This window comes from Streptomyces xanthochromogenes (assembly GCF_014650455.1).
Lineage (GTDB): Bacteria > Actinomycetota > Actinomycetes > Streptomycetales > Streptomycetaceae > Streptomyces > Streptomyces xanthochromogenes.
On the sequence record NZ_BMUZ01000011.1, the window covers coordinates 1 to 57671 of the forward strand.

Annotated in this window: 46 protein-coding genes (1 of these 46 running past the window's edge); 25 read left to right on the forward strand and 21 right to left on the reverse strand. The window is 72.0% G+C overall.

Going from position 1 to position 57671, the window contains the following annotated elements; genetic code table 11:
* Positions 1-775, reverse strand: a 775-nt coding sequence (locus IE267_RS26535) for an RHS repeat domain-containing protein (protein WP_229861433.1), incomplete at its 3' end; no start/stop codon positions are given.
* 772 nt (positions 776-1547) lie between these two features.
* Positions 1548-2369 carry an SDR family NAD(P)-dependent oxidoreductase gene (locus IE267_RS26540; RefSeq protein ID WP_167160403.1) on the reverse strand — a complete coding sequence of 274 codons (822 nt, stop codon included), beginning with the start codon at positions 2367-2369 and terminating at the stop codon, positions 1548-1550.
* Positions 2370-2571: 202 nt separating this feature from the next.
* Between IE267_RS26540 and IE267_RS26545 the strand changes: the two genes are divergently transcribed.
* The 4 genes from IE267_RS26545 to meaB all read left to right on the forward strand — a co-directional run bounded on the left by IE267_RS26545 (position 2572) and on the right by meaB (position 8530).
* Positions 2572-3006 (forward strand): MarR family winged helix-turn-helix transcriptional regulator, encoded by a 435-nt coding sequence (locus IE267_RS26545; protein ID WP_189764962.1) that lies wholly within the window; start codon positions 2572-2574, stop codon positions 3004-3006.
* 508 nt (positions 3007-3514) lie between these two features.
* Positions 3515-5329 carry a methylmalonyl-CoA mutase family protein gene (locus tag IE267_RS26550; protein ID WP_189764963.1) on the forward strand — a complete coding sequence of 605 codons (1815 nt, stop codon included), beginning with the start codon at positions 3515-3517 and terminating at the stop codon, positions 5327-5329.
* Entirely contained in the window at positions 5326-7539 is a 2214-nt protein-coding gene (scpA, locus tag IE267_RS26555) for a methylmalonyl-CoA mutase (protein WP_189764964.1), read from the forward strand. The genes IE267_RS26550 and scpA overlap by 4 nt, the downstream gene beginning before the upstream one ends.
* Before the next feature lie 10 nt (positions 7540-7549).
* The gene (gene meaB / locus IE267_RS26560) at positions 7550-8530 is read left to right on the forward strand and encodes a methylmalonyl Co-A mutase-associated GTPase MeaB (RefSeq protein ID WP_189765144.1); all 981 of its coding nucleotides are present in this window, start codon (positions 7550-7552) and stop codon (positions 8528-8530) included.
* 141 nt (positions 8531-8671) lie between these two features.
* Here the strand turns inward: meaB and IE267_RS26565 are convergent, their stop codons facing one another.
* Positions 8672-9439 carry an SDR family NAD(P)-dependent oxidoreductase gene (locus tag IE267_RS26565; protein WP_189764965.1) on the reverse strand — a complete coding sequence of 256 codons (768 nt, stop codon included), beginning with the start codon at positions 9437-9439 and terminating at the stop codon, positions 8672-8674.
* Between the two features lie 203 nt (positions 9440-9642).
* Between IE267_RS26565 and IE267_RS26570 the strand changes: the two genes are divergently transcribed.
* The gene (locus IE267_RS26570; protein WP_161247170.1) at positions 9643-11052 is read left to right on the forward strand and encodes a putative Ig domain-containing protein; all 1410 of its coding nucleotides are present in this window, start codon (positions 9643-9645) and stop codon (positions 11050-11052) included.
* Between the two features lie 37 nt (positions 11053-11089).
* Here IE267_RS26570 and IE267_RS26575 read toward each other — a convergent pair whose 3' ends face one another.
* From IE267_RS26575 to IE267_RS26600, 6 genes are all read right to left on the reverse strand, one after another.
* Positions 11090-13858 (reverse strand): helix-turn-helix transcriptional regulator, encoded by a 2769-nt coding sequence (locus IE267_RS26575; protein WP_189764966.1) that lies wholly within the window; start codon positions 13856-13858, stop codon positions 11090-11092.
* Positions 13859-14024: 166 nt separating this feature from the next.
* A complete protein-coding gene (locus tag IE267_RS26580; RefSeq protein WP_189764967.1) occupies positions 14025-15902 on the reverse strand; it encodes a glycoside hydrolase family 9 protein in 1878 nt (625 codons plus the stop codon).
* 213 nt (positions 15903-16115) lie between these two features.
* Positions 16116-17912, reverse strand: coding sequence for a cytochrome c biogenesis protein CcdA (locus tag IE267_RS26585; protein ID WP_189764968.1), 1797 nt, complete (start codon positions 17910-17912; stop codon positions 16116-16118).
* A 242-nt stretch (positions 17913-18154) separates the two neighbouring features.
* Positions 18155-18754 carry a fasciclin domain-containing protein gene (locus tag IE267_RS26590; protein ID WP_189764969.1) on the reverse strand — a complete coding sequence of 200 codons (600 nt, stop codon included), beginning with the start codon at positions 18752-18754 and terminating at the stop codon, positions 18155-18157.
* A 254-nt stretch (positions 18755-19008) separates the two neighbouring features.
* Entirely contained in the window at positions 19009-19740 is a 732-nt protein-coding gene (locus IE267_RS26595; protein WP_229861434.1) for an alpha/beta fold hydrolase, read from the reverse strand.
* Between the two features lie 84 nt (positions 19741-19824).
* Positions 19825-19968 (reverse strand): hypothetical protein, encoded by a 144-nt coding sequence (locus IE267_RS26600; RefSeq protein WP_161255488.1) that lies wholly within the window; start codon positions 19966-19968, stop codon positions 19825-19827.
* A 251-nt stretch (positions 19969-20219) separates the two neighbouring features.
* Here IE267_RS26600 and IE267_RS26605 point away from each other — a divergent pair, with 251 nt between their 5' ends.
* The 5 genes from IE267_RS26605 (at position 20220) to IE267_RS26625 (ending at position 24109) form a co-directional block, all read left to right on the forward strand.
* Positions 20220-20486, forward strand: a complete 267-nt coding sequence (locus IE267_RS26605) for a hypothetical protein (protein ID WP_189764970.1) — start codon at positions 20220-20222, stop codon at positions 20484-20486.
* Complete coding sequence (locus tag IE267_RS26610; RefSeq protein WP_161255482.1) at positions 20480-21088, forward strand: RNA polymerase sigma factor; 609 nt, start codon at positions 20480-20482, stop codon at positions 21086-21088. The genes IE267_RS26605 and IE267_RS26610 overlap by 7 nt, the downstream gene beginning before the upstream one ends.
* Positions 21067-22770, forward strand: coding sequence for an IclR family transcriptional regulator domain-containing protein (locus IE267_RS26615; RefSeq protein WP_189764971.1), 1704 nt, complete (start codon positions 21067-21069; stop codon positions 22768-22770). Before IE267_RS26610 ends, IE267_RS26615 begins: the two co-directional genes overlap by 22 nt.
* 124 nt (positions 22771-22894) lie before the next feature.
* Positions 22895-23590: a DUF899 domain-containing protein gene (locus tag IE267_RS26620; protein ID WP_189764972.1), complete on the forward strand. Its 696-nt coding sequence runs from the start codon at positions 22895-22897 to the stop codon at positions 23588-23590.
* An 84-nt stretch (positions 23591-23674) separates the two neighbouring features.
* A complete protein-coding gene (locus IE267_RS26625; protein ID WP_189764973.1) occupies positions 23675-24109 on the forward strand; it encodes an OsmC family protein in 435 nt (144 codons plus the stop codon).
* Positions 24110-24155: 46 nt separating this feature from the next.
* Here the strand turns inward: IE267_RS26625 and IE267_RS26630 are convergent, their stop codons facing one another.
* Entirely contained in the window at positions 24156-25367 is a 1212-nt protein-coding gene (locus tag IE267_RS26630) for an SMI1/KNR4 family protein (protein WP_189764974.1), read from the reverse strand.
* A gap of 127 nt (positions 25368-25494) precedes the next feature.
* Entirely contained in the window at positions 25495-26616 is a 1122-nt protein-coding gene (locus IE267_RS26635; protein ID WP_373304598.1) for an ABC-2 transporter permease, read from the reverse strand.
* A gap of 227 nt (positions 26617-26843) precedes the next feature.
* Here IE267_RS26635 and IE267_RS26640 point away from each other — a divergent pair, with 227 nt between their 5' ends.
* The gene (locus IE267_RS26640; protein WP_189764975.1) at positions 26844-27107 is read left to right on the forward strand and encodes a GlsB/YeaQ/YmgE family stress response membrane protein; all 264 of its coding nucleotides are present in this window, start codon (positions 26844-26846) and stop codon (positions 27105-27107) included.
* Positions 27108-27240: 133 nt separating this feature from the next.
* Here IE267_RS26640 and IE267_RS26645 read toward each other — a convergent pair whose 3' ends face one another.
* Entirely contained in the window at positions 27241-28029 is a 789-nt protein-coding gene (locus IE267_RS26645) for an SDR family NAD(P)-dependent oxidoreductase (protein WP_167160373.1), read from the reverse strand.
* A 608-nt stretch (positions 28030-28637) separates the two neighbouring features.
* On the opposite strand from IE267_RS26645, the gene IE267_RS26650 reads away from it, so the two are divergent.
* Positions 28638-29378, forward strand: a complete 741-nt coding sequence (locus IE267_RS26650) for a metallophosphoesterase (RefSeq protein ID WP_167160371.1) — start codon at positions 28638-28640, stop codon at positions 29376-29378.
* Between the two features lie 79 nt (positions 29379-29457).
* On the opposite strand, the gene IE267_RS26655 is transcribed toward IE267_RS26650, so the two are convergent.
* From IE267_RS26655 to IE267_RS26670, 4 genes are all read right to left on the reverse strand, one after another.
* Positions 29458-30873: a serine/threonine-protein kinase gene (locus IE267_RS26655; RefSeq protein WP_229861436.1), complete on the reverse strand. Its 1416-nt coding sequence runs from the start codon at positions 30871-30873 to the stop codon at positions 29458-29460.
* A 39-nt stretch (positions 30874-30912) separates the two neighbouring features.
* A complete protein-coding gene (locus tag IE267_RS26660; protein WP_189764976.1) occupies positions 30913-31710 on the reverse strand; it encodes an FHA domain-containing protein in 798 nt (265 codons plus the stop codon).
* 46 nt (positions 31711-31756) lie between these two features.
* Positions 31757-32725 (reverse strand): LysR family transcriptional regulator, encoded by a 969-nt coding sequence (locus IE267_RS26665; protein ID WP_167160367.1) that lies wholly within the window; start codon positions 32723-32725, stop codon positions 31757-31759.
* Positions 32726-32839: 114 nt separating this feature from the next.
* Positions 32840-33193, reverse strand: a complete 354-nt coding sequence (locus tag IE267_RS26670; RefSeq protein WP_167160365.1) for a VOC family protein — start codon at positions 33191-33193, stop codon at positions 32840-32842.
* Positions 33194-33342: 149 nt separating this feature from the next.
* Between IE267_RS26670 and IE267_RS26675 the strand changes: the two genes are divergently transcribed.
* Positions 33343-34743: an FAD-binding oxidoreductase gene (locus tag IE267_RS26675; RefSeq protein WP_229861437.1), complete on the forward strand. Its 1401-nt coding sequence runs from the start codon at positions 33343-33345 to the stop codon at positions 34741-34743.
* 109 nt (positions 34744-34852) lie between these two features.
* Here the strand turns inward: IE267_RS26675 and IE267_RS26680 are convergent, their stop codons facing one another.
* Positions 34853-36079 (reverse strand): cytochrome P450, encoded by a 1227-nt coding sequence (locus IE267_RS26680; RefSeq protein ID WP_229861438.1) that lies wholly within the window; start codon positions 36077-36079, stop codon positions 34853-34855.
* A 160-nt stretch (positions 36080-36239) separates the two neighbouring features.
* Between IE267_RS26680 and IE267_RS40185 the strand changes: the two genes are divergently transcribed.
* Positions 36240-37445 (forward strand): cytochrome P450, encoded by a 1206-nt coding sequence (locus IE267_RS40185; RefSeq protein ID WP_189764977.1) that lies wholly within the window; start codon positions 36240-36242, stop codon positions 37443-37445.
* A gap of 538 nt (positions 37446-37983) precedes the next feature.
* A complete protein-coding gene (locus tag IE267_RS26690; RefSeq protein WP_202518752.1) occupies positions 37984-38412 on the forward strand; it encodes a helix-turn-helix domain-containing protein in 429 nt (142 codons plus the stop codon).
* Here the strand turns inward: IE267_RS26690 and IE267_RS26695 are convergent.
* Together IE267_RS26695 and IE267_RS26700 are read right to left on the reverse strand one after the other, a co-directional pair.
* Positions 38379-39149: a 4'-phosphopantetheinyl transferase family protein gene (locus tag IE267_RS26695; protein ID WP_189764978.1), complete on the reverse strand. Its 771-nt coding sequence runs from the start codon at positions 39147-39149 to the stop codon at positions 38379-38381. The two genes, IE267_RS26690 and IE267_RS26695, sit on opposite strands and share 34 nt — an antisense overlap.
* Positions 39130-40734: a (2,3-dihydroxybenzoyl)adenylate synthase gene (locus tag IE267_RS26700; RefSeq protein WP_189764979.1), complete on the reverse strand. Its 1605-nt coding sequence runs from the start codon at positions 40732-40734 to the stop codon at positions 39130-39132. Before IE267_RS26700 ends, IE267_RS26695 begins: the two co-directional genes overlap by 20 nt.
* 215 nt (positions 40735-40949) lie before the next feature.
* Here IE267_RS26700 and IE267_RS26705 point away from each other — a divergent pair, with 215 nt between their 5' ends.
* The 8 genes from IE267_RS26705 to IE267_RS26740 all read left to right on the forward strand — a co-directional run bounded on the left by IE267_RS26705 (position 40950) and on the right by IE267_RS26740 (position 49233).
* Positions 40950-42518: an AMP-binding protein gene (locus tag IE267_RS26705; protein ID WP_229861439.1), complete on the forward strand. Its 1569-nt coding sequence runs from the start codon at positions 40950-40952 to the stop codon at positions 42516-42518.
* Positions 42519-42529: 11 nt separating this feature from the next.
* Positions 42530-42805 (forward strand): acyl carrier protein, encoded by a 276-nt coding sequence (locus tag IE267_RS26710; RefSeq protein ID WP_161244872.1) that lies wholly within the window; start codon positions 42530-42532, stop codon positions 42803-42805.
* Between the two features lie 159 nt (positions 42806-42964).
* Positions 42965-43933: an ATP-binding cassette domain-containing protein gene (locus tag IE267_RS26715; protein ID WP_167160358.1), complete on the forward strand. Its 969-nt coding sequence runs from the start codon at positions 42965-42967 to the stop codon at positions 43931-43933.
* Complete coding sequence (locus IE267_RS26720; protein ID WP_189764981.1) at positions 43930-44730, forward strand: ABC transporter permease; 801 nt, start codon at positions 43930-43932, stop codon at positions 44728-44730. Before IE267_RS26715 ends, IE267_RS26720 begins: the two co-directional genes overlap by 4 nt.
* Positions 44727-45536: an ABC transporter permease gene (locus IE267_RS26725; protein WP_229861440.1), complete on the forward strand. Its 810-nt coding sequence runs from the start codon at positions 44727-44729 to the stop codon at positions 45534-45536. Before IE267_RS26720 ends, IE267_RS26725 begins: the two co-directional genes overlap by 4 nt.
* A gap of 48 nt (positions 45537-45584) precedes the next feature.
* Positions 45585-46796 (forward strand): FAD-dependent oxidoreductase, encoded by a 1212-nt coding sequence (locus IE267_RS26730; protein ID WP_167160352.1) that lies wholly within the window; start codon positions 45585-45587, stop codon positions 46794-46796.
* A gap of 7 nt (positions 46797-46803) precedes the next feature.
* The gene (locus IE267_RS26735; protein WP_189764983.1) at positions 46804-48243 is read left to right on the forward strand and encodes an NAD(P)/FAD-dependent oxidoreductase; all 1440 of its coding nucleotides are present in this window, start codon (positions 46804-46806) and stop codon (positions 48241-48243) included.
* A gap of 171 nt (positions 48244-48414) precedes the next feature.
* The gene (locus IE267_RS26740) at positions 48415-49233 is read left to right on the forward strand and encodes an alpha/beta fold hydrolase (protein ID WP_161248041.1); all 819 of its coding nucleotides are present in this window, start codon (positions 48415-48417) and stop codon (positions 49231-49233) included.
* Between the two features lie 100 nt (positions 49234-49333).
* Here IE267_RS26740 and IE267_RS26745 read toward each other — a convergent pair whose 3' ends face one another.
* Both IE267_RS26745 and IE267_RS26750 read right to left on the reverse strand, forming a co-directional pair.
* Positions 49334-50500, reverse strand: a complete 1167-nt coding sequence (locus IE267_RS26745) for a class I SAM-dependent methyltransferase (protein WP_189764984.1) — start codon at positions 50498-50500, stop codon at positions 49334-49336.
* Between the two features lie 21 nt (positions 50501-50521).
* Positions 50522-51499 (reverse strand): ferritin-like domain-containing protein, encoded by a 978-nt coding sequence (locus tag IE267_RS26750; RefSeq protein WP_167160344.1) that lies wholly within the window; start codon positions 51497-51499, stop codon positions 50522-50524.
* Between IE267_RS26750 and IE267_RS26755 the strand changes: the two genes are divergently transcribed.
* Positions 51498-52904, forward strand: coding sequence for a condensation domain-containing protein (locus IE267_RS26755; RefSeq protein ID WP_268251596.1), 1407 nt, complete (start codon positions 51498-51500; stop codon positions 52902-52904). The two genes, IE267_RS26750 and IE267_RS26755, sit on opposite strands and share 2 nt — an antisense overlap.
* A 39-nt stretch (positions 52905-52943) precedes the next feature.
* Positions 52944-57671, forward strand: partial view of a non-ribosomal peptide synthetase gene (locus tag IE267_RS26760; protein ID WP_229861441.1) — the 5' portion only. The gene runs 1815 nt beyond the window's last position; 4728 of the gene's 6543 nt are visible here — the first part of the coding sequence; it begins with the start codon at positions 52944-52946; the stop codon falls past the right edge of the window.

Consider the following 57671-nt stretch of genomic DNA (forward strand, 5'->3'; position numbering starts at 1 on the left):
AGGTGACGCGGCTCTGCGAGTCGTAGGTGAACTCCGTCGTCCGGGACTCGGGCGTAGTCACCTTGGTCAGGCGTCCGTCCTCGTCGTAGTCGTAGGACGTCGCCCTGCCCGCGGTGTCCCGGGACCGCACGAGGCGGCGGTTCGCGTCGATGTCGTACGTGACGGTCCGGCCGCTGTTGTCCGTGGCGGTCCACAGCGTGGCGCTCGTCTTGACGAGATCGACGGTGCGCCCGGAACGGTCCTCGGTGAGCTTGTAGCCTGCCAGCCAGCCGCCGGAGTCGTTGTGGGCGGTGACCGTGATGGTGCCGTTGTTGCGGTCGGTGACCTTCGTCAAGACACCGTTTGCACTGTAGGTGTCCTTGGAGCCGGACTTGCGGTCGGTGAGGGTGTAGGTGCCGTCGCTGTTCTTCTTGAGGTCCTTGCCGTAGCCGTCCGGTGTCTTGAACGTCCCGTCGGCGTTCTTCGTGAAACTGATGGTCGCCCCGGAGGAGTCGTACCAGATCACGTCGTCGGCGAAGTCTTCCAAGCTGCGCTCGTACCCGGTCCACCAGGGGGTGGACACCTGGCCTCCGGGAGCGAAAAAGGAGTTGTAGGTCCGGGTCAGCTGGAGCGAGTCACCGACACCGGCGATGTCGAAGTCGGTGGCCGCCAGCATCATGTTGCCGGTCGAGTAGTCGATCCGTCCCACGAGCGAGTCGGTGATACGGAAGTCGAAGATCTGGTGCCACGGCACATCGCCCTGCCCCTCGGGCACGGCCACCTTCACCGACGGCACGGCAGCGGCAGCCTCCTTTTGGCCTGCGAGCCGGGACTGCCGTTCCGCCTCCCGCTGTTGCCGGTCCGGGCTGGATGCGGCCCTGCGCTGGTTCCGGGGCGCCTTGTTCTGCCCGGCCTTCACCGCGGGCATCACGGCCCGGGCCTTGCTCTTCCCCCACACCGACCCTTGGGCCGGAGCCGGTTCCGCCGCCAGTGCCGGCAGGGCGGACGCACCAAGACCCAGCACTACGACAGAGGCGACCAGAGAGTTTCTCGCTGTGAAGCGCGCATGCCGAAAGGGCATGCCGAAAGTACGCGAACGCACGTCTTCCCCCCCGTTAGGAAGTCAAAGCCCGGCAGCCCCAACGGCCACCAGAGGCACACACGTTCGCACAGCATCCACACAAGAACGCGGCCCCTTCCCTGAAACCCGATCCGCATTCCCTCAGGAACTGGCCCCTCCCCTTCCAGGCAACTCGCCATACCAAAAAGGGCGTTGAGGATCATTGCCTCTCCCCCGACGACCGCTTTTCACGCCCCTCCAGGCACACAGGCCAGTCACAGTGACTGAAATGCATCGACTTCAACCAGCGCTGAGGCCCCATTGGATGACGCCCTCACCTCCGGGCCGGACCGAAGAGGTGCGGCGACAAGGGCGTTCGGGGGACCGAGCACGGACCCGCGGCTCCACCAGCGGTGACACGAACACCGGAACCGCACTCCTCAGCGGATGTGTCACATCGGCGGGCCGTCCGCCGCCGTTGTTCGGCTTCGCACCGCGGGTCTCGGCGTCACGAGGTCGCGGGGTCGAGGTCGCTCACGTCGTCCAAACCGGCTTTGCGGTTGAGGTGGCCGGTGACGCGGGCGACCGTGGTCCGGGGAAACAGGCGCGACGCCCAGACTCCGGCGCGGTTGGAGGCGCGTCCGGGGAAGGAGATGGACCGGCCGCGTGCGAAGTCGTCGAGTGTTCTGGCGGCGACGTCGACGGGGGTGTCCGTGGCCTTCGGATCCATGGACGCGGTCGTACGGTCGAAGAATCCGGTGGCGGTGGCTCCTGGGTGGGCCGCCATCACGCGTACGCCGGTACTGCGGACCTCCTCGGCGAGTGCCTCGGTGAACGAGAGCACGAACGCCTTGGTGGCGGCATAACTGGCCTGGTAGGGCATGGGCTGGAAGGCGGCGGTCGAGGCGACGTTGATGATGCCGCCGCGGCCGCGTTCGACCATGCCGGCGCCCAGGAGGTGGACCAGGCCGATCAGCGCGGTGACGTTGACGTCGACGGACTGGAAGTTGGGTTCGAGGGGCCGGCCGAGAAAGGGCCCCACCGATCCCATCCCGGCGTTGTTGACCAAGAGGTCGACGTTCAGGCCGAGTTCCTCGATGGTGTTCACCACCGCCTGCGGGGAGCGCCGGTCCGAGAGGTCTGCGGCGATCACGTCGACTCGGACGGAATGGGTCTTCCGGATCTGCCCGGCAAGCGTGTGGAGTGCGTCGGCCGAGCGGGCGACAAGGACGAGGTGTGCGCCGCGGGAGGCGAGGTCCCGTGCGTAAGCCTCGCCCAGCCCCTTCGAAGCGCCCGTGACCACGGCGGTGGTGTTCGTGTAGTCGTGCATGAGTGAGTGCTTCCTGTTCGGCTGGGCTGCCGGGCCGCGTCGGAGTGGGCGGGCCTCGGGAAGGACGGGACGCGCGGAGTGTCCCGCTATGGGGACCCCTGGGGACGGCCCTGTCCGCAGCGGGAACGAGGGGCCAATTACTTCGAGTCTCGAAGGAACGTAACACTTCGAGACTCGAAGCAACAAGGACTAGGGTGAGGCCATGACGCGAGACACCCTTGTGGCGGCGGTGGTGGCGAACCACGAGATCTTCATGCGGACCAGCGACCGGATCGGGACCGTCCTGGCCGAACACGGTCTGACGCCGGCAACCGCTCAGGCGCTCTGGTCGATCGACCCGGCCGAGGCGCCGCCCTCGATGAAGGAACTGGCCGGCCGGCTGTACTGCAACGCGCCCAACCTCAGCTTCGTCATGAATCAGCTCACCGGTCGGGGACTCGTCGAACGTTCCGCCGACCCCGCCGACCGCCGTTCACGCGTCGCAGCACTGACGGAAGACGGCCGACGGGTGCGGTCGGCGCTGATCGAGGCAACACTGGCCCTGAGCCCGTTTGCCCGACTGGACGCCGACGACCTGCACAAGCTGGTGAGCCTCCTGGGGAAGGCGCTCGAACCGGCGTCAGGTCCCCGGCGCTGACCAGGTCGCGGAAGCGAAGGTATTGGCCGACCGGGGTGGGTCTCCGGAAACGCCGCGATGCCGACGCAGGAGTTCCCCATCTTCGGCATGGGTACGGTGTGCGCGGCGCGGACTGCCTTGGGCGGTCCGGGCGTTGGGGTCGAGCGCGGCGCGGAAACCTGTCGGCGACCGATCGAGGCGGAGGCGCCCCGGCTTCGTTTCATGACGACGAACTTTGCGACCGTGACGACGATGATCCATCACAACCTCGCGATCGGCCCCGGGCGGGACCTCGGGATCGCCCCCCCGCATGCGCACGTCCCGCGCATCCGGCGCGAGCTGGGGCACCCCGTTCGGCAGGTGCCAGTGGCCCGCGTCGTCACGGCGGCCCGCGGCCCGATCAGGCGCGCCACTCCCGGAAGGAGTCCCGTTTCCCCTCCCCTGGGCAACCAACGCCCGCGCGGCAAAGAGAACAAGGTCACACCCCGTCATCTCCTGCTCATCTGTCGATCTGACCTAGCATCCGGGCATGACGGTCCTGCCCGACGACGGGTTCTCCTTGGCGGCCGAGTTTCCTCACGCGACGCATGAGCAGTGGCAGCACCTGGTAGCGGGTGTTCTGCGCAAGTCGGGAAGGGAAGTCTCGGCCGAGACGGCGGAAGACGCCCTGTCCACCGCGCTCGAAGACGGGCTGCGCGCCCGCCCGCTGTACACGGCTCGCGATGCCGCGCCACCGACCGGGCTGCCCGGGTTCGCGCCCTTCGTGCGCGGCGGCAGCGCCGAGGGGCAGACGGCCGGCGGCTGGGACGTGCGTCAGCCGCACAGCGTCCCGGACTCCGCCGCGGTGCTCTCCGACCTGGAGAACGGCGTCACCTCCCTGTGGCTCTCCGTCGGCGAGCACACGGGCTTTCCCGTGTCCGCGCTGCCCGCCGCCCTCGACGGCGTCTATCTGGATCTCGCCCCGATCGTGCTCCAGGCCGGCGCGGAGAGTGCCGCGGCCGCGGCACAACTGCTGCGCCTGCACGACGAGGCGGGCATCGCGCCGGCCGCCGCGCGGGGAAATCTGGGCGGCGACCCGCTCGGCCACGAGGCCCGGACCGGATCGGCGTACGACGCCACGCCCCTGTACGAGTTGGCGGGCCGTTGTGCCGCGGACCGGCCCGGGCTGCGGGCCATGACGGTGGACGCGCTGCCGTACCACGAGGCCGGTGCGTCGACCGCTCAGGAACTGGGCTGCTCCCTGGCGACCGGCGTCGCCTATCTCCGGGCCCTGACGTCGAGCGGCCTGACCGTCCAACAGGCCCTGGCGCAGCTGGAGTTCCGTTACGCGGCGAGTGCCGACCAGTTCCTCACCATCGCCAAGTTCCGTGCGGCCCGGCGCCTGTGGGGACGAGTGGCCGAAGCCTGCGGAGCCGCTCGGCACGGGGCCCAGCTCCAGCACGCGGTGACGTCGCCGGTGATGATGACGCGACGTGATCCCTGGGTGAACATGCTGCGCGGCACCGTCGCCACGCTGGCCGCCGGCGTCGGCGGCGCCGATGCCGTGACCGTGCTTCCCTTCGACCAGGAGCTCGGCCTCACCGATGCGTTCGCCCGGCGCATCGCCCGCAACACCTCCACCATCCTCATCGAGGAGTCGCACCTGGCCCGCGTGATCGACCCGGCCGGGGGCTCCTGGTACGTGGAGCGCCTGACCGACGAACTCGCCCGTGCCGCCTGGGACTTCTTCCAGGAGATCGAGCGGGCCGGCGGGCAGGCCGCGGCACTGCGGTCCGGAATGGTGCGGGAGCGCCTGGCCGAGAACTGGGCCGCACGCAGCAGGAACCTGGCGAAGCGACGCGAACCCGTCACCGGCGTCAGCGAGTTCCCCTTCCTCGGTGAGAAGCCGGTCGTCCGCGAGCCGGCGCCCCCGGCGCCGTCCGGAGGTCTGCCGCGGGTCCGCCGGGACGAGGCCTTCGAGGCACTGCGGGCCCGGTCCGACGCCCATCTCGCCGCCACCGGCGCCAGGCCGCGCGTGTTCCTGGCCGCGCTGGGCCCTGCCGCCTCCCATACGGCCCGGCTCACCTTCGCCGCCAACCTGTTCCAGGCCGGCGGCATCGAGCCCGTCACCGAAGGCGACTTCGAGGCGAGCGGCACGCGGACGGTGTGCCTGTGCTCCAGTGACGAGGTGTACGCGCAGGAGGCCGAATCCGTCGCGCGACAGCTGCGTGCGGCCGGTGCCCAACAGGTGTTCCTCGCCGGACGGCCGGGAACGTACGCCGGAGTCGACACCTACGTCTTCGCCGGCTGTGACGCCGCGGACGTCCTGTCCGCCACGCTCGACCGTATGGGAGTGTCCCGATGACCAGCTCGTTCAACCCCTCCGGGGCGGGCGGCTCGTCCATCCCCGACTTCTCGGCCGTCGATCTCGGCACGCCGGCCGTCGACGCCGGGCCCGCCGAGTGGCGGACGGCGCTCAAGAAGGCGTCGGACGGCGGGGACCTGCTGTGGGAGACCCCGGAAGGCATCCCGGTCAAGCCGCTCTACACGGCGCACGACCTCGACGGTCTTGACTTCCTGGACACCTATCCGGGAGCGGCGCCGTACCTGCGCGGCCCGTACCCGACGATGTACGTGAACCAGCCGTGGACGATCCGCCAGTACGCCGGTTTCTCCACGGCCGAGGAGTCCAACGCCTTCTACCGGCGCAACCTGGCGGCGGGCCAGAAGGGCCTGTCCGTCGCCTTCGACCTGCCCACGCACCGGGGTTACGACAGCGATCACCCCAGGGTGACCGGCGACGTCGGCATGGCGGGCGTCGCCATCGACTCGATCTACGACATGCGCCAGCTGTTCGACGGGATTCCGCTGGACAGGATGACCGTGTCGATGACCATGAACGGCGCCGTCCTTCCGGTGCTCGCGCTGTACATCGTGGCGGCGGAGGAGCAGGGCGTACCGCCGGAGAAGCTGGCCGGGACCATCCAGAACGACATCCTCAAGGAGTTCATGGTCCGCAACACCTACATCTATCCGCCGAAGCCGTCGATGCGGATCATCTCCGACATCTTCGCCTACACCTCGCAGCGGATGCCGCGGTACAACTCGATCTCCATCTCCGGCTATCACATCCAAGAGGCGGGCGCGACGGCCGACTTGGAGCTGGCGTACACGCTCGCCGACGGCGTGGAGTACATCCGGGCCGGCCGGGAGGCGGGCCTGGACGTCGACGCGTTCGCGCCGCGCCTCTCCTTCTTCTGGGCGATCGGCATGAACTTCTTCATGGAGGTCGCCAAGCTGCGGGCCGCACGCCTGCTGTGGGCCAGGCTCGTCAAGCAGTTCGACCCGAAGAACGCCAAGTCGCTCTCCCTGCGCACCCATTCGCAGACCTCGGGCTGGTCGCTGACGGCGCAGGACGTGTTCAACAACGTCACCCGCACCTGCGTGGAGGCGATGGCGGCGACCCAGGGGCACACCCAGTCGCTGCACACCAACGCACTCGACGAGGCGCTCGCGCTGCCCACCGACTTCTCGGCGCGGATCGCCCGGAACACCCAGCTCCTGATCCAGCAGGAGTCCGGCACCACGCGGGTGATCGACCCCTGGGGCGGCAGCGCGTACGTGGAGAAGCTGACCCACGACCTGGCGCGCCGGGCCTGGCAGCACATCCAGGAGGTGGAGCAGGCGGGCGGCATGGCCCAGGCCATCGACGCGGGCATCCCCAAGCTGCGCGTCGAGGAGGCCGCGGCCCGCACCCAGGCGCGCATCGACTCCGGCCGGCAGCCCGTCATCGGGGTGAACAAGTACCGGGTGGAGACCGACGAGGAGATCGACGTCCTGAAGGTCGACAACTCCTCGGTGCGCACCCAGCAGATCGCCAAGCTCCGCAGGCTGCGCGAGGAGCGGGACGAGACGGTGTGCCAGGACGCGCTCGCCGCCCTCACCCGGGCCGCCGCCGGCACCGGCAACCTCTTGGAGCTCGCCGTGAACGCGGCCCGCGCGATGGCGACCGTCGGAGAGATCTCCGACGCCCTGGAGAAGGTCTACGGCCGTCACTCGGGGCAGATCCGTACGATCTCCGGTGTGTACCGCAACGAAGCAGGCGAGTCCCCGGCCGTGGACCGCACCCGAGGCCGGGTGGCCGCGTTCGCCGAGGCCGAGGGGCGCCGCCCCCGCATCCTGGTCGCCAAGATGGGCCAGGACGGCCACGACCGCGGCCAGAAGGTGATCGCCACCGCCTTCGCCGACCTGGGATTCGACGTCGACGTCGGCCCGCTGTTCCAGACCCCGGGGGAGGTCGCGCGCCAGGCCGTGGAGGCGGACGTCCACATCGTCGGGGTGTCCTCGCTGGCCGCCGGGCACCTCACCCTGGTGCCCGCGCTGCGCGAGGCGCTCGCCGAGGAGGGCCGTGCGGACATCATGGTCGTGGTGGGAGGGGTGATCCCGCCCGCCGACGTCCCGACCCTCCTGGAGATGGGCGCGGCCGCCGTCTTCCCGCCCGGTACGGTCATCCCCGACGCGGCACACGACCTGGTGTCCCGGCTGGCGGCCGAGCTCGGCCACGACCAGGTGTGAACGGGTGAACATGGCCATCGGACTCGACACGTACGTCAAGGGCGTCCTCGGCGGGAAACGGGCCGTCATCGCCCGCGCGATCACTCTCGTCGAGTCGACCCGGCCCCAACACCGCGCACTGGCGCAGGAGTTGCTCACCGAGCTGCTCCCGCACAGCGGGCGTTCCCGGCGCATCGGGATCAGCGGTGTTCCGGGCGTGGGGAAGTCGACGTTCATCGACGCCTTCGGCACCATGCTGACCGCGCTCGGGCACCGGGTGGCCGTGCTCGCCGTCGACCCGTCGTCCACCCGGACCGGCGGCTCCATCCTGGGGGACAAGACCCGTATGGAACGGCTCGCGGTCGACCCGGCGGCGTTCGTGCGCCCCTCCCCCACCTCGGGCACACTGGGCGGGGTCGCCAAGGCGACCCGCGAGTCGATCGTGGTCATGGAGGCCGCGGGCTACGACGTGGTGCTGGTGGAGACCGTCGGCGTCGGCCAGTCGGAGACGGCCGTCGCCAACATGGTGGACACCTTCCTGCTGCTCACGCTCGCGCGGACCGGTGACCAGTTGCAGGGCATCAAGAAGGGCGTCCTGGAACTCGCCGACGTGATCAGTGTCAACAAGGCGGACGGTCCGCACGAGCGTGATGCGCGGACCGCCGCGCGTGAACTCGCCGGTGCGCTGCGGCTGATGCACGGCAAGGACGCCTTCTGGACCCCGCCGGTGCTCTGCTGCAGCGCTCGCGAGTCGACCGGTCTCGACGGCGTGTGGGAACGCCTCGAACAGCACCGGACCCTGCTGGATTCCACCGGCCGGCTCGCGGCTCGGCGCCGTGACCAGCAGATCGACTGGACGTGGGCCATGGTCCGCGACGAACTGCTCGGCCGTCTGCACGCCGACCCGGAGGTCCGCTCGCTGACCCCGGAGCTGGAGCGGCAGGTGCGCGCGGGCGAGCTCACGGCCACGCTGGCCGCGGAGCAGATCCTGGAGGTGTTCCGCACGGGCTGACCGGTGCCGTCGTGCCGACCGGCGCCGTCTGCGGCGGCGCGGCCGGAGCCCTTGGCCGGGCCTGCGCGGTCGTGCCGGGGCGTGTGTGCCCCGGCTCAGCCGCGCGAGGAGGCTCCGTCCCGGCGCCGGTGAACGGGCCCGTCACGTACGGAGGTAGGACGCGCCGTTCAGGTCGAGGACCGTTCCCGAGGCCCACTCGGCCTCCGGCGACGCCAGCCACAGCACGGCCGCCGCGATCTCCTGCGCCGACGCGACCCGGCCGAACGGGCTCTGCGCCCGGATCGCCGCCCCCTCCTCACCGTCCAGGCGGGGCGCCACCCGCTCGGTGTCGAAGAACCCGGGGGCGACGGAGGCGACGCCGATGCCGTACGGGGCCAGCGAGACGGCGAGCGACTGGCCCAGCGCGTGCACGGCCGCCTTCGTGGCGCCGTACGCGGGGTGGTCGGGCTCTCCCTTGAACGCGCCGCGCGAGCCGATGTTGACGATCCGGCCGCCCGTACCCTGCTCGATGATCCGGCGCCCGGTGAGGTAGCTGAGATGGGCCGTGCCCAGCAGGTTCACCGCGACATGCCGCTGCCACACGGCCACCCACTCGTCGTACGGGGTCTCGGCGAGCGGATGGCGCACGTTCACGGCCGCGTTGTTCACCAACACGTCGATGCCGCCGAGCAGTTCGGCCGCCGCGGACTCCACGGCCGCGGCGCCGGCCGGGTCGGACAGATCACCCCCGACCAGCCCGTGCCCCGGCCCCTCAAGCGACTCCAGCGTCATCCGCGCCTCGTCCTCGCGCGAGCCGTAGTGCACGGCGACGCGGTCGCCGTTGGCCGCGAAGGCCCGGCAGACGGCGCGGCCCAGTCCCCGTGAGGCACCGCTGACCAGGACGCGGCGGCCCGAGGCACGCGGATTCATGGCAGAACTCCTGTCGTAGGGGGATCCCTGTCGGGTCCATTCTCTCCTCCCCTCCACGGGGTTCCGACGGGCCGAGCGGGGTGGACACGGGCCGGGTCCCTTGCCCCGCGGTCCCCAAGGACGAGGGATTTCCCCGATGCCGGGCCCTCCGGGGCGGATCGAGTATGTCCGCACCGCTCTCCCCGACCTTCGAGAGGTGTGGAATGAACATATCCAGACGTGCCGGTGCCGCCGCGTTGTGCGGGGTGGCCGCCGCCGCGGTGCTGTCCGTGCCGCCGGCGTTCGCGGCCCAGGGCGCCCGTTCGCAACCGGCCGATCCCGTGGCCCGGTCGGAAGTCGCCAGGTCGGAGCTGGCCGCCCTGCCGGCCGTGCCCAACACGGCGTACGGCCTCGATCCTGCGGCCGGGCAGGTGGTCCTCACCGTCAGCGACGCGGCCCAGGGCCCCGACCTGAACCGGCTGCTCGCGAAGGCCTCCGCCCTCGGCGGCGCGGTACGCGTCGAGCACACCAGGGGCAGGATGGTGCAGCAGAGCACCACGCACACCGGCGACAAACTCCAGGTGGTCGGCAACACCGGCAGCTGGTGCTCCATCGGCTTCAACGTCACGGACGGCAAGAGCAATTACGTTCTGACGGCCGGTCACTGCAAGGCCGCGAACGGATGGCAGACCCCCGCGGGCGACTTCATCGGCAAGACCGTGAAGGTCGGCCCCAACGGCACCGACGCCAGCCTCGTGGCCAACGCGCTGACCCCCGACACCACCACGTTCACCAAGGTCGGCACCGCACGGGTCGGCGAGAGCGTCTGCAAGAACGGTGCGACGTCCGGCACCACCTGCGGCACCGTCAACGCGGTCGACCAGACCGTCACCTACGACAACGGTGTGGTGGTCAACCACCTGATCCAGACCGGGAATCTGACGCAGTCCGGCGACAGCGGCGGCGGTCTGTACGACGGCTCGACGGCGCTCGGCGTGGTGAGCGGCGGCAGTGACACCGTGAGCAGCTTCTACCCGGTCACCAACGCGCTGAGCGACCTGGGGGTGCAGCTCGCCACCGGCGGGACGCCCGGCAGCAGCGTGACCGTGACCAACCCGGGTGACCAGACGAGTACGGTCGGGGGCCCGGCCCGCCTCCAGGTGGCCGCCACGGACACCACTTCCGGCGCCACCTTGGCCTACAGCGCCACCGGGCTTCCCGCGGGGCTCGCGATCGACTCCGCCACGGGGCTCATCTCCGGCACACCCACGGCGGCCGGCACCTACCAGGTCACCGTCACGGCCACCGACCAGTCCAAGGCGGCGGGCAGCGCCTCCTTCACCTGGACGGTGAAGCCGGCCGGCGGCAGCGGCACGGTCACCGTCAACAGCCCGGGAAATCAGTCGAGTTGGGTCGGATACTGGATCTTCTCCTTCACGATCCAGGCCAAGGCCAGTGACGGCGGCGCCGTGACGTTCGGCGCCACCGGGCTGCCCGCAGGCGTGAGCATCAACGCGAAGACCGGGCTCGTCTCCGGCACTCCGACGGCCAGAGGCACGACCTCGGTCACGGTGACCGCCACCGAGGCCAACGGCACGCGCGGCAGCACATCCTTCCAGTGGACCGTCACCTGAGCCGACCGGATCGCCGGACTCCGGGAGTGAGGGCACGTCATCCGGACGGCGTCAACCTCCGCAGTGCGGGACCGAGTTCGGTCCGTGACCGGACGGCGAGTTTGCGGTAGATGCGGCTCAGCATGGCCTCGACCGTCTTCACCGACAGGTGGAGACGGTTCGCGGCTTCCTGGTTGGTGGCCCCCTCGGCGACGATCGCCGCGAGCCCTGCCTCGGCCTCGGTCAACGGCCCGGCCTCGGGCGCGGCGGGCCGCCCGAGGAGCGCGGTCCAGGGATGGGCTTGGATGCGGGCGAACAGCGCGTGGGCGCGATGGGTGGCTTCCCTCGCCGCGGCCTGCCGACGCCGGCCGCGTTCGAGGCGGGCGAGCTGCAGGAGGGTGCGCCCCTCCTCCAACTGGAGCCCCAGCAAGCGGAATTGGGAGAGCGAGCTCTCCAGGAGGGCACGGGCCAGGTCCGGTTCACCACTGCGGTCGCGGTACGCGGCCTCGGCCCTGGCCAGCGCGGCGCCCGCGCCGGTGTTCAGCGCCGGAGAACCCATGGCCCGCCGCACCCGGGCCAGCAGGGCTCCGGCCTCGTCCGGGCGGCCCAGGCCCACCAGTGTCTCGATCAGCTCGGGCTGCCAGCGCAACGCCGTGGAGTCGCGCACCTGCTGGTCCGCTTCCAGACCGGCCACCTCGCGCAGGGCCTCCGCCGCCTGTGTCAGATGCCCGGTGACCAGACGTACCGTCCCCAGCGCGAACAGATTCCGCGAGGTGAAGACCAGGTCGCGCTCCTCGCGGGAGATCCGTACGCCGCGGGTGGCATGCGCGGCCGCCTCGGCGAAGCTGCCACCGGCGCTCTGGGCGAGGGCCGCCGTGTACGAGGCGGGCCCCGGCGAGAGGCCCGCTCCGGCGCACTGGCTCAGGGCCCGCTCGCTCCACTCAAGGGCCTGTACGCACGCCCCGGCGCGCGCGTCGACCTCGGCCAGGCTCCGCAGCACCTCCTGCAGGTCCTCCGCGTCGCCGGTGCGCTCGGCCAGCGGCAGCAGGCGCAGCAGCGCGTCACGGGCGAAGCCGAGCCGGTCGTCGAACACGGCGTGCCGCGCGGCGAGGTACTGCGGGCTGTTGCGGATGCCGACCCGCTCGGCGGGCACCGCGAGGGCCAGCGCGCGGGCCAGGGTACGGGTCGAGCCGGGGTGCCCGGTGATCCGCTCCATCCGGGCCCGCATGCTGAGCGCCGCCGCCTCCAGCGCGAGGTCTCCCCCGTTCCGGGCCATCCGCACCGCACGGTCGGCGGCCGCGCGGGCGCTGCCCGGCAGGCCGTCGCAGAGGTTGGTCCGTACCGCCACCCGCAGCTGCACGGCCGCCAGCAACGCGGGGTCGTCACCCGCCTGTTCACGGGCCCGCGCGATGATGTCGTCCAGTTCCGCCATGGCCTGGCCGCCCGCGTCGATCAGGGCGAGGAGCGCCGCGACCTGTTCCGCCCGGCCCGCGCCGGCGGCGCGCACCGCGTCGGCGACCCGCACGGCCAGGTCGAAACTGCCGCTCGCCGCCGCGTGTGAGGCGGCCGCCGCGAGGCGACGCATGCGCTCGGCACGACGGCCGGCCGGAGTGCGGTCGGCGGACAGGAGCAGGAGCTCCGCGGCCAGGGCCCGCTCGCCACGCGAACCGGCCTGTCGCGCGGCCGACTCCCCCGACTCCGCCAGCGCCCGGTCGAACGCGTCGGAGGCCAGGAGCCGGTGCCGGACGGCGCGCACCGGGTCGTCGACCGCCGCGGCCAGCGCCAGGTGGGCGGCCGCCGAGGCCGAACGCGTCATGCTGTGCGCGGCCGCGTCCCGCAGCGCCCGCGCGCCGAACTCGACGACGCCGGTCGCCTCGACCCGTACGATCCCGGCGTTGCGCGCCTCGGCCAGGTGACGCGCGGCTGCGTCCGCGCATCCGGCCCGTCGCAGCAGGGCCGGGCTCGGGCGGTGGGCCAGGGCGGCGGTCAGGAGCGTGGCCCGGGTCCCCGGGTCGAGGGTGCACAGCCACGCGTCGGCGGCGGCCCGTACCGAGTCCGGCACCGGTGGTGCGACGCGGCCCCACGGATCCGCCCGTTGGCGCAGCTGACCTTCGACCGTCGCCCGCACCAAGGCCGGATTGCCTCCGGTGTGCTGGTGTATGCGCACGGCCCAACCCGCAGGCAGGGCGTGCGAGTTGAGTGCGTCCGTCACCTCGTCGACCGTGAGCGGTTCGAGCGGCAGCCGTGTCGCGTGGTCGCCGCAGAGCCGGCCGGCGAGCGGCGTCTCGTGGGCACCGCGTTCGGCGACGACCACGCGCAACCGCTCGGGCGCCGACGCGCGCAGGGCGTGGCCGAGCGCGGCGGCGCCGGCCGCGTCGATCCACTGGGCGTCATCGATCAGCAGGAGCGCGGGGCGGTCCCGTGCGAGGGCCGCGAAGAGGTCCGTCAGCGCGAGACGAACGGCCAGCGGGTCCCCGGCCGCGTTCGCGGGCGTCCCGCGTCCGATGGCGGCGACGAGGGCTCTCCGCTCGTCCTCCGCCGGTGCGTCGGCCGCGGCGGACGGCCGGGCGGCGAACAGCGTGGCGAGCGCGGCATGCGCGAGCCCCTGGTCCCCGGGGGCGGGAGTCATCCGCAGCACCGGCTCGCCGGCTTCCACCGCCCGACGGCCCAGCTCCGACAGCAGTACGGACTTCCCCGAGCCCCACGGGCCGTGCACCACCAGCCGGCCGCCCGGGCGCAGCAGGTGCCCGGCCCGGTCGGCCGCCTTCCGCCAGGGCGCTCCCACGTCGGCCACGAGCGTGAGGCTGCTGCCGCGGTCCGAGGTCATGGCGTCACGGTAGGCCGCGCCCGCGGCGCCAACAAGCGTCGTGGCGCCACCTCCCCACGCCGCGTGCGCCGCACCGCGGGCACGTCCCGGGAGGAACGCCTGCGTACGTCGTGCCTCGGGACGAACGCCGCGTACGTCACGCCGGGGGCGGGAACAGCGCCGGGGGTCACGCCGCGGACAGGGCGAAGGCCAGGAGCGCCGTCGAGGTGAAGTCGTCGGCGGGCTCGACCGTCTGCCAGGCCCCTACCCGGTCGACGTAGCGGGCGCCCTTGCCGTCGAACCGCTTCCACTCGGCGCCGCCCGCGGCACACGCTCGCGTCCCGTCCAGGGTGTCGTTGTCACCGGAGAGCTTCTTGGCCCCGTTGGGCCCATTGACGACCGCGCCCCGCAGCAGCGCGCCCCGGCCGGTGAGGCTGCCCGCCAGGTTGGCCACCTGGTGGGCCGGGCAGTGCGGGAACACCTCGCCGGTGCCGATCATGAAGCTCGTCCCCCAAGCGTTGGCGCCCAGCGCCCAGCCGCGCTGTTGCCCGGCGAAGGCGTCGTAGTGGTGGTCGCCGGTGGCCCGGGCGTAGAGGGCGGCCGTGGCCACGAGTCCGAAGGTGTGCGGCACGGCGTCGAAGTCCGTGTAGCGGGCGCCGGCGCGGAACGGGTCCTTGGCGGCACGGCGTTCTCCGTTCGCGAGTTGCCTGCGCAGGTCGGCGGCGACCGGGTCAGAGGGACCGAGGCGCAGCAGGTCCGCGTGGGCGAGCGCGCTCACGTCGGAGACATCGAGGGTGCCGAGGTTGCCCGAGGCCAGGTAGGCACGCGCCCATGTGCCGGCCTGCTTGCGCCAGCCCTCCGCCCTGTCGTCGCCCACCTTCCGTGCGGCCAATGCCAGTTCGGCCGCCGCGAATTCCATGTCGTCCTGCCAGGAGTCCTCGCTGTAGAAGGCGTGCGGGAACGTGGTGACCAACGGACGGGGGTGGTGCGTGTCGGCCTGGCCGTAGAGGGCGGCGGCCTTGTCCAGCCATTGGCGGGCGGCGGCCGGATCCCGGGTCGCGTCGAGCTGCGCGGCCAGCGCGAAGGCGGCGGCGACCCGGCCCGCCAGGTTCGGGCTGATCGGCGCCCCGGGTTCGTTGGCGCGGAAGACGGGGCGGCGCTGGACCAGTTGGTCCGGGTCGCCGTCGTGCACCTTCAGGGCGTCGTCCGCCTCCGGCAGGCGCCACACGTCGTGGTCGCCGTGCAGGTTCTTGTCGCCGGCCCCCAGGCCGACCTGTGCGTAGAGCGTCCGGCTTCGTCCGTCCCACATCCTGTCGAGCCAGGACAGACCGCGCCGGGCCTCCGCCTCCAGACCGGGGACATCGGGCAACTCCCTCTGCGCGAGCAGCAGTTCGTCCGTGGCGTAGGAGGCGGTGTGGGTGAACTTGAGATAGTCCCCCGCGTCGAACCAGCCCCCCGACACGTCGACGGGACCGCCGGTCCGGCGCAGCGGGGCGGTCAGCTCGGTGCCGTCGTCGTTGTACCGGGGCCGGGCGTACACACTCGCCGAACGGTCCGCGAGGTGGGACGGGCGGCGCCCGAGGTCGCCGGGGACGGTGTCGGCGCCGTCGCGCTGCGCCTGGAAGAAGCGGACGTTGTCGGCCGCCAGGCCCTTCATCAGGGTGCTCGCCGGAGCGACGGCGAACCGGGGCGAGGTGGCCTCGGCCGTGCCGGTCACGCGCAGCCGGTAGGTGCCCGACCTGGTGAGGGTGGAGAGGTCGAGGGGCCGCACCGTGTCGTACGCCCCGTTCCACGCTCCCGTACTGGGCCCGGGAGCACCGTCGAGGACGGCCTGCCCGGCCTCGTCGACCACCTCGAAGTGCGTCCCGGCCAGTTTGTCCCGCGGCCCCATCACGAAGGCGGTCTTGTGCTCGCCGCTGACGTAGCCGCCCTGGTCGACCCGGATGGCGACCGGCCCCGGTTCGTCGCGGTGCGAGGGCAGCGCGTACCAGGCGATGCCTCCCGCGCCCAGGCAGAGTACGAGACCGGAGACGAGAACCCGGGGGCGTGGCAGGCGCGGAGACATCGGGGCTGGCTGCTGCCTTCTCTTGACGGACGGACATGCGCGTGGCCGACGGGCGGACCGTTGGCCGGCGGGCGGGCTTCCGCACCCGCGGCGCCGCCCGCGTCAGCCTACGGGCGCCCGGTCACCGCGGTTCCGCCGCCCCGTGGAACGCGGACCGTCGCGTCCGGTGCGGGCACCGAACGCGATGCCCGCACCGGACCCCGTGGCTGTCGGCTATCCGAAGGTGAAGGCGTAGCCCTCGACTCCCGGGGCGACGCGGAGTTCGAGGTTGCCCTGGGCCGGCTTGTCGTCGTTGACCAGGGCGTACAGGGACGGCGTGCCGTGCACCTGGATGGTCTTGGTGACCTTGCCGTTGACGAGGACCGTCACGGGCCCGTCGCCGCCCAGGACCAGGTTGACGTTCTTGGCCCGGTAGGTGAAGGCGAGCCGCGCGTTACCTCCGGCAGTGAAGTGGTCGTAACCAGCGGTCCAAGTCCCGTCCAGGGACAGGCTGTTGAGCGGAACCACCTTCGGGAAGTGGTAGATGGCCGGTTTGTCGTCGACGAGCGCGGTTCCGACGTAGCCCTGGATGCGCAGATTGCTGAGATACGTCTCCGGGGTGCGGTCCACGGTCAGGACGTCGGCCTTCTGGCCGGTCTTCGGCGGCAGTTGGACCTTCGGGTCGGCCTGCTGCAGGAGGGTCCGGATCAGGTTCTCGGTCTGGTCGTACTGCCCCTCGCCGAACTTGAAGTAGCGCACCGTTCCGTTGGAGTCGATGAGGTACTTGGCGGGCCAGAAGCGGTTGCGGTAGTTGTCCCAGGTGGTCAGCTTGTTGTCGAGGGCGACCGGATAGGTGACGCCCAGCTTCTTCGCCTGGCTCGCCACGTTGCCCGCATCCTTCTCGAACGGGAACTCCGGCGAGTGCACGCCGATCACTTCGAGCCCGTACGCCTTGTACGCGGCGTTCCACGCCTCGATGTGCGGCAGGCTGCGCTGACAGTTGATGCAGGAGTAGGTCCAGAAGTCGATCAGCACGACCTTGCCGTGCTGGGCAGCGAGGTCGACGGGCGCGCCGCCGGGAGTGTTGAGCCACTTGGCGATGCCGGCGATGGCCGGGGCCCTGCCGCAGGAGCGGAGCTGGTCGACGCCGTCCTCGCAGCGGGAGAGCTCCTTGTTGGCGTTGTCGTAGAGCCCCGACAGCTGCTGACGGGCCGTGTCGCTGTCCTCGATCTTCTTCTGCGCCGCCGATGTGTAGTCGGGCAGTGCGCGCTGGATGGCGTCCGTGACGTTGAACGCCAGGCCGAATGCGAGGGCGACCATCAGCACACCGGCGACGATGCGGAACTTGCGGGCCCGGGTGCGGAAGGCCGCGACGCGCTCGGCCACGCGTCGTCCGGCCAGCGCGAAGGCGAGCAGCGGTACCGCCGTGCCGACGGCGAACGCGAGTGTCAGGGCGACGATCTCAGCGCTGATCCGCCCGCGCGCTCCGGCGACCGTGATCGCCGCCAGGACGGGGCCGGCACACGGCACGTACAGCAGACCGAGCCCGAGGCCGAGGACGAACGCGCTGCCGCCCTGGTTGACCTGCCGTTGCGGGAGGCGGGCGAACGGCTTCTCAAGGAGACGTTCGACGGGCGGGAAGATGAGCCCGAACCCGATCAGCACCAGCAGGGCCAGGCCGATGTAACGCAGGATGTCCTGCGGCAGACCGAGGGCCGACAGCAGGGTCACGCCGAGCAGGGTGAAGAAGCTGAAGCTGAGCACCAGGCCCGCGACCACCGCGTAGGGCCGCCGGTTGCGTGTGCGCCGGGGAGCCTCCTGCGGGGCGAGCTCTTCCGGGTCGGCCACGAGGGTGCCCGTGGCCCCGGCAGCGCCTTTTGCCGGCTCTCGAGGCTTCCCTCTGCCGGGGCGGGGTTCGGTGTCCGTCCCGGGGCCGCCCGCCAGGAACACGACGGGCAGGACCGGCAGGATGCACGGTGACACCGCGGTGATCAGCCCGCCCAGGAGTCCGATCAGGATCAGGATCAGCATGGCGGCCTGCTCTCGGGAAACGAAGGCCGACTGTCGGCGACCTCCTGCCCCCTTGATTCGTCGCCATGGCGCCGGCGGATTGCCCCGGGGGACGCGGGCGCCCGGTGCGCGCGGGTGCTCGATCCCCGTCCCCCAGAGCCCCGGGGCGGGCCGGCCTCACAGCGACGTCCCCCAGGCCCGGATCGGGGCTCTGGGGGACGGGGAGGGCGTGATGCTGCACGCCCTGCGCGGCCGGTCTGCGCCTACTTGCCCGACATCCCGGGCATGCCCGGCATGAGCACGCTGTCGATGATGTAGACGGTGGCATTCGCCGTCGGGACGTTGCCGCAGACGATGGACGCACTGGCGTTGACCTTGTACGAGGTGCCGGAGCCGGCGGTCTTCAGGGTGCTTCCCTCCAGGGTCTTGAAGCTGCCGTTCGCCAGCTGGCCGGGGGTGACCTTCTGGCCCACCACGTGGTACGTGAGGATCTTGGTCAGCTGGGCCTTGTCGTTCAGCACCTTGTCCAGCTGGGCCTTCGGGATCTTGTTGAAGGCGTCGTTGGTAGGCGCGAAGACGGTGATGTTCTTCGCGTTGTTCAGGGTGTCCACCAGTCCGGCCTTCTGGACGGCGGTGACCAGCGTGGACAGGGCCGGGTTGTGCGAGGCCGCCGTCGCGACCGGGTCCTTGGCCATGCCGGCGAAACTGCCCGCACCGTCCTTGGGCACACCCGCACAGGCCGTCCCGAAGGGGCCTGGGGCGCTGTCGGCGAATGCCGCCGGGGCGAGGGCGATGAGCGAGGCGGGGAGTACGACGGCGGCAGCGCCTGCGAGCACTGTGCGCCGGATGCGGCTGGTGTCCATGGTTCCTCCTTGGCCACGGCGCGGAAGCGACCCCGAACTGCGGACGGCTTCTGGCTTCCCCGCGGCTTTCTGCCGCGTGCCCGAGGGACGGGACCGGGCGGAGAGAAGTCCACGCCATACCCGTGATTCGCGGCCGGAGCACCTGCGGATTGCCCCTTCTGTCCGGTTTTTTCTACCCATGAGTAGATGCGGTGGACCCCGGTGGAGCGCGCGGGTCTCGGACGCACCCCGCGTCGCGGCACCCGAGCGAGGCATCAGGGCGTCAAGTGGCCTGGCGGAAGCGGCAGTTCGAGCATGTCCAGCACACTGTCCACGGCGATGCGATGCCACTCACGAGCGCCCCGCACCATGGCGTGACCGCCGCTGGGCATGCCGACGGCCCTGGTCCTCGCACCGGCCTGACGCGCTCGCTCGAGAAAGGCCCAGGCCTCCCGGGCCGACGTCACCCGGTCGTGCTCGTCGTGCAGCACCACCACTCGCCGGTGCGCGAGGTGGGCGACCGGCTCCCCGGGCGGGCACCAGGGGGCCAGGGCCACCACGCCGCGCACCTGGGGATGGCCGGCGACCAGCAGCGCGGCCCGCCCGCCCATGGAGTGCCCGACCAGCACCACCGGCACGTCGTCGCCCACCGTGCGCCCCACCTCGGCCAACGCCTGGCGGGCGTCACGGGCGGCATCGCCACGGGCCCCGTTCCACCCGCGGTAGCGGTAGCGCACCTCCCCGACGAGCACGCGGTGGCCGCGGCTCGCCCTCGCGATCTCCACGCTGAAGGGGCGCATGCGCGCCGCGGGAAGGTTGAGCCGCGGCGGCGGCGTCAGCGCCTGCGAGCGCCCGCCGTGCAGGACCAGGACGACGGCTTCCGGCGCGGCATCCGAGCCGGACACCAGCCGGGCCAGGTGCCTCGGAGAGCTCCTCCAGGCCACCCTGCCCACGGCACCTCCCCCCGGCGCGATCGGGTCGGCGTCCATGGGCGGTACGTGGCTCATCGGGCGGGGTCGCCTCTCTGCTGCTGGGTGTGCTGGGGCTGGTCGCGGGGGCCGGACCGTACGGCATGCGCTGTCGACGCACGGTCAATGCGCCGCGGCGCCGAACTCGGCGTGCTGGCTGCGATGCGTGTAGTCCTCGTCCTCGGGGGGCGGCGGCGCGGGAAAGCGGATCCGCCGGGCGGCCGCCTTCGCCTGCGCCATCAGAGCCTCGAACTCCTGGTCTGTCATCACCTTCACCCCGGAACAAGAATCGGTCACCTGTGATTCGTCGCCGACCCGCTCCCAGATTGGCGGCATCACCAGGAGGCCCCACATCGATCAGTACCGGGCCGGTGCGGCCCCAACAGGGCGCCCCTTCGGCGTTCGATGGGCCAGTTCCAATGGATTTCGGTCTCGGGGGGAGATCCGGGGGCCGCCGACCGTCAGGGAAGCAGGGCGCGTCCCGCGTTCCGTTTCGGAGTAGATGGAGACCGACTCACATGACGCCGTTCTTGGACTGGCTCGGGAGCGTTCCGGCCGCCGTGAGCGCGGTGCACGCGCTGGCCGTTCTGCTGCAGCGAGGGCGCCGGAACCGCCGCCGGCCCCTTACGGCACAAGGCGGTTGTGGCGCGCCCTCCGCGACGGTGGTGCGGGTCGAGTGCGGCACGGGCGCGGCCGTCACCGTCACGGTCCGCTTCGTGCCGCCCCTCGCGGCCCCCGCGGCGGGCGGTGCGCAACCGGCGGCGGAAGGGCGCGGCCGGTGGTAGGCGGTGAGGCGTCCAGTGAACCGGCGACGGTCGCGGTGGAGGCGGACGGCATCGGGCAGCGCCTGCTGGCCGTCTACGACACCTTCATGGCCCGGGAGCCCTTGATGCTGCGCAGGATGTCCAATCGGCAGTTGTCGCTGGCGGCTTGTCAGGACGCGGCCCAGGAGGCGTTCATCCGGGTGGTGCGCAAGGCGGCGGCCGGTGAGCTGGATGCCGGCGCGAACGTGACGGCGTATCTGCAGACCGCCGCCCGGAACCTGGTCCTCGACCAGTTGCGTGCCGACCGGCGGCTGGAGTTGATGGACGGCGACGGCCTCACCAAGGTGCCGCCTCCGCGCGTGGAGGCGGGGGAGGACGTGGACCTCCTGGAGGACCTCGTCCTGCCCGCGATCGACGCGATGCCCCAGAGCGGCAGGCAGCAGGTGGTGTGGCTGCAGAGCCAGGGGCTCACCGACATCGAGATCGCGGCCGCGCTCGGCATGCACGCGGCCCGCGTCCACCGCGAGCGCTACAACGCCGTCATCGAACTCCGAGGGTCCTTGGCCACGTTCATCCGGCACGGACACCAGAAGAAGGCACGATGCCCGAAGAAGGACAGGTGACCGATGTGAGCCGTCCCAAGGAGGAGGGCAGCGGTCGCCCGGCTCCCGCCCTGCCCACCGAACTGCTGTCCCTGGTAGGTCAGTTGGCCCCGCCCGACCACTGGGACCGTCCCGGTGGTGACTTCGGTCCGCTCACCGCTTGCTACGGCCTGGACCCCGAAGCTCGCGAACGGGCGAACTCGCTGTTCCGGCTCGGCTCGAAGGCGCTCGCGCGCGACGAGCTGACCACCGCGGCCCAGTGGCTCGGCCACGCCGCCTCCGCCGGCCATCCCGGGGCGATGTTCCGGCTGGCTCTGGTCGCGCTGCGTGCCGGTGACGACTGGGAGAACGAGGCGGTGTTCCTGATCGCCGAGGCCGCCCGGCACGGCCACGGCGACGCCCGCCGTCTGCTCGCCGCGACCGCCCGCCGCAGGCCGCCCGCCGGGGAACGCGTGGCGGCGCCGGAGGACCCTGCCTTCTTCGACGAGGCCCGCGAACGCCTCGGAATCCCGCACGACGCCCTGCTGCCCGAGCCCTGCGTCGGCCTCGGTGGACCCGGCGGACCCGGCGGATCCGGCGGACGGCTGACCCTTGCCGAAGCTCCGGCCCGGCCGGACGCTGGGTCTCGGGGCGCCTCGCCCGAGACCCGGCGTCCACGGCTGGTACTCGTTCCGCCCACCGTCCAGGGCCCGCGCATTCCGGAGCACCGTGGCCCAGGTGCCGCAAGCGGTGGGCCGTACCTGCCGGTCGCAAGCGGCGGGCAGTGCCCACCGATCGTCCTGCGGCCGCTGCCCGATCCCGTGCCCGGCGGCGCCGCCGAGCCGGGCGGCCGCGGACCCTGGTGGTCGGCGAACGCCCTGCGTCCCGCCGTCCTCACCGACATCGCCCGCAGCCGGCCCCTGCCCGCCCCCTCCCCCGCCCATGCCCAAGCCGCCCAACGCGCACGCGACCTCCTGCAGCGGATCAGTGCCGCCGACGGCATCACCACGCGCACCCTGGCTCTGCGCTGCGCGATGAGCATCACCTCGACGGCCTGGCTGCTGCACTGGCTGCGCGGCCAGAACCTCGTCGAGACCGTCGCCGGAATCCATCGCCCCGGCCCCGTCATGGCCTTCGTCAGCCGTCCCGACCGGCACGGTCCACTCCTCGAACAGGCCCTCACCGCGCTGCGCGATCAGCTCGGCGCCGCCGTCTACATCAGTGCGTACGCCGACGGGGACGTCCGCGTCCTCGCGTCGGTGCACAGCCCCGCCGCGCCCCCGGTCGACGAGTGGGTCGCCTTCCGCGACGCCGCCCACGCCAGCGCCGTCGGCAAGAGCCTGCTGGCTCAGCTCGACTTCGAGTCCCGCATGGACCACCTCGCCCGCCACCCGTCCGTCCCCCTCACCGAGCGCACCATCACCAGCACCCGGGCCCTCATCGACTCCCTCGACGGACACGGCCCCCACGCCGCCCAGTTCGATCTGCTGGAGTACTCGCACCGCGAGGTCTGTGTCGCCTACTCCCTCGGCCTGCCGGGCCGGACGTCCTGCGTCGCCCTCTCGCTTCCCGCAGATCGCTCGCACCGCCTGATCGACGCCGCCCGCTCGCTGAGCGAGCGCGCCACCGGCCTCCTCCTCGCGCACCTGCTCACCGACGACTCCGGCGTCCCGGCCACCGACACCCCTACGAGCACGTTCAGCAGCACTCCGGCGGAGCGATGACCGCGGCGACAGCGATGAGTTTCGCCGCCGGGCGCGGTCCATCCACCAGAGCGGCAACAGTCGCCAGCCCGAAGGGCGCCCCGCGCCGAGAGCCGTACCCCCGTCGTGAACCCCGGAGGAAGCCATGACCGCCCAGGCACTACCGCCCGTCGTCGATGCCGCGACCTGGCAGCGCCGGCTCGACGAGTTGCGCGTGCAGGAGAAGGCCGCCACCCGACAGCTCGACGCCATCGCCGCGCAGCGTCGCAGCATGCCGATGGTGAAGATGCCCGACTACACCCTCGAAGGGGAGGAGGGGCCCGTCCGGCTCGCCGACGTCTTCGACGGCAGGCCCCAGCTCATCGTCTACAACCACATGTGGTTCCCCGGCAAGAAGTGGCAGTGCCCGGGCTGTACGGGGTTCACCTCGCAGTTCACCCGCCTGGATTTCCTCGGCGCCTACGACGCCCGGTTCGTCATCGTCACCCAGGGTCCGATCGACGAGGCTCTCGCGTACAAGCGCCGGGTCGGCAACGAGATGACCTGGTACTCCACCGCGAACAGCCCGTTCGGCGCGGACGTCGGCGCCCCGCCCGGCGGCGGCTTCGCGGCCAATGTCTTCCTGCGCGACGGCGACACCGTCTACCGCACCTGGCACACCACCGGCCGCGGCGTCGAGCAGCTCACGCACACCTTCGCCCTCATCGATGCGCTCCCCTACGGCCGCCAGGAGGAGTGGCAGGACTCCCCCGAGGGCTGGCCCCAGTCCCCCACCTACAGCAAGTGGGCCGGTTCCGAGGACATCGCGGCGGCGTACGGTCCGGACGCACCCCGCACCTGAGGACCCTGCCCTGAGGCTGCGGGCCCCGCCGCGCGACGGCGGGGCTCCGTCCGCCGTCGCGGGCGTACGGATACCGTCGTCGCCATGACTGACGACGCGCTGCGCTCCCTCACCATCGAGCGGTCCGGACCCGGCCGGTTCACCGCGACCAATGCCCGCGGGGGCACGCTGGACTTCGGCACCGGCTCGGGCACCGACTTCACACCGGTCGAACTCTTCCTCGCGGCGATCGGTGGCTGCACCGCGGCCGATGTCGAGGTCGCCACGAGCCGTCACGCGGAGCCGGCGAAGTTCACCGTCACCGTGAGGGGCAACAAGGTCGAGGACGAGGACGGCAACCGGATGTCGGACCTCGACGTCACGTTCTCCGTCGCCTTCCCGGAGGGGGCGCCCGGGGACCGCGCCCGTGCGATCCTCCCCCGCGCCGTGAAGACCTCGCACGACCGCCTGTGCACCGTCAGCCGCACGATCGAGGCGGGCACCCCGGTGCGCGCGACCGTGTCCGACACGCACCACTGATCCCGACCGGTCGAGGCGGAGCCCCTCAACAGGCTTTCGTGGTACATCAGTTGGGGGCAGGCGCGCGGCCGGGTTCCCCGCCGCGCGGCGTGGCGAGGAGCTCCAAGCGCCGCTCAGGGGTGAGCACGACGCCGAGTACGGGATCGGCGAGCAGGCCCACCGGGGCGATGTGGTCGGGGCCGAGCGACTGCCAGCGCGGGATCGCGGCACGCAGGATGCGCCAGGCGGTGTCGGTCTCGCCCCGACATGCCTTCTCCCGCGCCTCGTCGACCGCCTCGCCCCATGCGCCACCGGGGGCGTAGCGCCAGGTCCCCTCGTTCATCCGGCGCAGGATGTCCGCCGCGGCCGGCGCCGTACCGGGGAAGACCTCCGGGTTGGCGGGCCGCCAGCCGTCCGCCCCACGGCCGCTGTCGGCGAGCTCGGCGGCGGCGAGGGGAAGCAGATCGGAGCGGAAGGCCGACTCACCGGGCAGTGGCTGCAACCGGTGGAAGCCGGGCACACCGCCCAACCGCACTATCTGGTCCAGGAGTTCGACCGCATGCGGTCGGCCGTACTCCCCGGCCTCCGTCAGCAGGCAGGCCGCCTCTTCGTAGTCGCCGCGCAGCGCCAGGGTCCTGGCTCGGCCGACCGCCGCGTCCTGTTCGCGCGTGGTCTCGTTCACGAAATCGGTGTTCCGCTGTCCCCGGTCACCGGCCTCCATCTGGTGGAACTGCCGGTGCATGGCGATCATGTAGGCCGCGAACGACGGATACCGCCTCGGCTCGGCGGCATGCCAGCCCGCCCACTCCCGGACCGCCCATTCGCCGTCCGGACCCACGTCCGCCGGGTCGAGCAGCAGATAGGTGGCGTCCGACTCGACGTGCAGCTGAAGTGCCCGGGCCCACAGGCCGACCTGCGCCCGCACCTGCGGTGGGTTGTCCTCCTCGCCCCAGATCGCGTCGAAGGTCTCACCGAGGTGATGGGCATCCTCGTGCCAGTGCGCGTCCTCGGTTCCGGCCAGCTCCCAGACGAAGCCGCCCGCGTACCGCCAGCCGTTGCTCACTTGGAGGAACTCGCAGTAGGAGGGCGGCAGTTCACATCCCAGTCGTTCCTCCAGGGCCGCGATGTCCGCCCCGTCCGCCGGTGCGTAACCGAGCCATCGCTCCCGACAGGCCTCCTCGTCCTCCGGGCTCGGGTCCACCTCGTCACGCCGGGCGTCGGCCCACTCCGCGCTCCATCGGGTCAGGAAGTGTTGCCAGTCGATTGTGTCCGTGTCCATGCCGGCGATCCTGGCACCGGGCACTGACAGTCGGGGTCCGCCCATCGACCGTACCGGCAAGGGGAGTTACTGAGAATGCAGTACCGCACTCTCGGCACGCACGGTCCGCGCGTGTCAGCCGCGGGCCTCAGGCGGCAGGCGCCGCGCCGTGGGCCGGGGCCGGGCGGTCACGGCCGCCGGGGTGGCGATGGCGCCAGAACCAGAACACCGCGCAGGACAGCAGCGACCAGCCGGCCAGCACGAGGAACGGGAAGGCGTGCTGGGCGTCGGCGAAGTACACCGCCGTGTGCTGGGCGTTCACGGACGCGCCCGGCGGCAGCCAGCGCCCGACGTGGCCGAGGAGCGAGGGCAGCAGCGGCCAGGACACCGCGCCGCCCGACGAGGGGTTGCCGAGCAGCACCATGAGCCCCCAGGTGGGCAGCATGGCCCAGCGTCCGATGAGGGTGTTGAACATGGTGAAGACCATCCCGGACGTGAACATGGTGAACGCGAGGATGAGCCATGACTCGACGAACGGCAGCCGCACCGCGCCGAGCCCCCAGTCGACCACCGCCGCGATGGTGAATCCGCCGAGCAGTGAATAGGCCACCGTGAACGCGATCCGCTCCAGCGGGTTGAGCGTCCGGGCGTGCACGCTCAGCTGGATCGAGCCGACGAAGCCGAGGACCACCGCGGCGAGCGAGATGTAGAACAGCGCGAGGCCGCGCGGGTCGCCCTTCTGCAGCGGCTTCACATCGGTGATCGTCACCGGTACGCCGACGGCCTTGGCCACCGGTGGCGCCGCCTGGGCGAGCACCTGCGCCACGGACGCGCCGGCCGCCCCCGCCACGTCCATGCGCACCCCGGCCGGCCGGACGTCGAGGATCGCGAAGACGGTCTGCTCCTCCATGGCCTGCCGCGCGGCGGGGACGTCCGGGTACGCGTGGACGTCCAGGGAGGCGTTCAGGGCCTTGTCCATCCCGGCGACGAACTGCTTCGCCTCGGGCGAGCCGGGGGGTGCCACCACAGCGGTGGGAATGTGGTGCGGCGTCGGATTGGCCATGGTGTACGTGTACGAGCCGGCGAACAGGCCCGCGGCCGCCGCCAGGATGAAGACCAGCACGACGGCCGGAAAGAAGGGCGAGTCCTTGAAGTCCGCCCAGGTCCCGCCCGCGCCCCGCTTGCGCGCGTGCGCGCCGTGGCCGGCGTGCTGCGCCTCGGGCGCGCCGCCCCGCTCCGGGGTCGGGCGGCTGGCGTCGTCTTCTTCCATCGGCATGTGCGACCAATCCGGTACCGGGGACGTTTTCCGTGCCGTCTGCCCCGGCCGGTGCCGCCGGGGCGGGGACCTTCGGTCACGGCATGAAGGCCGTTGGTCCCGTGCGCGGGCGCCGGCCGGGGGTACCGGCTCGAAGGCGAACGGGGGGACCGGCTCCCCGCTGCCACCGCCCGGTCGGCGGCGCCACCGGGTCGCGCAACGAAAGGAATCGGGTTTCCGTTATGGGCATCATCGCCTGGATTGCCATCGGGCTCATCGCAGGAGCCATCGCCAAGGCGCTGACCCCGGGCAAGGACCCCGGCGGCTGTCTGGTCACCATGGTGATCGGCATCGTGGGCGGTCTGCTCGGCGGCTGGCTCGGCCAGCTCGTCTTCGGAGTCGACGGGGTGAAGGGCTTCTTCCACCTGTCGACCTGGATCACCGCGATCGTGGGCTCGGTGATCGTGCTCTTCCTCTACCGCCTGGTGTCCGGCCGTCGCGGCTGACCGCGGCCCGCTTCGGCGGTGACACCCGGACTCTCCGTGCCTCCCGGCGTCCGCCCGGGGAGGCGCGGAGAGTTTTGCGGGCGTTGCGTCATCCGGGGGAACGGCCACCCCGGCCCGCCGGCCGCGCCGGGGCCTACGGCAGGATCGAGTCGACGTAGCCGCCGTCCACCCGTAGCGCGCCGCCCGTGGTGGCGGAGGCGAAGGGCGAGCTGAGGTAGACGACCATGTGCGCGATCTCTTCGGGCTCGATGAGCCGCTGGATCAGCGACTGCGGCCGGTACTCGCGCATGAAGGCGCGCTGCGCCTCGTCCCAGGGCAGGTCGCGGTCCACGAGCGAGTACACGAAGTCCTCCACCCCGCCGGTGTGGGTGGGCCCCGCGATGACCGAGTTCACCGTGACGCCGGTGCCCGCGGCCTCCTTCGCGAAGCCCCGCGCAACGGCGAGCAGGGCGGTCTTCGACATGCCGTACTGGATCATCTCGGCCGGCACCACCACCGCCGAGTCGCTGGCGATGTTCTGGATCCGGCCCCAGGAGCGCTCGATCATCCCGGGCAGATAGTGGCGGGTCATCCGGACGGCGGTCAGCACGTTGACCTCGAAGTAGCGCCGCCACTCCGCGTCGTCGATCTCCAGGGCGGCCTTGGCACCGAAGATGCCGAGGTTGTTCACCAGGATGTCGGCGTGCGGCACGGCGTCGAAGACGGCCGCGGCGCCCTCGTCCGTGGCGATGTCCCCGGGGGCCGCCACGAAGTCGCCGCCGCCTTCGCCGAGGCGGTCGAGGGCTTCGTCCACCGACTTCGCGCTGCGCCCGTTCACGGCGACCCGTGCTCCGGCCGCCGCGAGGCCCGACGCGATGGCCGCGCCGATGCCCTGGGTGGAACCGGTCACCAGGGCCGTCCGCCCGGAAAGGTCGATGCGCACGCTGGCTGCCTCCCTACTGCCGCCGGGGCGGCTCCGTTGATACTGCCTCTTGTCCGCTTCCCCGTTTCACCCGTTTTTCCCACCTGTCCCGGTGGTCCCGGTCGCCCCGCTCTGCCCTGGCCCACCCAGGAGGCTGCCCCGGCCCACCCAGGAGGGCTCGTGGCGTACGGCGTCGCGCGGGACCGCAGCAGAGCCACCGCCGTCAAGCGGAGCCGTGGGCCGGGGCCGGTGGACGTCCGCCCGGCCCGGCGATCCCGGTCGGAACAGAACGATTGCGGGCATCAACACCGCTGACGAGACAGCGCAGTTCGGGCCTCTCGCGGCCGGGGGAGGCGGGGCGCGCACGGCCCGTCGCGGGCGTCTCCCCCACCGGGCAGGAAAGTTGGCCCCGGCGGCGCCTCGGAGGTGTCGCACGGCGAAACCTGTTGTACCGAGGCGGAGATCGACGATCATAGGGCGAAGGTCGCGGGCCTTCCCGGCCCGCGCCCGATCGCCGAATCCATCGCCAACGGCGGCGCCGCCCCGCCGCGTGTCCCATCGGCCCGCGTCCATGCCGAGGTCACCGCGCGGTTCACGGGTGAAGTCGCCCGGATCCGTTAGGACTTGCAGTGATATCCATCGCCCACGTCAGCGATCTGCACCTCGACAACAGCCCGCGCGCCACCGAGCGTGCCGAGCGTGTGATGTCGTATCTGCGCGACCTTCCGGGACCGCTGGACGCCGTCCTCGTCACCGGTGACATCGCCGACCACGCCGCGCCGCAGGAGTACCAGCAGGCGAAGGAGCTCTTCGCGCTGCCGTACCCGGTGCTCGTGCTCCCCGGCAACCACGACCGCAGGGCGCCGTTCCGCACCGGGCTGCTCGACGGCAAGCCCGACGACGAGGAGCTCAACCAGGTCGTCCGCACCAAGGGCGCGACCTTTCTGCTCTGCGACTCCACGATCCCGGACCGCGACGAGGGGCTGATCAGCGACCGGAGTCTGGCCTGGCTGGACGGGGCCCTGAGTGCCGAGGCCGACGACCGGCCGGTGTTCGTGTGCTTCCACCACCCGCCGGTGACGCTGCACACGCCGTACGTGGACCGGCTGCGGCAGTTCCAGGAGGCGCGGCTCGCCGAGGTCCTGGTCCGTCACCCGCAGGTCGTCGCGCTGCTGTGCGGTCACGCGCACACGGCGGCGGCCACCACCTTCGCGGGGCTGCCCCTGCTGGTGGCGCCCGGTGTCGCCTCCACCGTGCCGCTTCCGTTCGAGGGCCGTGACACCGTCGACCACGAGCTGGCACCCGGACTCGCCTTTCACGTCCTCGACGACCGGCGCCGGCTGGTCACGCACTACAGGGCCCTGAGCTAGCGAGCGGTATCCGGAACCATCCGGAGTGACACGGGCGGTGTGCCGCGATGGACTGTGCGCGAGGCGACGGGCCGGGGACTCACCCGATGGGCGTGGGGGCCGGACAGTCCGGAACGGAGGGACGGTCCTTCGTGCGGACGGCCGGCAACCAGGCGGCGGTCCGGCCGGCGCCCCGGGGCAGCCGGACGCGGTACCACTCGGCGGAGTGCGTGTCCGCCTCGTCGATGATCGGCATCCCCAGTGGGAGCCGGCAGTCGACGGCCAGTTCGTCGCCGTGCCACACCCGGGTCGCCACCACGTTGTCGACCGTGTAGGGCCGCGTCGGGTCGATCGCCAGGCCGAGGCTGCAATCGGCGTTGCGGTCGGTGCGGCCCCGACAGCTCTGCTCGGCGTTGAACACCCTTATGCGGCCGGGGGGTTCGGCGCTCGGGGCGCCCGATGCGGTGTCGTGCTCGACGTGCGGCCAGACCGTCGCACCCACCGCGCACACCGCGAGGGTGAGGGACGCGGCCCGTCTTCGGCCACGGCGGACCGACGCCCGCGCGAAGGGCGACACGTCGGTCGCCGTCCGCTCGGCGACGCGGGCCAGCAGGCTCTCGGCGGTGTGCGCGGCGCGGGCGGCGTGCGTCGGGGCGAGGCAGTCGGCGGTCAGTGCGCGCCAGAACGGTGGCAGCGCGCCGTCGAGCCGCAGCGGCGCCCGGCCGTCGGCGTACTCCTGGGTCGCCGCGCCGCGCGCCATGGGTGTCGCACCGGGGAAGGGCGAGGCGCCGGCCGCGAACAGTTCGTGGATGGTGATGCCGAGCGCCCAGATGTCGGCACTCGGCCGGATCTCGACGCCCTGCTCGCCGAGCGGCGCCCGCCAGCGCTCGGGCGGGAGGTAGTCGAAGGTGCCCATGGGGGGTGCGTAGCCATGGGTGCCGTGGGTGCCGGTCAGCTGGGTGACGAGCCCGAAGTCCGAGAGCTTCACCGAGCCGTCCGCCATGAGCAGGATGTTGTCGGGCTTCAGGTCGCCGTGCACCCATCCGCTGCGGTGCAGATGGGCCAGTCCCTCGCAGATCTCCGTGACCAGGCGGGCGCCCTCGGCCTCGCTCACACCGGCATCGAGCAGATCGCGCAGGCTGCGCCCGGCCCGCTCCATGACCAGCACGATCGCCCCGTCCAGGAGCGGATGGTCGGGTTCGGCCAGGACGAAGGTGTCGAGCAGCCGGATCAGTCGCGGGTGCGAGGAACCGCGGCCGAACTCGACCTCGCGCCGGGCGGTGTCGGCGACCTTACGGGCCTGGTGCGGTGAAAGACCGGCGGTGGGCAGCACCTTGAGCGCCACGGACTCCTCGCCGGGCACGCCCTCCGCGTGGCCCTCGATCAGGCGTCCCGCGTGGACGGTCGCCCACCCGCCGGTTCCGATCGGCTCGACGACCTCCCAGCGGGCCACCCGGTATCCGGGCGGCAGGAGTTCCGTAGGGTCATCGCCCGATGTGTCGGCCGGACCGTGCACCGTGCCCCCCTCCGGTCCGCCGGTGCGCGCTTGCGCGGCTCATCCGGCCGTCCCCCGTTCCTGTCCCGTCGCCCCGGTCCGGGGCGGGAGCAGCGCGAGGTGGTCCTCGCGGACCAGACCGAAGCGCAGGACGAGCCCGACGATCGCCTCGCGCTTGCCGTTGCGGCGGGCCTCTCTGCGGGGCCCGGTCTCGGCGGGCGCACTGATCCGCATCTTCTCGTCGGCGAGGTAGTCGATGTGCGAGCTGACCGCCCTGGCCGTGAGCCGGCCGCACGCGGGGTGCCCCTTGAGCCGGTCGACGATCTGGGGCGTGGTCGGCACCGCGACCGGCGACTCGTCGCGCAGCCGCGGTTCGCAGAGCGCGACGAGGATGAGGAAGTAGAGGGCCGTCTCGTCCAGGGAGTACGCGGTGACGGTCCGGCTCCCCCACTGGCCGTGCAGCCCGTCCGGGTCCAGGTAGACGTGGTCGGGCGCGAACACCTGGAAGGAGACGGATGTGTTGCGGGTGGGCAGCACGACCCGCGAGAACTCGAACGGGATGGGCGCACCGGCCCTTCTCGGCGGCACCCGCAGATACTCCCCCGCGCCTTCCGGGTTCTCCACCAGATAGCTCTGGGTCGGGCTGAGATTGCTGAGCTGCCAGTGGTCGTCGGTCACCCTGATCTCGCCGGCGAGCCGGGAGATCGCCTCGTCGTCGAGGCGGAGCTCGACCGGTGTCGAAGCGGAGCCCCGTCCGAAGCGGGCCACTTCGCCCGGGCCCAGCCGCAGTGTGACCGCGTCGCCGCCCGGTTCGCCCTCGCCCCACCCCGCGGGCAGATGGATCACTACCCCGCTCACGGCCCCCTCCTCGCCCCGCGTCACCGATGCTCACTCGGATCGAACGTTACACATCCTGACCATCGGTCAACTCCTGTGTTCTGGCCGATTTCAGGCCCTGGTGACGCATCCCCGCCGACCCCGGCGCCGACGGGTCGAGGACCGCGTCCGCCAGGTGTTCGCGGAACCAACGATGGCCGGGATCGGCCGAATTGCGGGGATGCCAGGCCATTCCGAGGTCGAGGGGGCCAAGGTCGAGGGGGACGGGAAAGGTGCGCAGGCCGAGGGCGGCGGTGGTGGCGGGAAGCCAGTCCTCCAGGGTGAGGGCGACGAGGTCGGTGTCCCGGGCGAGGATCATCGCGCTGGTGTGGCTGGGCACCACGACGGCCACCCGGCGTTCGAGCCCGAGCCCGGCGAGGGCCTCGTCGATGGGACCGTTGCGCTTGCCGTGGCGGGAGATGCCGATGTGGCCGGCGGCCGCGAAGCGGCGGGCGTCGATGGGCTCGTCGAAGAGGGGGTGCCCGCTGCGGGCCACGCCCACCAGGACTTTCCGGGTGAGGTGCCGGGTGCGGACCTCCGGGTCGAGCCGGCCGAGCACGCCGAGCTCGACGTCCACCGTGCCGTGCCGCAGCGCGGGCCCGCCCTCCAGCGCCTCGGGCAGGAAGACCACGTCCACGTGCGGGGCCTCGGCCCGGACCCGGTCGGTCAACGGGCCGGCGAGCCCGGCGAGCAGCAGATCGGCGGCCTGCACGGTGAAGCTGCGCCGCAGGTGTACGGCGTCGAAGCCGGCGCCCGGCCGCAGTACGTTGTCGCAGGCCTGGAGCAACTCCCTTACTTCTTCGCGGAGTTCGAGGGCCCGCGGGGTGGGGACCATGCGCTGGCCCGCGCGGACGAGGAGCGGATCGCCCACGGTCCGCCGGAGCCGGGCGAGGGTGCGGCTGACGGCCGCGGGTGAGGTGCCGAGGCGCTCCGCGGCGCGGGTGACACTGTTCTCGCGCAACAGGGCGTCCAGGACGCGCAACAGGTTGAGATCCATGCGGCGGGCGCTCCTGAACCACGTCTGTACTTCTGGGCCGGTGGGTGGGCGCTCATTCTCCCACCGGCCCGACGCCGCCCCCCGGGCCGCCCCGCGGGACGGCCCGGACTGCCGTCAGGAGTGGCTGAGCACGTTGATGACCCGGCCGTTCGGGTCGCGCACGAAGAAGCGGCGCACCCCCCACTCCTCATCCGTCAGGGGGTGGACGATCTCGGCGCCGCGCTCCACCATCGCCCGGTGCGCGGCGTCCACGTCCTCGACCTCGATGCTCACGTCCGGCATCACGGGGGCCGTCAGGTCCTTGGTCATCAGGCTCAGCTGCACGGCGGGGTTGTCCTCGGAGGCGAGCGTCACGATCCAGCCGTGGTTCATGACTTCCTCGAAGCCCAGCACCCCGTAGAAGTCGGAGCTGTCGGTCAGGGCCTGGCCCTCGGACTCGAAGTTGGGAACGATCCGGCGAACGTACATGAGCCACTCCGTGGACGCGGGAACATGCGGGAGGCCCACGCTACCGAAAGCGGAGCGGTCCCACCGCCCGCGCCCGGCGGACCTTTCCGTACTCTGTCCGGTCCCCGGGGGCCCCTGCCGGGCCGGGGTTGGATTGGCGGCACCATCCGATGTCCAGCCGTACGGGAGGCGCGATGCGGCTCACCACCACCTCCGGCGACACTGTTCCGGAGCGACTCGTCGAGGAGTTGCGCGAGCAGTTGCGCGGCCCCCTCATCACCGAGGCGGACCAGGAGTACACCGAAGCGAAATCGATCTGGAACGCCTATTTCGAGAAGCGGCCGGGAGCACTGGCCCGCTGCACGGGGGCGGCCGACGTCGCCACCGCCGTCCGGTTCGCCCGTGAGCACGACATCCTGCTCGCGGTGACGGGCGGCGGGCACTGCTTCGCCGGAACCGGCAGCGTCGAGGGCGGCCTCGTCATCGACACGTCCGCCATGAAGGGCATCAAGGTCGACCCCACGGGCCGCACCGCGCTCGCCCAACCCGGCCTGGTCCAGGGTGAGTTCGACGCGGAGACCATGCACTACGGGCTCGCGGTCACCGGCTCCCAGGAGTCGTACATCGGGATCGGCGGCATGACGCTCGGCGGCGGCCTCGGCTGGCTCGCCCGCTACCGCGGACTGCTCGTGGACAACCTGATATCCGCCGACATCGTGCTCGCCGACGGCACACTGCGCCGGGCCAGCCTGGAGGACGACCCGGACCTGTTCTGGGCCATCCGCGGCGGTGGCGGCAACTTCGGCGTGGCCACGTCCTTCGAGTACAAGCTGTACCCGCAGGGCGACTGCCTCGCCGGGCTGCTTGCCTTCCCGGTCGCGGAGACGGGTGAAGTCGCCCGTCGTCTCGGGGAGTTCAACAAGACGGCGCCGGACGCGCTGACCACCTCGTTCGCCTTCCTCACCGTGGACGGCGAGCCCGCGGTCGGTCTCGGCTACGTCCACGCCGACCCGGAGGCGGGGGGCGAGGAGGCGGTGGCCCCGCTGAGCGGGCTCGGCCGCAAGCCGCTGCTCAACCACGTGGGCCGGATGCCGTATCTGGCCGTGCAGCGGATGCTCGACGACAACACCGTCGCCGGGCGGCGTCTGTACGCCCGCTCGTTCCACTTCGACGAGCTGCACGCCGAGGCCCTGGACATCCTGGGCGAGGGCTTCACCACCAACCCCTCCGCACTGTCCCTGGTCGGCGGCGGCCTGATGGGCGGCGTCATGGCCCAACTCCCGCCGGAGGCAACGGCGTTCCCGCACCGCACCGGCTATCTGGTCAGCGTGCTGAGCCAGTGGGAGGACCCGGCCGACGACGCGGCCAACGTCGAGTGGACCCAGCGGGTGTACGAGCGCGTGCTCCCGTACACGACCGGCGGGGTGTATGTGAACCACCTCGGTGACGACGGCCCGCAGCGGCTCCACGACGCCTACGGCCCCAACTACGAGCGGCTCACCCGGCTGAAGGCGAAGTACGACCCGCAGAACCTGTTCCGGGTCAACCACAACATCCTTCCGGCGAGCTGACCTTCGGGGCAGCGCCAAGGGGGCCACCGGATGACCGGTGGCCCCCTTCGTCGTGGGCGGCGTTCCCGTGGACGCCCCTCGCCGTTGGGGCAGTTGCCCCTGTACGGGGTCAGGTGGTGCGGGCGACCGGGATGCTGCGGTAGGCGCAGAAGGGGAAGCGGAAGCCCGCCGCGCTCGGCTGCCAGTCGGCCTCGCCGGCCGGTTCGAGCAGGCCGGGGCGGTCGAGCAGCCGGCCGAACACGGCCGCGCCCTCCACCCGGGCGAGCATCGCGCCCAGACAGTGGTGGGCGCCCCCGCCGAAGCTGAGGTGGGCGTTGGGCCGCCGGGCGAGGTCGAGGCGCTCGGGGTCGGTGAACTGCCGCTCGTCGAAGTTGGCGGACGCCAGGAGCAGCACCACGACCCGATTGGGGCGGATGGTGCGCCCGCCCACCTCCACCGGCTCCAGGGTGAGCCGGGTGGTGGTGTGGATGGGGGCGTCCCAGCGCAGGAACTCCTCCAGGGCGGTGGGCATCAGGGTGCGGTCGGCGCGCAGCCGGCGCTGTTCGTCGGGGTGGTGGATCAGCGCGTGGCAGCCGGTGGCGATGAGGTTGGTGGTGGTCTCGAAGCCCGCGTAGTAGAGGAAGAGCGCGTTGTCGACGGTCTCCTCCTCGGTCAGCGGGCGGTGTTCGTCGTCCCGGGCGAGCGCGATCGCGCTGAGCAGGTCGTCGCCGGGGTCGGCGAGGCGCTCGCGCAGCAGGCCGCGCAGATAGGCGCGCAGCCAGCGGACGCCGTCGTGGGCCGCGGCCCGCTCGTCCTCCGGTATGAACACGGCGAAGGCCTTGGCGACGTCGAGGGAGCGGCGCATCACCTCGGCGCGGTCGCTGTGCGGGATGCCGAGCAGGGTGCTCATCACCAGGACGGGCAGCGGCTGGGCGAGGTCGGTGACCGCGTCGAAGGAGCCGCGCTCCTCGGCCGCGGTCAGGAGCTCGTCCACGAGGTCGCCGATCAGGCCGCTCAGGGTGCGCACGGTCGTCGGCGGGAGCGCCTTGGTGAGCAGGCGGCGCAGCCGCGTGTGGTCGGGCGGGTCCCGGTCGATGACGATGCCGCGCAGGAAGTCGACGGCGGGTCCGGCACCGACCGACATCTCCTGGAACTCGACCGGGAAGGCGCGGCCGAGCCTTCGGTCCTTCAGGAGCCTCGACACCTCGTCGTACCGCGTGACGACCCACTGGGCGGGGCCGCCCCGGCACAGCGGCCCCGCCGCGCGGAGCCTGCGGTAGACCGGATAGGGATCGCGCAGCAGCGCCGCGTCGTCAAGACTGAACCTCGGCAGTTCCCTGTCTCTCACATCGGTCACAACTGGCAGCGTAGGACAGCGAAGCGAGTCTTCATCAGCCCTGAAAGGAAAGAGACAGAACAACTTCGAAAGGAAGATCCTCTCCGCCGTCCGCTGCCGCACGAGCGTTTCCCGCTGCTAGGCTCCGGCCCGAAATCCCGCCTTTCGACAGGAGAGCGGCATGGCTTCGGAACTGCCACTGAGGTTCAATTCACGCGCCCCTGAAGTACTGTCCGATCCGTACCCCGTCTATGCGGAACTGCGCGCCTCCGGACCGCTGAGCCGGGGCGGCCCGGGCCAGTGGGTGATCAGCCGGTACGCCGATGTGGTGCCGCTCCTTCGAGATCGCCGGCTGAGCCATGAATACCCGCCGGAATACCATGAATTCAGCATCGGCAACGGTCCGGCGAACAGCTTCTTCCAGCGAATAATCCTGGATCGCGACGCCCCCGACCACACCCGTCTGCGGCGCCTGATGGCAAAGGCGTTCAGCCCGCGTCTGGTGCAGCGCATGCACGATTTCATCGAGGAGCAGGTGGAGTCGCTGCTCGCGCCGGGCCTTGACGGCGGGCTTTTCGATGCCGTGACCGAGCTCGCCTTTCCACTGCCCGTCATGGTGGTGTGCGAACTGGTCGGAATTCCCCCGGTGGACCGGGACCTGGTGCGCCCGCACGCCATCCAGTTGGCGAAGGCGTTCGCGCTGTACGTGGCCGAGGAGGACCGGGCCGCCGCGCACGCGGCCGTCGCCTGGCTGCGGGAGTACATCGGGGCGCTGCTCGACGAGCGGGGGCGCCATCTCGGGGACGACCTGCTGTCGCAGATGCTGACGGCCGAGGTCGCCGAGGAGCCGCAGGCGCGGCTGAGCCGCGAGGAGATCGTGGACAACACGATCTTCTTGTTCTTCGCCGGGTTCGAGACCACCACCAACCTCATCGCGACGAGCTGCGCGGCGCTGCTCGGCCACCCCCGCGAGCTGGCCAGGCTGCGTGCCGATCCCGGCCTGCTGCCCAGTGCCGTCGACGAGTTCCTGCGCTACGACGCCCCGATCCAGGCGACCGCCCGGATGGCCGTGGAGGAGATCGAGATCGGGGGCCGCACGATCCGGCCCGGACGGGTGGTGGTGCTCCTGCTCGGTTCGGCCAACCACGACGAGGAGCGGTTCGAGCACCCGGAACGGCTGGATGTGAGCCGCTCCCCCAACCCGCACGTGAGCTTCGGCGGTGGCGCCCACCACTGCCTGGGCGCGGGCCTCGCACGGATCGAGGCCCAGGTCGCGCTCGGTCGGCTGCTCAGCCGGGCCCCCCGCTTCGAGCCCGCCGGCGAGGTGGTCCGGATACCCAGCGTGACGTTCCGCTCGTACGCGAGCGTTCCCGTCGCTTTACGGTGACGGTGGCCAAAATATGAGTGACAGATTTGGCGACGCGGACCCGCGCGAGCCCTTAGATTGAGCCTGTTCGTCCGGCTCATATGAGGAGGCGAGGGGGGCGCGGCGGAGGTTTGCACCACGCCGTGGAGGAAAGGTGACAGGGGTGGGACAGCCATCGATCTTTATCGGCCACCCCGGCTAAATCGTTTCGGCGAAGGACCTCCGCCGGTCGTCAGGCCCCGGCGGGCGCCGATCGATTTTGATCCAATGGTCAACAATTTCACGAGCGCGCGCACGAGGTGAATGGCTTGAACGGGGCTGTCACGTCGGCTCGTCGAGCGTGCTCCATGTGACCGGCGGCAGACGGCTGTTCTCCGGCGTCTCTTCGCGCCGCAATTTCATCGTTGGGTGGCTCCCGCTCCCGGGTTTCAGGATGCGGGGATGAGTGAGCGTAGAACTCCATGGGCGTGGAAGGGGCGCGTACTTGTCACGTGAAGAAGTCCGGTTACTGAGATGGCCGGCGCAACAGGAACTGCGGGATCGCTACCGCACGATCGGCGTGCCTCGCATACTGGTCGTGGAGGCGAGAGCCGAGGCTCCCGTCTGCGAGGACGTCTGCGAGGACTGGGTCAGGGCCCCGATCGCGGCACACGACTTACAGGCCCGGGTGAATGCCCTCAGCCGCCGGTACCGGATGAACCGGCTTCCGTGCCTGGACGAGAGCGGGGTACTGCATTTCTCCTCCCGCTCGGTAACGGTCTCGCCCACCCAGACGGAACTCCTGGAACTGCTCGTACCGAACTTCCGCGAGGTCGTTCCCCGCGAGGCGCTGCGCTACCGGCTCGGTCAGGTCAATGGATCGAGGACGCGCAACGCCCTGGACCTGCACATGATGCGGACCAGGGAGCGAATACAGCCGCTCGGCCTTTCCATACGCACCGTGTGGGGGCGGGGCTATGTACTGGAGTCGCAGGCCGATCTGGTCTGAGGACCAAGGGGTGTGCCCACGACACGACGGGGACGTGTCGTGGGCACAGCCGTGCCGGGCCGCACGATGACGCACGAGGTGAGCACCAGACCGTGGGAGCGCTGCCATCGCCCCTCGAAGTGCCGCTCGTGCAGCCCCGTGAGGCCGTGCACGGCCGGCGCCCGCACCCGAAAGCGCCCGCCTGCCCCCGGCCCGTGCCCGCCGGGCTCGACCAGGATGCGCAGTTCGGCCAGCGGCGGGGCATGACCGTCGCCCACGAGGGCCGAACACGCTTTGTAAGCAGCCTCCTTGGCGCTGAACAGCAAGCGCTCTCCGGCGACTTCCGGCCGCATCCGGCGGGCTTCGTCCGCGCTGATCAGCCGGGCCCGGACCCGCGCGGGCAGCGGAGCGTCGACCTCGGCGTCGATGCCGAGCGCCCACGCGTCACCGGCACGGCAGAGGGCGGCCGCACGGAATCCCGGGCAGTGGGTGATGCTGCCGAGCACGCCCGGCGGCCACAGGGGTTCGCCCCGCGTGCCCCGCCCGACCGCCACCGGCCGCACTCCGAGCCGGGCGAGCGCCCGGTGCGCACACCACCGGCCGGTGGTGAACTCCCCTTCCCTGCGCGGTCCGACCCCCTCGCACATCTCCCGTTCCACCGCGAAGAGCGGCCCGGACACGTCGTCGGCGCGGGCCGCGCCCACCGCCCAGGGCGGCAGCACGGCCCGCAGCAGCGCGTCAGCGGTTTCCGTGCGCACGCATCGCGGCCTTGTCGACCTTGCCGACCGGTGTCTTGGGGAAGGAGTCCACCCGCTCGACCTGGTCGGGCACCTTGTACGAGGCGAGGCCGCGCTCCCGCAGATACGCCTTCAGCCGGGCAAGTCCCGGTTCACCGGGGCCCGTTGACGGATCGGCGATCACGTACGCACAGATCCGCTCGCCCAGCATCTCGTCCGCGAGCCCCACCACGGCGACGTCCCGCACCTGGTGGTGGGACAGCAGATGCTCCTCGACCTCCTCGGCGGACACCTTGTCGCCGCCGCGGTGGATGATGTCCTTGGCCCGCCCCATCACCACCAGGTTGCCGTCGGGGCGCAGCCGCACCAGGTCGCCGGTGCGGAAGAAGCCGTCCTCGGTGAAGGCCCGCGCGTTGTGCTCGGGCGCCCGGTAGTAGCCGCGGATGGTGTACGGCCCCCGGGTGAGCAGCTCCCCCACCTCGCCCGTCGGCACCGGCCGGTCCTCCTCGTCGACCACCCGGATCTCGTCGTCCGGGCAGAGCGGGCGGCCCTCGGTGTGGGTGATGACCTCCTCCGGGTCGTCGAGCCGGGTGTGGGTCAACAGCCCCTCGCCGATCCCGTACCACTGGGTCAGCCGGCACCCGAGCCCCTCGCGCACCCGACGTGCCACCTCGGGCTGGAACTTGGAGCTGCCCACCTGGAGCAGCAGCCCCGACAGATCCGCCTTCAGCACCTCCGGGTCCGCCAGCCACATCATGACCAGCGGCGGCACCAGCGTCGTCAGGGTGACCCGCTCCTCGATCACCAGGGGCAGCGCCTCGTCCGGGCTGGGGCTCGCGGCGAGCACCGCCTTGCCGCCGCGGAACAGGGTGCCGAGCACGCCCGGGCAGCCGAGCGCCGCGTTGTGGGCGACCGGGGTGGCCGCGAGATAGGCGCTGTCCTGGTCGACCCGCAGCGCCTCGGCGCAGGCCAGCGCGTTGTAGGCGTAGTCGTCGTGGGTGCGCGGGATCAGCTTGGGCAGGCCCGTGGTGCCGCCGGACAGGAGCAGCAGCGCGACCTCGCCGGCATCCACCGGCGCGAGGTCGACCGGCGGACACGGCAGCGAGTCGAGGGCGGTGAACTCCTGCGCTTCGCCCGATACCAGCACATGTGCCACATCCGGTACCTCCGCGCGGACTTCTCGGGCCAGCGCCCGGAAGTCGTAGCCCTGGAAGCGGTCCGGGACCACCAGGGCCACGGCCTCGGCGCGGCGGCACAGATGCACCAGCTCGTTGCGCCGGTGGCCGGGCAGCGCCATGACCGGCACCGCGCCGAGCCGGAACAGGGCGAAGCACAGCACCACGAAGTCGGCGCGGTTGGGAAGCTGGACGACCACCCGGTCGCGCGGCCGGATCCCGATGCGGTGCAGGCCGGAGGCCAACTCCAAGGCACTGTCCGCGAGTTGGGTGAAGGTCAAGCGGGTGGCTCCGGAGACCACGGCGGTCCGCGGGCCGTGTTCTGCGGCGGCGGCGAGCAGCAGGTCGTACAGGGTGCGTCCCTGCCGGTAGCCACGGTCGCGGTACCGCTCGGTGAAGTCGCTCGGCCAGGGGACGAATCCGTCCAGCATGGGCCCCTCCTGCCGGTACGCGGGAGATACGCGTACGCCGTTGGGTGAGCGCGAGGAGGCTTCCCCGCACGCGGGACAACCAGAGTCCGCCGCGAAGGCGCGTCGGCGCCGGGCCGGTGAAAGACACTCAACAGCAACCGCCGACCGGTGCCGGAGGGTGCCTAGGCTCCCGCAGCGAAGACCGAATGGGGACGGAAGGGGGAGGTGAACAGGCCGTGTCCGAAGGGCCGTTGCTCGCATGGATGCGCGATCCCGTCGCCGGCCGCGGCATCCACTTCAGCACCCGCGAAGGCGGCTGGCACCACCGCTCCTACCCGGAACTGGCCGCCGACGCGCGGCGCGCGGCCGGCCGGCTGACGCGAGCCGGGGTGCACCCGGGCGATCTGGTGGCCCTGGTGCTGCCGTCGGGGCCCGCGTTCGTCGCGGCGTTCTTCGGCGCCCTGCTCGTGGGGGCCGTCCCGGCGCCGCTCGCCCCGGAGGCCGCGGGCCGCCCGGTCGCCACCGGCCACCAGGAGCGGATGGCCGCCCTGCTGACGGCGGCGCGCCCCCGCCTGGTCGTCGGCGACGCGGTCGGGGGCGCCCGGGCGGCGGGCGTCGAGGCGCTGAGCGGCGCCGACCTCCTCGCGCCCGGGCCCGACGGGCCAGCGCCGGGCGAGGTCGAGCACGACCGCACCGCCCTGGTGCAGTTCACCTCCGGCTCCACCGGTCCCGCACGGGGCGTACGCATCGGGTGGGACGGGCTGTGCGACAACCTGGCCGTCATCCGGACCTGGCTGGGCGTGGAGTCGACGTCCATCTGGGCCAGTTGGCTGCCCGTCCATCACGACATGGGGCTCGTCGGCTGTCTTCTCGGACCGGTGGTGGCCGGCAACGACCTGTGGCTGATGCGCCCCGAAGACTTCGTGCGCCGACCGCTGGAACATCTGCGCTGTTTCGGCGAGCGGGGCGCTTCGATCACCGCGACCCCCGCCTTCGGCCTCGACCACATTCTGCGCAAGGTGCATCCAGGCCAACTGATCGGTCTGGACCTTTCCGCCGTGACCTCGATGGTCGTGGGCGCCGAGCGCATGGCCCCGAGCCTGCTCGACCGCTTCGCGGCCCTGCTCGCCCCGCACGGCTTCGACCGCGCGGCGCTGCTGCCCGCCTACGGGCTGGCCGAGGCCACCCTCGCGGTGACCGGGGTGCGCCGCGGCGCCGGCTGGGGCCATCGGGGCCCCGTGGTCGGCTGCGGCACCCCGCTGCCCGGCACGACCGTACGCGTCGTGGACGAGGAGGGACGGCCGCTGCCGGACGGGCAGGTCGGCGAGATCATCGTGCGCGGGCCCTCCCTGGGCCTCGGCCACCTCGGCGACGAGGGCGCCGGAAGCCGCTTCGTCGACGGCGAACTGCACACCGGGGACGCCGGTTTCCTCGACTCCGGCGAGCTCCATGTGCAGGGCAGGCTCGGCGACAGCGTGAAGGTGCGCGGCACCCGGGTCTTCGCCGAGGACCTGGAGCAGTCGCTCAGGGAGGCCGGAGTCCTGCCCCGCGGCGCTGCCGTGGTCCTCGGCGACGACGCGGCGGGGCCGGTGGCCGTCGCCGTGATCGAGGCCGACGACGGGCGGCGCACCACGGCCGACGACGACCGCCTGGCCCGGCTGCTCGCGCGCGGTGCCACCGGGGCCCGCACGGTGGTCCACCTGGTGCCCCGCGGCTCGATCCCCTGGACCTCCAGCGGCAAGCCACGCCGCCGCTCCCTGTGGCGTGCGTACTGCGCCGCACCACCCGAACCGACCCGGACGTAGGAGAGACGGACATGGCCCACACCGAGAGCTCCGTACGCGACAGCATCCTGTCCCTGGTGCGCCAACTCGCCCCGGACGCCGACGAGATGCCCACCGACCGCCCCGCCCACCTGGTCAACGACCTGGGTTACCACTCGCTGGCCCTCCTGGAACTGGCCTTCGCGATCGAGGACGACTTCGACCTGCCGCCGATCGACGAGGAGACCGGGCGCGGCATCGTCACCTCCGATGACGTGGTCGCCTATGTGCTCACGCAACTGAGGGAACAGAAGCTCCTGGTGGGCTGATTGACAGATCTCTGACAGCAACGGCTCCCATCACGGCACGTGTTGCTACCGTCGCGGCGCGGAGCGTACCCAATGAGTCGATTACAACGCCTTTGCGGCGTTCCGTTCGTACAGGTTCCGTGACCGCGGAGCCTCCTGCGTGAGGAAAGGGGTCCTGCTGTGGCCGAAGCGGCGATCGAGATCGATCGGCTCCGCAAGAGTTTCGGGCCCAAGGCGGCAGTGGACGACGTGTCGTTCTCCGTGGCCGCGGGCACCGTCGTCGGACTGCTCGGGCCGAACGGAGCGGGCAAGACCACCGTCATCAACTGCCTCACCACCCTGCTCACGCCGGACAGCGGCACCGCCCGGCTCGCCGGGCACGACGTCACCACCGACCCGGCCGGCGTCCGCGCGAGCGTCGCGGTCACCGGCCAGTTCGCCGCCGTGGACGAGACGCTCACGGGCCGCGAGAACCTCGTGTTCTTCGGCCGCCTGTTACGTCTGACCCGGACCGGCGCGAGCGCCCGCGCCGCCGAACTCCTCGACCAGTTCGGACTTTCCGAGGCCGGGGACATGCCCGCGGGACACTACTCGGGCGGCATGCGCCGCAGGCTCGACCTGGCCGCGAGCCTGGTCGTGCCCCGGCCGATCCTGGTGCTCGACGAGCCGACCACCGGCCTCGACCCGCGCAGCCGGCAAGCCCTGTGGGACGCGGTGCGCCGGCTGGCCCGCGACGGCATGGCCATCCTGCTGACCACGCAGTACCTGGAGGAGGCCGACGCGCTCGCCGAGCGGATCGTCGTCATCGACGAAGGCCGGGTGATCGCGGAGGGCACCCCGAAGGAGCTCAAGAAGGACGTGGGCGGCTCGGTCTGCGAGGTGCAGATCAGCGACGCGGGCGACCGGGCCCGTGCCACCGGCGCCCTCGCGGGCTTCGTGGGGGTCAAGGAACGCGACGACGTCCTCGTCGTCCCGATGCGCGGCACCGACGAGCTGTCCGCGATCGTGCGCGCCCTCGACGGCGCGGCCCTGAAGGCCGACGACATCGCCGTGCACCCGCCGACGCTCAACGACGTTTTCTTCGCGCTGACCAAGGACCACCGGGGCTCCGAAGGACCGGCCTTCGACACGGGCGAGGGCCGTTCATGACCGCCCCCGCAGCCTCCGCGGCCCCGGCCGCCCCGGCGGGGCAGGCCTTCCTCAATGACGTCCAGGTGCTGGCGGAACGCGACTTCAAGCGCTCGTTCAGCAAGGTGGCGCTCTTCGGCACCGTCGTCCAGCCGCTGGTGTTCTTCGGCATCTTCTACGCCACGTTCAGCGGCATGCTCGCCGACAAGGGCATCGACTACGGGCCCTCGGTGACGCCCACCCTGGTGGTCCAGGCCCTCATGTTCATCGCGATCGCCTCGGCGATGGCCCTGGCCACCGACCGCGGCAGCGGTCTGTTCAACCGGCTGCGGACCATGCCGATCAGCAGTTCCGCGCTCGGCGCCGCCCGGCTGCTCACGGTCGCCGTCGAGGCGGTGATCTCCACCGTGGTGATCGCGCTGGTGGCGCACCTGGCCGGATTCCGTTTCCACGAAGGGCCGTTGGCGGCCATCGGCTTCCTCCTGGTCGCCGTGCTCTTCACCATGGCCCTGGCGGCGGTGACGGCGACGCTCGGTCTCACCGTGCGCAGCCAGGAGGCGCTGGCCGCCTGTCTGTATCTGCCCTATCTGCCGCTGCTGGTCGTCTCGACCGGGTTCGTGCCGGCCAACCTCTTCCCCGGCTGGCTCCAGCCGGTCGTCAACGTCTCGCCCGTCTCGGCCGTCGTCGAGGCGCTGCGCGCACTGTCGGACAGCAGCACCGGCACCGGCCGGGTGTGGCCCGCCCTCGTGTGGTGCGCCGGGCTGATCCTGCTGTGCGGATGGACCACCGCGCGCGCCTTCCGGAAGGTGACCAAGTGACCGCGACAACCAGCGCGCCCGCCGCCCTTCCCACCGGCGCCGGAGGGCTCTGGGCGGAGAGCCGCATCATCGCGGGGCGGGTGCTCAGGCTCTTCGTCCGCAGCCCGATGATGCTGCTAGCCACCTTCGGCTTTCCGCTGCTCCAACTGTTCATGCTGCTGGCCGCGTTCAACATCCTGGTGCACGACACCCTGGGCGAGAGCTATGTCGTACGCCTGGCCCCGCTGATCATCCTGATCACGGCGTTCTCGGCCATCGGCTCCAGTGCGATCGCGTTCTGGGTGGACATCCGCAGCGGTGTCTTCAACCGGCTGCGGGCCATGCCGATCAACGCCCTGTCCATGCTGTTCGGGCGGATGCTCGGTGACCTCGTGCGCATCCTCGGCATCGCCGTCCTGGTGGCGGCCATCGCCTATCTGCCCGGCTTCCGATTCGAGCAGGGCTTCGGGGCCGCGGTGGGCTTCTTCGTCCTGGTGGCCCTGTTCGGCCTGATGTGCACCTCGATCGCGGTGGTGGCCGCGCTGTCCGCCCCGTACCCGCCGGTCATCATGGCCTGGGTCCAACTGCCCACGCTGGCGCTGACGTTGATGTCGTCGGGCTATATGCCGCTGGACGCCTATCCGAGCGCGATCCGTTCCGTCGTGGCCGCGCAGCCCGTCTCCACGGCCGTGGAGGCGCTCGTGGGGCTCTCGCACGGCGGGCCGCTCCTGGTTCCGGTGCTCGCCACGGTCGCCTGGACGGTCGGCATCAGTGTGCTCTGCGCGTTTGTGACGGTCCGTAAGTTCCGCAATTTCGTTGCAGGTTAGCTCCGGTTCCGGCGAGTCCGGCGACCGGGCAGAGGAGGAAGTACGCCCATGCCCCACGCACGTTCCTTCGACACCCCCGGCGATCAGCGGGTCCTCATCGCGGGCTGCGGGATCACCGGCCCGGTGCTCGCGCTGTTCCTGCGGAGCTGTGGATTCGAGCCCGTGCTGTACGAGGGCCGCGAGGAACCGGACGACGCGGCCGGGTCGTTCATCAATCTGGGGCCCAACGGACGCAGCGTCCTGGAGAGCCTCGGCATCGCGGACCAGGTCCTGAGCGCGGGCGAGCCCACCACCCGGCTCGTCTTCGCCAACCACCGGGGCCGCACCATCGGTCGCAACCCGGAGCGGACCACCGTCATCAAGCGCGGCCTGCTGAACAAGGGACTGCGCGACGCGGCCGAGAAGGCGGGCGTGCCGGTCGAGTTCGGCAAGCGGGTCGTCGGCGTCGAACAGCAGGGGCCGGGCCGCGTCACGGCCCGGTTCGCCGACGGCACGACGGCCGGGGGCGCCGTGCTGATCGGCGCCGACGGGATCAACTCCGCCACCCGTGCGGCCGTCTTCCCCGAGGCCCCGGCGCCCAGTTTCACCCAGGGCGTCGGCTCGGGCGGCTTCGCCCGTACCCGGGGTGCCGGGGAGGCGGACGGCGTCCTGCGGATGGTGTTCGGGCTGCGCGGCTTCTTCGGCTACCAGGTGCTGCCCGGCGGGGAGGTGTACTGGTTCGAGAACCACACCGAGCCCGAGGAGCCCGCGAGGGGCTGGGCCGCCTCGATCACCGACGAGCAGTGGCGGGCCGAGCTGTTGCGCCGGCATGCCGCCGATCACCGGGTGGTCGCCGGGATACTGCGCGCGACCGAGGGCCCGATAGGCCGCTGGCCGCTCTACGACCTGCCGTCGCTGCCGAGCTGGCACCGGCAGAACGTGTGTCTGATGGGCGACGCGGCCCACGCCATCTCGCCGCACCTGGGCCAGGGCGCGGCCCTCGGCATGGAGGACGCCGTGGTCCTCGCCAAGTGCCTGCGCGACGAGGCCGATCCCCAGCGGGCGTTCGCCGCGTTCGAGAGCATCCGGCGCCCGCGCGTGGAGGGGCTGGTGCAGCGGGCCCGCAAGACAGGCGGGCACATGACGCCGAACGGGCCGGTGGGCCGGGCCCTGCGCGATCTGATGCTGCCCTTCTTCCTCCGGCTGAGCCTGAAGAGCGCGGACGACGTGTACGGCTACCGGGTCGCCTGGGACGCTCCGCACCGCGCGGTCGCGAGGTGAGCGCGCCGTGACCGACGTCATCGTGATCGGTGGCGGTCTCGCCGGGTCGGCCGCGGCCCTGTTCGCGGCCCGCCGCGGACACCGGGTCACCGTCCTGGAGAGCGGGGAGCCGCCACCCGACGGGAGCCCCGACGACGAGGTCCTTCGCTGGCGCCGCCCCGAGGTCCCGCACGCACGCCAGGGCCATGCCTTCCTCGCGCTGGCGACCAAGGTCCTGAGCGAGGAGGCGCCCGACGTCCTGACGGCCCTCGCCGCCCGGGGCGCCGTGCCGGTACCGCTGCAGGACGACCGGCCGGACGCGACCGTCCTGTCCCGGCGCCTGGTGTACGAGGGGGTGCTGCGGCGGGCCGCGCTCGCCGAGGCAGGGGTCGACTTCGTGCACGGCACCCGGGTCACCGGACTGCGCCTCTCCGGTGACGCCCGGGGCATTCCGCGCGTGGTGGGGGTGCGGGCGGCCGGACGCGAGGAGTTCCGCGGCGATCTGGTGGTCGACGCGAGCGGCCGGCGCTCCCGGGTCGCCCGCTGGCTCTCGGACCTGTCGCTGCCGGTGCCGGGCGAGACCGCGCAGCCGTGCGGATTCTTCTATCTGACCCGGCACTACCGGCTGCGCCCCGGACGACGCTTCCCCTCCACCACGGTGCCGCAGGTCGCCGAGTTGGACTACGCCACCGCACTGGTCTTCCCCGGCGACAACGACACCTTCCAGCTCTCGGTGACGGTGGCCGTCTCCGACCCGCTGCGCCACCGACTGCGAGACCCTGACACGTTCACCCGCTTCCTGTCCGCGGTGCCCCGCACGGCGGCCTGGCTCGACTGCGGGGAGCCGATCGACGACCCCGCTCCCATGGGCAACATCGAGAACCGGTGGCGCCGCCTGCTCGACGAGCGGGGCCGCCCGTTCGTCGCCGGGCTGGTACTGCTCGGCGACGCCGCCGTCCAGACCAACCCCACCTTCGGCCGGGGCACCTCCCTCGCCTTCAGCCACGCGCAGGAGCTGGCCCGGGTCGCGGACGGCGCGGCCGAGGACCCGCTCGCCGCGCTGCTGGCGTTCGAGAAGTGGACCGCCGCTCATCCGGGGCGCTGGTTCGGTCTCCAACTCGCCACGGACGAGGCCCGGTTCGCGCAGTTGCGGGCCGGCCTGCTCGGGCAGCGGGCCGCGCCGGCCGAAGACCTGCCCAACCGTTTCGTCCGGGCGATGGCGGTGCTGCGGGAGGACGACGAGGCCGTCAGAAGTGCCTCGCTGCGCCTCTACAACATGCTGATGACCCCGCAGGAACTGATGGCCGACCGGGTCGTCTCCCGGCGCATCCTCGCCTTCCTGCGCGACCATCCGCTGCCCGAACCGCCCCTGGAAGGCCCCGGGCGCGCCGCGTTCGAGTCCTTGGTGACGGGCGGTTCTGTACAGGAACTGTCACCGGCGGCCCCGCATCCCGCTCCCCGCCGATAGCGTCGGCGGGCGGGCCGCACCGGCCGGCGACCGCACCGCGCGGTCCCCGGCCCGGCTCTCGGGCCCCGCTCCTCCGGTCCGGTCCTCGACCGCCCGGCCCCGGCCCCATCCCGGGCCCCACCCACCGAATCCCCGCCCGGTCCGCCGGGCGAGTCCGTGAAGGACGGCAGCGTGGAGATCTCTCTCAAGACCGGCGTCACCCTGAGCTACGACATCTTCGGAGACCCGGACGGCAGCCCCGTGCTGCTCGTTCCGGGACAGCACCAGGCGAACCTGTTCAACCAGATGCAGGTGCCGTTCCTGACCAAGCGCGGCCACCGCGTCATCACCTTCGACCACCGGGGCGTACCGCCGTCGCAGGAGACCCCGCCGCCGTACACCATGGAGGGTCTCGCCGAGGACGTGGCGGCCCTCATCGAGCAGCTCGCCATCGGCCCCTGCGCGATCGTCGGCTACTCCCTCGGCGCCACCATCATCCTCGAACTCGCGGTGGAGCGACCCGAGTTGCTCACCAAGGCCGCGCTGGTCGGGGTGCCGTGGAAGCCGAGCGCACTGCACCGGGCGATCCGCGAGGACGCCCTGGAACGGCTGCGGGCGGGGGTCGTGATGCCGCCCGTGATGGAGGGCATCTACCGGGCGATGTATCTGTTCGGGCCGCGCGCACTCAACCGGGACGCCTTCATCGGCCCGTACCTGGAGGGGCTGCGCGGCCTCGCCGAGTCCGGCGGGCACGGGGCCCTCGGTCACGCCGAGGCGTCCGCGTCGTACGATCCCGACCCCCAGCGCATCGCGGGCATCACCGTGCCCTGTCTGGTGGTCGGCATGGAGCACGACATCATGTCGCCGTACCCGATGGCCCGCGAACTCGCAAAGATCATCCCGGGCTGCGAGTACCGCGAGATCAAGAACAGCGGGCACGCGGCGCTTCTGGAGAAGCCCACCGAGGTCAACATGCTGCTCGACGAATTCCTGGGCGGGGCCAAGGAATAGGGCCCCGCGCCCAGCAGCGGAGCCCCCCGACGGCGAAGGGCCCGGACGTCCGAGCGGACGTCCGGGCCCTTCGCCGTTCTCCCCCGAGGGCGTCGCGGCCTCAGAGCAGCTGGTACAGCCGGTGGAAGGTGTGCCGCACGGGCAGCACCCGCACCTTCGCGAACCCCGCCTCGGAGGCGTAGGCGCGGACCGTGCCGGGACGCATCACCGTGCCGGTGGCGGCCGAGGGCTGCTCCGCCATGCCGACCGGCAGACAGTGCAGCAGGCTCACCGCGTACTGGAAGCGCTCGGTCTCCGAGGCCGGAGCGGTGAACCGCTCCCCCACGTTGGGTTCCATCAGGAGCACCGATCCGCCCGGCGCGAGCAGGGCCCGGCAGGAGCGCAGCACCTCCACCGGCCGCGCCATGTCGTGCAGCGCGTCGAAGATGCACACCAGGTCGTAGCGGCCCGCGAGGTCCCGGTCGCCGGCGTCGCGCACCTCGAAGGTCACCCGGTCGGCGACGCCCGCCTCCCGCGCGTTCTCCCGTGCGTCCGACACCGACCGCGCGTCGAGGTCGAGGCCGTGCACCCGCGCCTTGGGGTAGGCCTGGGCGAGGGCGATCGAGGAATAGCCGGAACCGCAGGCCACGTCCGCGACCACCCCGCCCTCCCCGCCGAGCGCGGCGTGCACCGCGGGCAGGGTGGCCGCGATCCACCCGGCCAGCTGATGCTGGAAGACCGAGCGGTTCAACCCGGCCTGACCGCCCCGTAGTTCGGGCCCGAACCGTTCGTACGCGATGCCTTCGCCGGTGCGGAACGCCTCGATGAGCAGGGGCAGGACCGAGGCCATGCCGCCGATCGGCAGCAGCACGAGGGGGGCGATCGAGAAGAGGCTGCCGGGGTCGGTCAGCGCCTCCGCGTGTCCGGCGGGAAGGGTGAACACCCTTTGTTCCGGCGGAACTTCCCCGCTCTGGGCGATCAGGATGCCGGCTGCGGCCTGCTGCTCCAGCCACTCCCGGGCGTAGCGCGGCGCGATACCGGCCCGCTCGGCCAGTTCCGGGGCCGTCGCGGGGCCGCCCTCGGCGAGCGCGTCGTACAGGCCGAGCCGCAGCCCCAGGTACGCGGTCATCAGCTCGGCCGCACCGAGGCCGGCCATGAACAGGCGTACGGAGAGCGCCTGGGCGGTGGTCGGTGGCGGGGCCGCCGGGTCGGCCGCGGGGCGGGCTCCGGGGACGTGGGGCGGAGCGGCGGTGCGCGGGTTCGGGGCGAAGCGGTCGGGCGCGGTCATGGGTGGATGCCTCCGTCGAGTTCAGCCGGCCCGGCCGGGCGGCCGGTGCAGCACCGGCGAGCCGTCGCCGAGCAGATCGAGCCGTTCGAGTCCCTGGCGGACCCGGTCGGTCAGCAGGTCGATGTGGTCGAGTGCGCTCACGACCCGGGTGAACACGGTCCGCCGGTAGGCGACCATGGCCCGGTCGCTCGCCGCGTACTGGACGCCCGCCGCGTGGTCGACCTCCAGGCGCTCCCACAGGTCGCCGAGCAGGAAGCGCCGGCGCATGAGGGCGGCCGCGTCGAGGACCAGTTCCTCGCGGTCGGCGCGTTCGGCGCTGGTGAGTTCGCGGTGGACCTCGCGCAGCGAGAGCACCCCGAACGAGACGTGGCGGGCCTCGTCCCGGGCGACCAGGGTGGTGATGCGGCGGATGAGCGGGTCGTGGAAGGTGGTGCCCGCGAGCCGGAACGCCGCCATCGCGAGGGCCTCCACGACGATCTGCATGCCGAGCGCGGTGATGTCCCAGCGGGCGTCGGACAGGACGTCCTTCAGCAGGGCGTGCAGCGCCTCGTTCACGGCGTACGGCTGTGGGATCTTCTCCCGCAGATAGCGCGAGAAGACCTCGACGTGCCGGGCCTCGTCGGTGACCTGGCTCGCCGCGCACAGCTTGGACTCGACGTCGGGCAGTTCCTGGACGAGCCGGGCGGCCGCGACGAGCGCCGCCTGTTCGCCGTGCAGGAACTGGCTGACCAGCCAGCTCTGCAGCTCCCACCGGAAGGTGTCCCACATGGGCCGGCCCCGCACCGCCATCGGCGAGGCCTCGAAGGAGGTCCGGGCGAAGTCCGTGCCGTCCGGCAGCGGTTCGCCGAAGGGCACCACCGCCGTCCAGTCCACGTCCTCGGCGGCGCTCCACTGCTGCTCCTGGGCCCGCTGGTAGAGGCGTTGCAGCTGGGGCGTGCGCGGTGTGTAGTCCCAGGACAGTCGGGTGTGTGCCGGTGTCGTCATGTCGAGGTCCCGCATGCCGGGGACGCTAGCAGCGCACGGCGCGGTACCAGCGGTTTCTTTCAATGCCGCCAAGTATCTTTCAGTCCCCGAAGCCCGCTCGGTGACGGTCGGTAGCTTGAGCGCCGTGGGGAATTCCGAAGAGCGCGAGACCGAACCTTCCGTGGGACAGCGGCTGTTGTGGTTCCTCGATCGCTATCGCGGTCAGGACGGAGCCCTCAACTGCCCCATGATGTGCCGCATTCGAGGGCCGTTGGATCATTCCGTTCTCAGCACGGCACTGGACCGGGTATCGGCCCGTCATGACGCCTTGCGCACGGTATTCAGCGGCGGCGGCAGAAAGCTGCGCCAGATCGTGCGGGAACCGCACCCGGTGGCGCTGCGCCATGTCGATCTGCGGGGCGAGCCGGATGCCGAATCCGCGGTGCGGGACCGCATTTCCGAGGAGCTCGCCACCCGGATCGACGCCACCGAGGACGCGGTGCGCTGCACGCTGTGGCAGGTCGCGGACGACGAGCACGTGCTGTGTGTCAACATGCACCATCTGGTCACCGACTCCTGGTCCTGCGGCGTCGTCTTCCAGGACCTGTGCGCCGTACTCGACCGGCTGGCCGGCGGCACCAAGGAGCTTCCCGACCCCGGCTGGCAGTTCACCGAGTTCGCCGAGTGGCAGCGCGGCGCCCTGGAAAGCGGCGAGCTGAAGAAACAACTGGACTACTGGCGGCGGGAGTTGGACGGCCTCGCGCTGCCCCCGCTGCCTTCGCGGGCCGACCCCGGCCCCCGCAGGACCGCGCTCGTGCGCGGCGAGCTGTCCGCCGCGACCGTCGCGGCACTGCGCTCGCTGTCCGTCGGCCGGGGCAGTTCGCTGTTCGCCGCCATGCTGACCCTGTACTACGCCACGCTGCACCGCACGACCGGACGCACCGATCTGGCGGTGGCCTCCCTCTACGCCAACCGGCTGCGGCCGCAGACCCGCCGCACGGTGGGCTTCCTCGCCAACATGGTCGTCCTGCGCACCCGCATCACCCCCTCCGCGCCGGTCCTGGACGCGCTGAAAACCACGCATGCGACCGTCGTGGGCGGCTTCCTCAACCAGGGAATTCCCTATCAGCTGCTGCCGCTTCCCGGTTCGGGAAACGACGGAGCGCGAGCCGACGACATCGTCTTCCAGATGCTGGCCGAACCGGTCTACAGCATCACCGTCGGCGATCTCGACATAGAAGTCCTGGTGCCTGACGGAGTGGGCAGCAGATTCGAGCTGGAACTGGTCCTGGTGCCGCACAGCGAGGGATTCCATGTCCTGCTCTTCTACAACGAGGGCCGATTCACCCCTGCCTTCGCCGAGGAATTCGTCCAACGCTTCGTGGCCGCCTCCGAATTGGTCGCCAAGAACGCGGACCTGCCCGTCAGCCGGATCTGTTGACCACCATCGGGGGCACCCATGGGAATTTCGCTCGATGACATGCGCAGGGCCGTCGCGGACCTGCTGGAGGAACCCGTCGCGTCCATCCTCGACGACGACGACCTGGTGGCCCGGGGTCTGGATTCGATGGGCGTCATGCGGCTCGCCGGGCTGTGGCGCCGGGAGGGCGTCGCGGTCACGTTCGGCGAATTGATCGAGCGGCCCCGGCTGTGCGACTGGTGGACGCTGGCGAGCGGCCGCGCGGGCGGCCAGAACGGCGACAAGCCCCGGGACACCGACGCCGGAACCGTCCTCGACGACGCGTACACGGAGCTCGACGAGCGGGCACCCTTCCCGCTGGCCCCCATGCAGTACGCCTACTGGATCGGCCGGGCCGAGGGACAGGCGCTGGGCTCCGGGAGCCACTTCTACTTCGAGTTCGACGGCCCCGCCCTGGACCCCGACCGCCTCGATGCAGCGCTGCGGTCCCTCACCGCCCGGCACCCCATGCTGCGGGCCCGCTTCCTCGACGACGGCACCCAGCGCATCGACGAGTCCCCCACCGGCCTGGCCGGCACGCACGACCTTCGCGAGCTGGCGCCCGGCGCGCGGGAATCCGAACTGACGCGTCTGCGGCACGAGTTGTCGCACCAGCGCATGGACGCGGCGCGCGGCCAGGTACTCGACGTCCGGCTCACGCTGCTCCCCGGCGGCGCCGGGCGGCTGCACATCGACATCGACATGCTGGTCTGTGACGCGATGAGCTTCCGCATCGTGATCGCGGATCTGGCCCGCCACTACGACCGCCCGGACGAGCGTCCCGAGCCGTCCGCCTACAGCTACCGGCGCTACCTCGCCGAGCGCTCCGCACGCCCCGCCGAGGGACGCGAACGGGACCGTGCCTACTGGACGTCACGGCTTGCCACGCTGCCGAGCGGACCCCAACTCCCGCTGGCCGCGGCCCCGGAGCAGATCCGCTCCGCGCGCACGACCCGGCGCAGCCATCTGCTCGACGCCGCCGAACGCGAGCGGCTCCTCACCCACTCCCGTGCGCACGGAGTCAGCCCCTCCATGGCGCTCGCCGCCTGTTACGCCCAGGTGCTGGCTCTGTGGAGCGCCGAGGAGCGCTTCCTGCTCAACCTGCCGCTCTTCGACCGCGATCCCGTGCACCCCGAAGTGCCCTCCCTGGTGGGCGACTTCACGAGTCTGCTGCTGCTGACCGTTGAGCCGGAGGCGGAGGCTTCCTTCGCCGCACGGGCCCGCCGGGTGCAGGCCGGGTTCCGTGAGGCCGCCGCGCACGGCGACTATCCCGGCACCGACGTGCTGCGCGACCTGGCCCGCACCCGGCGGGGCGCGGCCCTCGCCCCGGTCGTGTTCACCAGCGCCCTCAGCATGGGCGAACTGTTCGGACCTGAGGTGCGGGGCGTTCTGGGCGAGCCCGCCTGGATGAGCTCCCAGACGCCGCAGGTGTGGATGGACCTCCAGGTGGTGGAGGAGGCCGACGGGGTCCGGCTCAACTGGGAGGCGGTGGACGCGCTCTTCCCGGAGGGCGCCGTCGACGCGATGTTCGCGGCCCTGCGCACCCTGGTGTCCCATCTGACCGCCCCCGGCGCCGACTGGGACGGCCCGCTGCCCGATCTGCTCCCGGCGCACCAGCGCCAGGTGCGCCAGGCGGTGAACGCCACCGCCCGCGAACTGCCCGTCGCCCCGCTGCACGGCGCGTTCTTCGCGCGGGCCGCGTCCGAGCCCGGCCGGGCGGCACTCCTGTGGCACGGCGGTGCGCTCAGCTACGGCGAGGTCGCCGAACGGGCCCTGCGCCTCGCCGGGTGGCTGCGCGAGCGCGGCCTGGCGCCGGGCGAGACGGTCCTTGTCACCCTGCCCAAGGGCCCGGACCAGATCGTCTCGGTCCTCGGGGTGCTCGCGGCGGGCGGCGTCTACGTACCGGTCGGGGTGGACCAGCCCGCCGAGCGCCGGGCCCGCATCCAGGACTCCAGCGGCGCCCGCGTCGAGGTCACCGCCGCCACACTCGCCGAGTCCGCCTCCGCGCACCCGCTCGACGCACCCGTGGCCCCCGCCCCCGACGCACCCGCGTACCTGATCTACACCTCGGGCTCCACCGGCGTGCCGAAGGGGGTCGTGGTCCCCCACCGGGCGGCCGTCAACACCATCGCCGCACTGGGCGAGCACTTCTCGGTGGGGCCCGACGACCGGACCCTCGCGGTGTCCGCACTCGACTTCGACCTGTCCGTCTACGACATCTTCGGCCCACTGTCGGCCGGGGGCGCCGTCGTCTGTGTGAGCGAGCCCGAGCGGCGCGACGCCCGGGCCTGGCTGGCACTCGTACGGGAACACCGCGTCACGGTCGTCAACTGCGTGCCCACCCTGTTCGCCATGCTCCTTGAGGCCGCGCGGGCCGACGGTCGCGCACCCAGTCTCCGGGTGGCCCTGCTCGGCGGCGACCGGGTGCCGGTCACCCTGGCCGAGCAGGCGGCGGAGGTCTTCCCCGGGCTGCGCTTCGCCGGGCTCGGCGGCACCACCGAGACCGCCATCCACTCCACCGTTCAAGAAGTCAACAGGGCTTTCCCGCACGGCAGTTGCGTGCCGTACGGCGTGCCGCTCGCCAACCAGCGGTGCCGGGTGGCCGACCCGTACGGCCACGACCGGCCGGACTGGGTGCCGGGCGAGCTGTGGATCGGCGGCGCCTCGGTGGCCGACGGTTACCGGGGGGATCCGGAGCGCACCGCCGACCGGTTCGTCACGCACGAGGGCCTGCGCTGGTACCGCACGGGTGACCTGGCCCGCTACTGGCCCGACGGCACCCTCGAATTCCTCGGCAGGTCCGACTTCCAGGTCAAGATCCGCGGGCATCGCATCGAGCCCGGCGAGATCGAGGCCGCCCTCGTCTCCCACCCGGACGTCGCCGCGGCAGCCGTCGTCCCGGTCGGGGACGAACCGCGCCGGCTCGCCGCGGCCGTGGTGCCGGGTCCCGACGCGGCCGAGCGGGAAGAGGGCAGTCGGCCACCCGAGGGTGACGACCAGTTCGCCACCTCGCTGCGTGAGCATCTGGCGGCGCTGCTCCCGGCCCACATGGTCCCCGACCTGATCACCGCCGTGGCCGCGCTGCCGCTCAACGCCAACGCGAAGGTGGACCGCGCGGCTCTGACGGAGCTGCTGTCCGGCGCACCCCGCGCGAGCACCGCCCATGTGCCGCCGGAAGGCCCCGTCGAGGCGGCCGTCGCGGCACTGTGGGAAGAGCTGCTCGGCACCGAACGGGTGGGCCGCACGGACGACTTCTTCGCGCTCGGCGGCGACAGCCTGCTCGCCACCCGGCTGCTCACCCGGCTCAAGGCCGAGGGCCTGCACGACGCCGACCTCGGGCGCCTGTTCGCCGCGCCCACCCTGCGGGACTTCGCCGCCGGCCTCACCCCGGGCCGTCCGACCCGGCTGCCCACCGTCACCGCCGACCTGGCCCGGCGCGGCGAGCCGTTCCCGGCGACCGACGTCCAGCGTGCCTACTGGCTCGGCCGGGGCTCCGACTTCACCCTGGGCGGCGTCGGATCTTACTGGTACTGGGAGTTCGACGGTCAGGGCGTGGACCTCGCCCTCCTTGAGGACGTGTGGAACCGGCTCGTGGAGCGGCACGAGATGATGCGGGCCGTCTTCGACGACGACGGCAACCAGAAGATCCTGCCGAAGGTGCCCCGGTTCCACCTCACCGTCACGGACGCGGCTCCCGGGGACGAGGAGTCGGCGCTCGCCGCCCAGCGCGCCGCCATGGACCACCGGGTCTTCGACGTGGGCAGCTGGCCGCTGTTCGACCTCGCCGCCACCCGGTACGGCGGGGGCCGTACCCGGATCGCCTTCGGCTTCGACTACATCGTGCTCGACGCGTTGAGCATCATGACCCTGTTCTGGGAGCTGTCCACCCTCTACCGCGCTCCGCGCACTCAACTTCCGTCCCTGGGAGTCTCGTTCAGGGACTACGTCCTTCAGGCCGCGCCCGCCGACGACGACCTCGCGGCCGACCGGGACTACTGGCGGGCCCGGCTCGACGACCTGCCGCCCGCCCCCGCGCTGCCGCTCGCCGTGGACCCGGCCCTGGTGACCGCGCCCCGCTTCGCCCGGCGCGAGTTCGCCCTGGAGCCCGACACCTGGGCGACGCTCACCGCGCGGGGCCGCGAGGTGGGGCTCACCCCCTCCGCGCTGCTGGCCACCGCGTTCGCCGACGTACTCGCCGCCTGGAGCGCGCACCCGGACGTCACCTTGAACCTGACGCTGTTCGACCGGCGTGAGGTGCACCCCGACATCAACGACATCGTGGGCGACTTCACCTCGCTGCTCCTGGTCGGCCACCGGCCGCGAGCAGGTGAGGGCTGGGCGTCCGCGGCCCGCCGCTTCCAGCAGCAGATCTGGGACGGACTCCAGCACAGCTCGGTCTCGGCGATCTGGGTGCTGCGCGAACTCGCCCTGCGCGACGGGGTGATGGACTCGCCGATGCCCGTCGTGTTCACCAGCACGCTCGGCGTCTCGGACAAGCTCGCCGATCTGAGCATGCCGTTCGGGGAGCAGGTCTACGGCCTCTCCCAGACCCCGCAGGTCTGGCTGGACTGCCAGGTGGTCGAGCGGGACGGCGGGCTCGCCATCAACTGGGACGTGGTGGAGGAGCTGTTCCCCGACGGCGTCGTGGCCGACATGTTCGGCGCGTACGAGCAGCTGCTGCGCACCCTGTGCGCGGCGGACTGGGGTGCCGAGGTGACCGTCCCGCTGCCGGCCGCGCAGCGGGAGGCC

Bases quoted from the DNA above. Each gene is read 5' to 3' on its own strand.
- IE267_RS26630 (WP_189764974.1), bottom strand. From the start codon at position 25,367: ATGGACACGGACACAATCGACTGGCAACACTTCCTGACCCGATGGAGC.
- IE267_RS26620 (WP_189764972.1), top strand. From the start codon at position 22,895: ATGACCGCCCAGGCACTACCGCCCGTCGTCGATGCCGCGACCTGGCAG.
- IE267_RS40185 (WP_189764977.1), top strand. From the start codon at position 36,240: ATGGCTTCGGAACTGCCACTGAGGTTCAATTCACGCGCCCCTGAAGTA.
- scpA (WP_189764964.1), top strand. From the start codon at position 5,326: ATGACCAGCTCGTTCAACCCCTCCGGGGCGGGCGGCTCGTCCATCCCC.
- IE267_RS26665 (WP_167160367.1), bottom strand. From the start codon at position 32,725: ATGGATCTCAACCTGTTGCGCGTCCTGGACGCCCTGTTGCGCGAGAAC.
- IE267_RS26595 (WP_229861434.1), bottom strand. From the start codon at position 19,740: ATGAGCCACGTACCGCCCATGGACGCCGACCCGATCGCGCCGGGGGGA.
- IE267_RS26600 (WP_161255488.1), bottom strand. From the start codon at position 19,968: ATGACAGACCAGGAGTTCGAGGCTCTGATGGCGCAGGCGAAGGCGGCC.
- IE267_RS26700 (WP_189764979.1), bottom strand. From the start codon at position 40,734: ATGCTGGACGGATTCGTCCCCTGGCCGAGCGACTTCACCGAGCGGTAC.
- IE267_RS26570 (WP_161247170.1), top strand. From the start codon at position 9,643: ATGAACATATCCAGACGTGCCGGTGCCGCCGCGTTGTGCGGGGTGGCC.
- IE267_RS26575 (WP_189764966.1), bottom strand. From the start codon at position 13,858: ATGACCTCGGACCGCGGCAGCAGCCTCACGCTCGTGGCCGACGTGGGA.
- IE267_RS26640 (WP_189764975.1), top strand. From the start codon at position 26,844: ATGGGCATCATCGCCTGGATTGCCATCGGGCTCATCGCAGGAGCCATC.
- meaB (WP_189765144.1), top strand. From the start codon at position 7,550: ATGGCCATCGGACTCGACACGTACGTCAAGGGCGTCCTCGGCGGGAAA.
- IE267_RS26615 (WP_189764971.1), top strand. From the start codon at position 21,067: ATGCCCGAAGAAGGACAGGTGACCGATGTGAGCCGTCCCAAGGAGGAG.
- IE267_RS26590 (WP_189764969.1), bottom strand. From the start codon at position 18,754: ATGGACACCAGCCGCATCCGGCGCACAGTGCTCGCAGGCGCTGCCGCC.
- IE267_RS26565 (WP_189764965.1), bottom strand. From the start codon at position 9,439: ATGAATCCGCGTGCCTCGGGCCGCCGCGTCCTGGTCAGCGGTGCCTCA.
- IE267_RS26540 (WP_167160403.1), bottom strand. From the start codon at position 2,369: ATGCACGACTACACGAACACCACCGCCGTGGTCACGGGCGCTTCGAAG.
- IE267_RS26730 (WP_167160352.1), top strand. From the start codon at position 45,585: ATGCCCCACGCACGTTCCTTCGACACCCCCGGCGATCAGCGGGTCCTC.
- IE267_RS26625 (WP_189764973.1), top strand. From the start codon at position 23,675: ATGACTGACGACGCGCTGCGCTCCCTCACCATCGAGCGGTCCGGACCC.
- IE267_RS26755 (WP_268251596.1), top strand. From the start codon at position 51,498: ATGCCGGGGACGCTAGCAGCGCACGGCGCGGTACCAGCGGTTTCTTTC.
- IE267_RS26605 (WP_189764970.1), top strand. From the start codon at position 20,220: ATGACGCCGTTCTTGGACTGGCTCGGGAGCGTTCCGGCCGCCGTGAGC.
- IE267_RS26580 (WP_189764967.1), bottom strand. From the start codon at position 15,902: ATGTCTCCGCGCCTGCCACGCCCCCGGGTTCTCGTCTCCGGTCTCGTA.
- IE267_RS26720 (WP_189764981.1), top strand. From the start codon at position 43,930: ATGACCGCCCCCGCAGCCTCCGCGGCCCCGGCCGCCCCGGCGGGGCAG.
- IE267_RS26585 (WP_189764968.1), bottom strand. From the start codon at position 17,912: ATGCTGATCCTGATCCTGATCGGACTCCTGGGCGGGCTGATCACCGCG.
- IE267_RS26675 (WP_229861437.1), top strand. From the start codon at position 33,343: ATGTCCAGCCGTACGGGAGGCGCGATGCGGCTCACCACCACCTCCGGC.
- IE267_RS26635 (WP_373304598.1), bottom strand. From the start codon at position 26,616: ATGGAAGAAGACGACGCCAGCCGCCCGACCCCGGAGCGGGGCGGCGCG.
- IE267_RS26745 (WP_189764984.1), bottom strand. From the start codon at position 50,500: ATGACCGCGCCCGACCGCTTCGCCCCGAACCCGCGCACCGCCGCTCCG.
- IE267_RS26750 (WP_167160344.1), bottom strand. From the start codon at position 51,499: ATGCGGGACCTCGACATGACGACACCGGCACACACCCGACTGTCCTGG.
- IE267_RS26550 (WP_189764963.1), top strand. From the start codon at position 3,515: ATGACGGTCCTGCCCGACGACGGGTTCTCCTTGGCGGCCGAGTTTCCT.
- IE267_RS26710 (WP_161244872.1), top strand. From the start codon at position 42,530: ATGGCCCACACCGAGAGCTCCGTACGCGACAGCATCCTGTCCCTGGTG.
- IE267_RS26545 (WP_189764962.1), top strand. From the start codon at position 2,572: ATGACGCGAGACACCCTTGTGGCGGCGGTGGTGGCGAACCACGAGATC.
- IE267_RS26670 (WP_167160365.1), bottom strand. From the start codon at position 33,193: ATGTACGTTCGCCGGATCGTTCCCAACTTCGAGTCCGAGGGCCAGGCC.